General features: G+C 53.5%; 47 protein-coding genes and 5 riboswitches (1 of these 52 running past the window's edge). Of the genes, 35 read left to right on the top strand and 12 right to left on the bottom strand.

All coding sequences use genetic code 11. From position 1 onward, the window contains the following. From CHH75_RS02115 to cysI, 13 genes are all read left to right on the top strand, one after another. Positions 1 to 118, top strand: partial view of a YjjG family noncanonical pyrimidine nucleotidase gene (locus CHH75_RS02115; RefSeq protein WP_095265383.1) — the 3' portion only. Its footprint begins 617 nt before the window's first position; the window shows 118 of its 735 coding nt (coding positions 618-735); the start codon falls outside the window, past its left edge; its stop codon occupies positions 116 to 118. 28 nt (positions 119 to 146) lie between these two features. Then, positions 147 to 794 (top strand): HAD family hydrolase, encoded by a 648-nt coding sequence (locus tag CHH75_RS02110; protein WP_095265382.1) that lies wholly within the window; start codon positions 147 to 149, stop codon positions 792 to 794. A gap of 269 nt (positions 795 to 1,063) precedes the next feature. Further along, entirely contained in the window at positions 1,064 to 1,684 is a 621-nt protein-coding gene (locus CHH75_RS02105; RefSeq protein ID WP_095397345.1) for a YqaA family protein, read from the top strand. Positions 1,685 to 1,777: 93 nt separating this feature from the next. After that, the gene (locus CHH75_RS02100) at positions 1,778 to 2,998 is read left to right on the top strand and encodes an MGDG synthase family glycosyltransferase (protein ID WP_095397344.1); all 1,221 of its coding nucleotides are present in this window, start codon (positions 1,778 to 1,780) and stop codon (positions 2,996 to 2,998) included. Between the two features lie 39 nt (positions 2,999 to 3,037). After that, the gene (locus CHH75_RS02095; protein ID WP_095265379.1) at positions 3,038 to 3,670 is read left to right on the top strand and encodes a DedA family protein; all 633 of its coding nucleotides are present in this window, start codon (positions 3,038 to 3,040) and stop codon (positions 3,668 to 3,670) included. 102 nt (positions 3,671 to 3,772) lie between these two features. Further along, positions 3,773 to 4,297: a YfiT family bacillithiol transferase gene (locus CHH75_RS02090; protein ID WP_095265378.1), complete on the top strand. Its 525-nt coding sequence runs from the start codon at positions 3,773 to 3,775 to the stop codon at positions 4,295 to 4,297. 273 nt (positions 4,298 to 4,570) lie between these two features. Next, positions 4,571 to 5,572: a Gfo/Idh/MocA family protein gene (locus CHH75_RS02085; RefSeq protein WP_095397343.1), complete on the top strand. Its 1,002-nt coding sequence runs from the start codon at positions 4,571 to 4,573 to the stop codon at positions 5,570 to 5,572. Positions 5,573 to 5,604: 32 nt separating this feature from the next. After that, positions 5,605 to 6,549, top strand: a complete 945-nt coding sequence (locus CHH75_RS02080; RefSeq protein ID WP_095397342.1) for an AraC family transcriptional regulator — start codon at positions 5,605 to 5,607, stop codon at positions 6,547 to 6,549. A 15-nt stretch (positions 6,550 to 6,564) separates the two neighbouring features. Then, on the top strand, positions 6,565 to 7,650 hold the full coding sequence (locus tag CHH75_RS02075; RefSeq protein ID WP_095397341.1) for a Gfo/Idh/MocA family protein: 1,086 nt from the start codon (positions 6,565 to 6,567) through the stop codon (positions 7,648 to 7,650). Positions 7,651 to 7,948: 298 nt separating this feature from the next. Continuing rightward, positions 7,949 to 8,293, top strand: a complete 345-nt coding sequence (locus tag CHH75_RS02070) for a YojF family protein (RefSeq protein WP_095265374.1) — start codon at positions 7,949 to 7,951, stop codon at positions 8,291 to 8,293. Positions 8,294 to 8,312: 19 nt separating this feature from the next. Further along, positions 8,313 to 8,972: a bacillithiol biosynthesis deacetylase BshB2 gene (gene bshB2 / locus CHH75_RS02065; RefSeq protein WP_095265373.1), complete on the top strand. Its 660-nt coding sequence runs from the start codon at positions 8,313 to 8,315 to the stop codon at positions 8,970 to 8,972. A gap of 238 nt (positions 8,973 to 9,210) precedes the next feature. Then, positions 9,211 to 11,049, top strand: a complete 1,839-nt coding sequence (locus tag CHH75_RS02060; protein WP_095397340.1) for an assimilatory sulfite reductase (NADPH) flavoprotein subunit — start codon at positions 9,211 to 9,213, stop codon at positions 11,047 to 11,049. A gap of 35 nt (positions 11,050 to 11,084) precedes the next feature. Beyond that, positions 11,085 to 12,806, top strand: coding sequence for an assimilatory sulfite reductase (NADPH) hemoprotein subunit (cysI, locus tag CHH75_RS02055; protein ID WP_095265371.1), 1,722 nt, complete (start codon positions 11,085 to 11,087; stop codon positions 12,804 to 12,806). A 139-nt stretch (positions 12,807 to 12,945) separates the two neighbouring features. Here the strand turns inward: cysI and CHH75_RS02050 are convergent, their stop codons facing one another. Beyond that, positions 12,946 to 13,770: an AraC family transcriptional regulator gene (locus CHH75_RS02050; protein WP_095265370.1), complete on the bottom strand. Its 825-nt coding sequence runs from the start codon at positions 13,768 to 13,770 to the stop codon at positions 12,946 to 12,948. Between the two features lie 107 nt (positions 13,771 to 13,877). On the opposite strand from CHH75_RS02050, the gene lacZ reads away from it, so the two are divergent. The 8 genes from lacZ to CHH75_RS02010 all read left to right on the top strand — a co-directional run bounded on the left by lacZ (position 13,878) and on the right by CHH75_RS02010 (position 26,478). Continuing rightward, positions 13,878 to 17,009: a beta-galactosidase, LacZ type gene (gene lacZ, locus CHH75_RS02045; RefSeq protein ID WP_095397339.1), complete on the top strand. Its 3,132-nt coding sequence runs from the start codon at positions 13,878 to 13,880 to the stop codon at positions 17,007 to 17,009. Positions 17,010 to 17,160: 151 nt separating this feature from the next. Continuing rightward, a complete protein-coding gene (locus tag CHH75_RS02040; RefSeq protein WP_095265368.1) occupies positions 17,161 to 17,880 on the top strand; it encodes a YebC/PmpR family DNA-binding transcriptional regulator in 720 nt (239 codons plus the stop codon). A gap of 184 nt (positions 17,881 to 18,064) precedes the next feature. After that, positions 18,065 to 19,111 (top strand): LacI family DNA-binding transcriptional regulator, encoded by a 1,047-nt coding sequence (locus tag CHH75_RS02035; RefSeq protein ID WP_095397338.1) that lies wholly within the window; start codon positions 18,065 to 18,067, stop codon positions 19,109 to 19,111. Between the two features lie 25 nt (positions 19,112 to 19,136). Further along, complete coding sequence (locus tag CHH75_RS02030; RefSeq protein ID WP_244908169.1) at positions 19,137 to 20,441, top strand: extracellular solute-binding protein; 1,305 nt, start codon at positions 19,137 to 19,139, stop codon at positions 20,439 to 20,441. Positions 20,442 to 20,519: 78 nt separating this feature from the next. Next, on the top strand, positions 20,520 to 21,806 hold the full coding sequence (locus tag CHH75_RS02025; RefSeq protein ID WP_095397337.1) for a carbohydrate ABC transporter permease: 1,287 nt from the start codon (positions 20,520 to 20,522) through the stop codon (positions 21,804 to 21,806). Further along, positions 21,806 to 22,648: a sugar ABC transporter permease gene (locus tag CHH75_RS02020; protein WP_095265365.1), complete on the top strand. Its 843-nt coding sequence runs from the start codon at positions 21,806 to 21,808 to the stop codon at positions 22,646 to 22,648. Before CHH75_RS02025 ends, CHH75_RS02020 begins: the two co-directional genes overlap by 1 nt. A 123-nt stretch (positions 22,649 to 22,771) precedes the next feature. Continuing rightward, entirely contained in the window at positions 22,772 to 25,294 is a 2,523-nt protein-coding gene (locus CHH75_RS02015) for a carbohydrate-binding protein (RefSeq protein ID WP_176475432.1), read from the top strand. A gap of 137 nt (positions 25,295 to 25,431) precedes the next feature. Further along, the gene (locus CHH75_RS02010) at positions 25,432 to 26,478 is read left to right on the top strand and encodes a LacI family DNA-binding transcriptional regulator (protein WP_095265363.1); all 1,047 of its coding nucleotides are present in this window, start codon (positions 25,432 to 25,434) and stop codon (positions 26,476 to 26,478) included. Positions 26,479 to 26,520: 42 nt separating this feature from the next. Here CHH75_RS02010 and csaA read toward each other — a convergent pair whose 3' ends face one another. Beyond that, positions 26,521 to 26,841 (bottom strand): chaperone CsaA, encoded by a 321-nt coding sequence (gene csaA, locus CHH75_RS02005; protein WP_095397335.1) that lies wholly within the window; start codon positions 26,839 to 26,841, stop codon positions 26,521 to 26,523. Between the two features lie 275 nt (positions 26,842 to 27,116). Beyond that, a riboswitch (ZMP/ZTP riboswitch) is annotated at positions 27,117 to 27,198 on the top strand. An 85-nt stretch (positions 27,199 to 27,283) separates the two neighbouring features. Between csaA and purT the strand changes: the two genes are divergently transcribed. Together purT and CHH75_RS01995 are read left to right on the top strand one after the other, a co-directional pair. Beyond that, entirely contained in the window at positions 27,284 to 28,444 is a 1,161-nt protein-coding gene (gene purT / locus CHH75_RS02000; RefSeq protein WP_095265361.1) for a formate-dependent phosphoribosylglycinamide formyltransferase, read from the top strand. A 160-nt stretch (positions 28,445 to 28,604) separates the two neighbouring features. Beyond that, the gene (locus tag CHH75_RS01995; RefSeq protein WP_095265360.1) at positions 28,605 to 29,963 is read left to right on the top strand and encodes an MATE family efflux transporter; all 1,359 of its coding nucleotides are present in this window, start codon (positions 28,605 to 28,607) and stop codon (positions 29,961 to 29,963) included. 364 nt (positions 29,964 to 30,327) lie between these two features. On the opposite strand, the gene CHH75_RS01990 is transcribed toward CHH75_RS01995, so the two are convergent. Next, positions 30,328 to 31,233, bottom strand: a complete 906-nt coding sequence (locus tag CHH75_RS01990) for a helix-turn-helix transcriptional regulator (protein ID WP_095265359.1) — start codon at positions 31,231 to 31,233, stop codon at positions 30,328 to 30,330. 206 nt (positions 31,234 to 31,439) lie between these two features. Here CHH75_RS01990 and CHH75_RS01985 point away from each other — a divergent pair, with 206 nt between their 5' ends. The 3 genes from CHH75_RS01985 to CHH75_RS01975 all read left to right on the top strand — a co-directional run bounded on the left by CHH75_RS01985 (position 31,440) and on the right by CHH75_RS01975 (position 33,856). Next, positions 31,440 to 32,489, top strand: a complete 1,050-nt coding sequence (locus CHH75_RS01985) for a Gfo/Idh/MocA family protein (RefSeq protein ID WP_095397334.1) — start codon at positions 31,440 to 31,442, stop codon at positions 32,487 to 32,489. Positions 32,490 to 32,638: 149 nt separating this feature from the next. Continuing rightward, complete coding sequence (locus CHH75_RS01980) at positions 32,639 to 33,115, top strand: RrF2 family transcriptional regulator (RefSeq protein ID WP_095397333.1); 477 nt, start codon at positions 32,639 to 32,641, stop codon at positions 33,113 to 33,115. 96 nt (positions 33,116 to 33,211) lie between these two features. Further along, positions 33,212 to 33,856 carry a nitroreductase family protein gene (locus CHH75_RS01975; protein ID WP_095265356.1) on the top strand — a complete coding sequence of 215 codons (645 nt, stop codon included), beginning with the start codon at positions 33,212 to 33,214 and terminating at the stop codon, positions 33,854 to 33,856. 103 nt (positions 33,857 to 33,959) lie between these two features. On the opposite strand, the gene CHH75_RS01970 is transcribed toward CHH75_RS01975, so the two are convergent. Further along, the gene (locus tag CHH75_RS01970; protein WP_095397355.1) at positions 33,960 to 34,805 is read right to left on the bottom strand and encodes a chemotaxis protein; all 846 of its coding nucleotides are present in this window, start codon (positions 34,803 to 34,805) and stop codon (positions 33,960 to 33,962) included. Between the two features lie 253 nt (positions 34,806 to 35,058). On the opposite strand from CHH75_RS01970, the gene CHH75_RS01965 reads away from it, so the two are divergent. Then, a complete protein-coding gene (locus tag CHH75_RS01965) occupies positions 35,059 to 35,538 on the top strand; it encodes a nucleoside deaminase (protein ID WP_095397332.1) in 480 nt (159 codons plus the stop codon). Between the two features lie 118 nt (positions 35,539 to 35,656). On the opposite strand, the gene CHH75_RS01960 is transcribed toward CHH75_RS01965, so the two are convergent. The 5 genes from CHH75_RS01960 to gcvT all read right to left on the bottom strand — a co-directional run bounded on the left by CHH75_RS01960 (position 35,657) and on the right by gcvT (position 40,900). Then, the gene (locus tag CHH75_RS01960) at positions 35,657 to 36,457 is read right to left on the bottom strand and encodes an arylamine N-acetyltransferase family protein (RefSeq protein ID WP_095397331.1); all 801 of its coding nucleotides are present in this window, start codon (positions 36,455 to 36,457) and stop codon (positions 35,657 to 35,659) included. A 20-nt stretch (positions 36,458 to 36,477) separates the two neighbouring features. Beyond that, positions 36,478 to 36,864: a hypothetical protein gene (locus CHH75_RS01955; RefSeq protein ID WP_141235801.1), complete on the bottom strand. Its 387-nt coding sequence runs from the start codon at positions 36,862 to 36,864 to the stop codon at positions 36,478 to 36,480. A 123-nt stretch (positions 36,865 to 36,987) separates the two neighbouring features. After that, positions 36,988 to 38,445 carry an aminomethyl-transferring glycine dehydrogenase subunit GcvPB gene (gene gcvPB / locus CHH75_RS01950; protein ID WP_095397330.1) on the bottom strand — a complete coding sequence of 486 codons (1,458 nt, stop codon included), beginning with the start codon at positions 38,443 to 38,445 and terminating at the stop codon, positions 36,988 to 36,990. Next, positions 38,442 to 39,791: an aminomethyl-transferring glycine dehydrogenase subunit GcvPA gene (gene gcvPA / locus CHH75_RS01945; protein WP_095397329.1), complete on the bottom strand. Its 1,350-nt coding sequence runs from the start codon at positions 39,789 to 39,791 to the stop codon at positions 38,442 to 38,444. The genes gcvPB and gcvPA overlap by 4 nt, the downstream gene beginning before the upstream one ends. Then, the gene (gene gcvT / locus CHH75_RS01940) at positions 39,788 to 40,900 is read right to left on the bottom strand and encodes a glycine cleavage system aminomethyltransferase GcvT (protein WP_095397328.1); all 1,113 of its coding nucleotides are present in this window, start codon (positions 40,898 to 40,900) and stop codon (positions 39,788 to 39,790) included. The genes gcvPA and gcvT overlap by 4 nt, the downstream gene beginning before the upstream one ends. Positions 40,901 to 41,022: 122 nt before the next feature. After that, a riboswitch (glycine riboswitch) is annotated at positions 41,023 to 41,129 on the bottom strand. Between the two features lie 3 nt (positions 41,130 to 41,132). Next, positions 41,133 to 41,234: riboswitch (glycine riboswitch) on the bottom strand. A gap of 181 nt (positions 41,235 to 41,415) precedes the next feature. Then, positions 41,416 to 41,536: riboswitch (glycine riboswitch) on the top strand. 3 nt (positions 41,537 to 41,539) lie between these two features. Beyond that, positions 41,540 to 41,627: riboswitch (glycine riboswitch) on the top strand. An 83-nt stretch (positions 41,628 to 41,710) separates the two neighbouring features. Between gcvT and gcvH the strand changes: the two genes are divergently transcribed. Further along, positions 41,711 to 42,103 (top strand): glycine cleavage system protein GcvH, encoded by a 393-nt coding sequence (gcvH, locus tag CHH75_RS01935; protein WP_095265348.1) that lies wholly within the window; start codon positions 41,711 to 41,713, stop codon positions 42,101 to 42,103. Between the two features lie 121 nt (positions 42,104 to 42,224). Here gcvH and CHH75_RS01930 read toward each other — a convergent pair whose 3' ends face one another. Continuing rightward, on the bottom strand, positions 42,225 to 43,139 hold the full coding sequence (locus CHH75_RS01930; RefSeq protein WP_095397327.1) for a DMT family transporter: 915 nt from the start codon (positions 43,137 to 43,139) through the stop codon (positions 42,225 to 42,227). A gap of 99 nt (positions 43,140 to 43,238) precedes the next feature. Here CHH75_RS01930 and CHH75_RS01925 point away from each other — a divergent pair, with 99 nt between their 5' ends. From CHH75_RS01925 to CHH75_RS01905, 5 genes are all read left to right on the top strand, one after another. Continuing rightward, a complete protein-coding gene (locus tag CHH75_RS01925) occupies positions 43,239 to 44,714 on the top strand; it encodes an aminotransferase-like domain-containing protein (protein WP_095397326.1) in 1,476 nt (491 codons plus the stop codon). A 77-nt stretch (positions 44,715 to 44,791) separates the two neighbouring features. After that, positions 44,792 to 45,487 carry a 2-phosphosulfolactate phosphatase gene (locus CHH75_RS01920; RefSeq protein ID WP_095397325.1) on the top strand — a complete coding sequence of 232 codons (696 nt, stop codon included), beginning with the start codon at positions 44,792 to 44,794 and terminating at the stop codon, positions 45,485 to 45,487. Beyond that, positions 45,484 to 46,248 (top strand): phosphosulfolactate synthase, encoded by a 765-nt coding sequence (locus tag CHH75_RS01915; RefSeq protein WP_095397324.1) that lies wholly within the window; start codon positions 45,484 to 45,486, stop codon positions 46,246 to 46,248. The genes CHH75_RS01920 and CHH75_RS01915 overlap by 4 nt, the downstream gene beginning before the upstream one ends. Before the next feature lie 260 nt (positions 46,249 to 46,508). Then, positions 46,509 to 48,566 (top strand): catalase, encoded by a 2,058-nt coding sequence (locus tag CHH75_RS01910; protein ID WP_095397323.1) that lies wholly within the window; start codon positions 46,509 to 46,511, stop codon positions 48,564 to 48,566. Positions 48,567 to 48,803: 237 nt separating this feature from the next. Beyond that, positions 48,804 to 51,035, top strand: a complete 2,232-nt coding sequence (locus CHH75_RS01905; RefSeq protein ID WP_095265342.1) for a stalk domain-containing protein — start codon at positions 48,804 to 48,806, stop codon at positions 51,033 to 51,035. Positions 51,036 to 51,241: 206 nt separating this feature from the next. On the opposite strand, the gene CHH75_RS01900 is transcribed toward CHH75_RS01905, so the two are convergent. After that, positions 51,242 to 52,444, bottom strand: a complete 1,203-nt coding sequence (locus tag CHH75_RS01900) for an MFS transporter (RefSeq protein ID WP_095265341.1) — start codon at positions 52,442 to 52,444, stop codon at positions 51,242 to 51,244. A 184-nt stretch (positions 52,445 to 52,628) separates the two neighbouring features. Between CHH75_RS01900 and CHH75_RS01895 the strand changes: the two genes are divergently transcribed. Then, a complete protein-coding gene (locus CHH75_RS01895; protein WP_244908168.1) occupies positions 52,629 to 53,864 on the top strand; it encodes an aminotransferase class I/II-fold pyridoxal phosphate-dependent enzyme in 1,236 nt (411 codons plus the stop codon). A 131-nt stretch (positions 53,865 to 53,995) separates the two neighbouring features. Here the strand turns inward: CHH75_RS01895 and CHH75_RS01890 are convergent, their stop codons facing one another. Beyond that, the gene (locus CHH75_RS01890; RefSeq protein ID WP_095265339.1) at positions 53,996 to 55,222 is read right to left on the bottom strand and encodes a nitrate/nitrite transporter; all 1,227 of its coding nucleotides are present in this window, start codon (positions 55,220 to 55,222) and stop codon (positions 53,996 to 53,998) included. Positions 55,223 to 55,671: 449 nt separating this feature from the next. Between CHH75_RS01890 and nirB the strand changes: the two genes are divergently transcribed. After that, a partial coding sequence (nirB, locus tag CHH75_RS01885) for a nitrite reductase large subunit NirB (RefSeq protein WP_141235800.1) occupies positions 55,672 to 57,671 on the top strand: 2,000 nt, incomplete at its 3' end.

Raw genomic sequence — 57,671 nt, 5'->3', positions numbered from 1 at the left:
CAAGCCGAATCATTCCGACGTTCAGCCAACGTATGAGATTCAGCGGCTGGAAGAGCTTGTTCCGATTCTGGCGGGAGCGACGCATTCGCAAGGCAATACAAGCCCTTCCAGGGCGTAGAGACATAGGAGAGAGGGAGAGATTAACTATGCTGAAAGCTTTTATTTTTGATATGGACGGGGTCATTATTGACAGCGAACCGCTGCATTTTGAGGTGGACATCCAGGTGATGAATGATTTTGGGACCAGCATTACCCGCGAAAAGCTGGAGCAATACGTGGGCATGACCAATCCCGAGATGTGGGCTTCCATTAAGGATGAATACCGGTTGACGCAATCGGTATCGGAAATTATTGAATATCAATTATCAAACAAAATTAGCATTCTTACCTCCAAGGAGATGGAGCCGATCGAGGGGATTCGCGAGCTGCTGGATGCGCTGAAGGCAAACGGAATTCCCGCCGCGATTGCGTCATCGTCACCGCCGGTATTTATTGAGGCTGTGCTGCGCAAGTTTGGCCTTCAGGATCATTTTGATGCCGTTGTCAGCGGAGAAGAGGTGGAGAAGGGCAAGCCAGCGCCGGATGTATATCTGAAGGCGGCAGAGCTGCTCGGGGTAGAGCCTCAGCACTGCATGGTGCTGGAGGATGCACGTCACGGTGTGGCTGCCGCGAAGGCTGCCGGGATGACGTGCATCGGGTTCGTCAACCCGAATTCCGGTAACCAGGACTTGTCCCAGGCTGACCATATTGTGAAATCGGTAAGCGAGGTTGGCGCTATTCTCAATTTTATATGATGAGGCATGTACAGCTTGGTCCTGCGAATGAGACCGAGCTGTATTTTGGTTAGAACCAATTTCAAACTTAATTGCTCTATTGCTCGTTTATGCATATGGGGCGGGTTGACAGCTAGACCTAAGTCCAGGATGATTATCGTCCGAAGTCGGAAGCCATGCTCTTGATGTCATGGTATCCTTGCATTAGTGATGACGGACAAAAGAGAGGAACAGTGGGGGATGGGTCAAATAGAGGACAGAAGGAACTGCCAAAGAGGGGTTGCCAACCGATGGATTTTCTACGTAATTTAGGGGATATTGGACTGTTTATTCATGCGATGATCGATGCGATCATTTTCCCGATTCCGGCCTTGTTCTCCCAGATTTCATTAAGCACATTGTCACCGGAACGGGCGATATGGCTGGCGACCATCGGATTTATCGGCTGTATTATCGGAACGCCCATCGGCTATGGAATCGGCAGAGCGTCGGGGACGCTTGTACTGAGCAAGATGATGAAGAAGAAATGGCATGATTCTGCGACCGCACTGTTTACCAAGCATGGCGAGGCCGCGATCCTGGTCGGTGCGTTTACGCCGATCCCGTTTAAAATTTTCACCATTTTGTCCGGCTGTCTGAAATACCCGCTGTGGAAGCTGATTGCCTATGCGGCGCTCGGCCGTGCGGCAAAATTTTATGCGGTCGGCGGTTTATTCTACGTATATGGAAGAGCAGCAGAGAATATGGTCGATCACGTCCTGACCTTCATTATGCTGGGGCTTGGTGTATTGATCGGGGGCATATGGTTCGCGGTGCGGCTGGTGAAGAAGCACAGACAGAAACGTACGGGAGCTGAAGCTAAGGGTGTGCAGGAAACGGCCGGAGGTGCGGATGTTCCGGCAGGCGAATAAATTGTGCCGGGATAAGCGCCATTCAGGACGGCTTGTGGAATTTTGGTTCGGTGCAATTCAAGAAATATTATAACGTTGGATAAGGAGTTATTTATGAAATCCATGAATGAGCACGATATTTTAATATTGACCGGAAGTCTGGGAGAGGGACATAACCAGGCATCGAAGGCCATTGTGGAGTCAGCCAAAAGAAATTACCCTCATCTCAGCGTTAAAGTCGTCGATTATATGGAACTGACGCACCCGAAGCTGCATACGGCAGGCCAATACTTTTTTGTCCAATGGATGAAGCACTTCCCTTCCGTGTACGGTTATTTGTTTCAAAAGACGCGTGATGACAGCGGACTGATACAGCTGCTGAGACGGCTCTCTTCCTTTAATTTGCACAAAATCAGCGACTTGCTCGAAGAGGTGAAGCCTGCGGTGATCGTAAGCACTTTCCCGCCGGCTGCCGCGGCCGTTGCGATGCTGAAAGCGATGGGGCTGACCTCGGTGCCGACCGCGACGGTCATTACGGATCATACGGATCATAGCTACTGGATTCATTCGCATACCGATCACTATATGGTCGGCTCTGAGGTGGTGCAGAAGGCACTGCTGAACAAAGGCATCCCGGCTTCCAAAATATCGGTGACTGGCATACCGGTCCATCCCGTATTCAGCCAGCCTGTTAATCGGCACGCGCTTCGCCGTCAATATGGGCTGACTTCCTGCCATCGGGTCGTTCTGATCATGGGCGGGGGCGAGGGCATGATCGATAAAGAGGTTACCGAGCTGATCAATTCAGGCGCCTATTCGCCTGATATCCGGTTCATCATCATATGCGGGCGCAATGTGAAGCTGTATCATTTGCTCCAGGAGGAGCTTGGGGAGCATCCGCAGACCCGGATTATGGGCTATGTGGATCGCATGCACGAGCTGATGGCCGTAGCCGATCTGATCGTGACGAAGGCGGGCGGATTGACCGTGTCGGAGGCGCTGACGATGGAGCGCCCGATGCTGCTGTTCAAGCCGCTGCCCGGTCAGGAGCAGGACAATGCCGATTACTTGGTCGGCATTGGCGTAGCGCGGCAGGCGATGGAAGGAGAGCTGCAGCAGCAGTTGCTCCGATTGATTATGAATCCGAGGGCGCTGGGTGATATGGAGAGGAAAGCGGCAGTCTTTACACATAAGGAATCCGCACTGTCCGTATTGAGACGGTTGCTGGCGATCCAGCATAGTTTCCGGCGATCCGCACAATGGACGGGAGCCGTTGCGCCGAGCTATGAAGCGTTAAACAGGGAGGCTTATTCCAGCCAATATATGAACCATTAACAGAGACAGCTGGTCTTGAATAGAAGGGGTTTATCCGGAATGAATTTGTTCGAAGTGGTGGAAGGTCTGTTCGAGCAGTACGGTTATCTGGTGCTCTTGATCGGGCTCCCGCTAGATTTTATTGCACTTCCTATCCCGCCGGGAAACAGCACGTTAACCTATACCGGTTTCTTGGCTTATAAAGGGATTATGGGTCCTGCACCCGCGTTTCTCAGCGCCGTGTTCGGGGCAGTCGCCGGGCTGACGGTCACTTATTTGTTAGGGTATAAGCTGGGCATGCCGCTCATTGAGCGCTATGGCAAATGGTTGTTCCTGAAGCCGTCCCTTATCCAGAAGACGCAGCTTTACTACGATAAGTACGGCAACAAGCTGCTGCTTATCAGTTTTTTTATCCCGGGTGTGAGGCAGTTTATCGGCTACTTTATCGGGATCATCCGAGTGCCATACCGCACGGTTATGCTATACGGATATGCGGGCGTCCTGTCATGGGTCGCATTTTTTTTCGGTCTCGGTTACATTTTCGGGGAGCAGTGGCAGTACATATTGAATCTGATTGAATTTTATTTGAAGGCGTTCTTTATCGCCATCGCTTTCTTGCTCGTCGCTTTGTTTCTGCACAATCGGCTGCGAAAGCAGAAGCGCAAGAAAAAATCCGAGGCTGCGGGCGGATAGCACCGGATACATGGTTCAAAAAGGGCGAGCGATATAATAGAATAAGAGTACAGCGTGTACACCAGATCATGGATAACAAGAGGTGCAAAGGAGCTGTCCACAATGGATGTAAGATATCCGATTGGTACATTTCGGGTGAATGGCGAGATTACGGCATCCCAAAGGCAAATATGGATTCGCGAAATTGAGGATACGCCGGCCAAGCTTGCGGCAACTGTCGCCGGTTTGAGCCCGGAGCTGCTGGATACCCCGTACCGGGAAGGCGGCTGGACCGTTCGTCAGGTTGTCCATCATATGGCAGACAGCCATATGAATGCGTACATTCGTTTTAAATTGGCGCTGACGGAGGATCAGCCGGTCATTAAGCCGTATCTGGAGCAGAAGTGGGCTGAACTTCCGGATTCCAGGACCGGGGAGATCGGCACGTCCCTGGCGCTAATGGAAGGGATTCATCAGCGATGGGTGACGATGCTTCATTCGATGTCCGACGACGATTTCAAACGAACCTTCTATCACCCGGAGACAGAGCAAGCTGTCACGCTGGATTATACAACCGGCATGTACGCCTGGCATGGCAATCATCATATCGCGCATATCGCTTCTCTTCGCAATCGGCTGGGCATTTAGAGTCTGGATCTACCATTTCGTCTGTCCTGCATATCAAGCCATAATCTGAAATCTAGGGCCGGGGAACGGAGGCTGGACTTGCCCGTTTTCCGGCTTGGTTTATCCTGTGCAAGCCCAAGTAACATGCCTGATTCTATAAGGCTTTCTAGCTTGTTCTGAATCCTATTGTCGCCATATCTAATAAATCTGTCGCAATGTTATACTGTAAAATCAGTTATTCGTGTGATAGATTAAGGGCAAGATGTCTTAATATTGAATACTGAGGTGACTGTAATGATTAGAATCGGAAAGATTAGTTATTGGCATGTTCATGCATGGGATTATACGAAGCAGGCGGAGGCACATCCGGATGCGCAAATCGTGGCGGTATGGGATGAGAACCCGGCGCGCGGCAAGGAAGCTGCGGATAAGCAGGGCGTTCCTTTCTTTGAATCGCTAGACGAAATGCTGGCCCGTGAAGATATCGACGGGGTGATCGTGGATGCGCCGACATCGATGCACCGTGAAGTGATGGTGAAGGCTGCGAATGCAGGCAAACATATTTTCACAGAGAAAGTGATCGCTCCGACGCTGGCTGAGGTTAATGAAATTATAGAAGCCGTACAGAAAAACCAGGTGAAGCTGACGGTTTCCCTGCCGAGACTGAACGACGGTTATACACTGGCCATTCAGGATATTCTGAAGGAAGGACTGCTTGGCAAGGTGACGCTTGTCCGCTCGCGCTTGTCTCACAACGGCGCTACAGCCGGATGGCTGCCGGAGCATTTCTTCGGACTGGCGGAATGCGGCGGGGGCGCGCTGATCGATCTCGGTTGTCATCCGATGTATCTGACCCGTCTGTTCCTGGGTGAATCCCCTGTTGAGGTGAACGCTTCTTTCGGTTACGTGACCGGTAAGGAAGTAGAGGACAACGCGGTTGCTACGCTCACTACGGCATCCGGCGCGGTAGGTATTGTCGAAGCGGGATTCGTGAACAACTTCTCTCCGTTCGCTATTGAGATTCATGGTACGAAGGGAACTATCCTGTACGGTACGCCGGACAGCCAGCTGTTGATTCGCACATCGGAGAAAGAGGAGTACAGCAGCAGCTGGGTAGAGCTGCCGGTTCCGGACAACCGTCTGAGCGCATTTGAGCAATGGATCGCTCATATTCAAGAAAATACAGTAGCGGAAGAGAATATCGCGCATGCCGTCGAGCTGACCAAGCTGATGGAGGCCGCCAACCTTTCCGCGAGCGGACATCGGAATGTCCGCCTGGATGAACTAAAGGGTTAACAGCTTTTCATTTAGATAAGGATGGTTACTGCATGAACAATTTTCCTTATGAGGTAATGCAGGAGCGTCAGGATGCGCTGGAGCGTTTGGATTTGCGGGTGCATTGGGGCCAATATGAAATCCGTGTCCTCCGGTTTCATCTGACGACCTTTCCTCCAGGGAAGATCGTATCGTTTCATAAGCATGCCGAATTTGAATTTCATTTCATCCCCCGGGGCAAAGGCACGGTAATTATCGAGGATGAGCCCTATGCCCTGCGGGAAGGCATGTTCTACCTGACCGGTCCGAATGTCTTGCACTATCAGGAGGCGGACCTGAAGGAACCGATGGAAGAATTATGTCTGCATGTTGACATTATTAATCTGGCCGAGCAGGAGACGGATCAGGCGAAGGGGCTGCCGCTTGTTGATCCGTGGGAGGCATCCGAAGCGAAGGATTGCATGGAACAGCTGGGTTCGCTTCCGCTGAAGCCGACGATGGATACGCATCGGGCGATGCCCTATTTCCTTGAGGCCTATCAGGCCTCCCAGCATAAATTCGCTGGTCTGTACACCACGATCAAGCACTGCATCATTCAAATACTGCTCCGTGCTGTGCGCGCCTATGCATCGGAGCCGATGGAGGCTGAGCTGCCTTCCCGGGATATGAAGGCATACCGGTATCAATTGGCGTTGGAATATATCCATGCCAATTCTTCGGGCGAGGTCGTGCTTGAGGATGTTGCAGAGAAGCTGCATATCAGCTCCAGACAGCTGCAGCGAATATTTAAGGAACAGGCCGGGGGCCATTCCTTCAGCGAAGTGCTGGAGAATGTGCGCCTTGAAGCCGTATGCCGCCGACTTGTGGAGACGAACTGGCCGATTGACAAGATTGCGCTGCATGAAGGCTTTTCAAGTGGAAGCTATTTGCATACGGTCTTCCGCAAGCGGTATGGATTCACACCGTCCACCTACCGAAAAATGAATGCCAGAGCATAGGAGGAAACCATAGAGATGGGCAAGACAATTCGTATTGGAATTATTGGAAGCGGCGGTATTGCCGGAGAGCATGTCAAGCACTACAAAAAGATTGAAGATGTTGAAATTGTAGGGGTCGCTGATATTATGCCGGGCCGGGCGGAACAGTTCATTGAGCGCTGGGGCCTAGAAGGAACGGTAGGCTTTGACGATCATCGCAAGCTGCTGGAACTGGATCTGGATGGGGTCAGCATCTGTACGCCGAACGTCGCTCACTACACGACAACGAAGGATGCGCTGTCTGCCGGCAAGCATGTCATGCTGGAGAAGCCGATGTCTGTCACGCTGGACGAGGCGATCGAGATGGTGCAGGTCTCTAAAGAGACAGGCAAAATGCTGAACGTCGGTTTTCAGCCGCGCTATGACCCGAACATGGGCATCATCCAGCAGCTGATCCAGAACGGTGAGCTTGGAAAAGTATACTACGTGGAAACCGGGGGCGGACGCCGCCGCGGCATGCCGGGCGGCACGTTCGTTCGCCAGGAAATTGCCGGTGCAGGCGCCATGGCGGATATCGGCTGCTACTCGCTTGATCTGGCGCTGAATGCGCTAGGCTACCCTAAGCCGCTGACCGTATCGGCTTACACTTCCAATTATTTTGGTACGAATCCGAAATATCATAAAGAAGCCAGTGCATTTGATGTGGAAGATTTCGGCGTTGCCATCATCCGATTTGAAGGGGATCTGGTGCTCAACTTCAAAACAGCCTGGGCGATGCATATGGATACGCTGGGCGCAACGATGTTTCTCGGTACGGACGCCGGTATGAAGATCACGCCGGCCGGGACGGGGCCTTGGAGCGGTGTTTGGGATGGAAGAGTGGGCTCCATTTCCCTGTTCCATGACATTCAGGGCCACCATACGGAAAGCGGAATTCCGCTCATTCAGCATCAGGTGAACGTATTCGAAGAGAAGATCAAGGATTTTGTGGACGCGGTGCGCGAAGGAAAGCCCGCCCCGATTCCTGGCGAGCAAATTTTGCGGAACCAGGCGATACTGGACGGCATTCTGCGTTCCTCGCTGGCGAAGAAGGAAGTGGAGATCGAAATTCCGGAACTGTAATATTGCATACATGCAAGGCATCCAAGGGTGCGCCTCTGCAAGATCGTTGATCTTACAGAGGCGCTTTTTCATGTTGCACAAGATGCAGCTTATATAGTAGTGTACGCAAGGTTGCGTTGACATTCGTCCTGCAATTGCCGATACTAAGATAAGGATACTTAGCATTACGAATGGGCTTGTTCTAGTCGAAGGTGTTGCCGGTCCGCTGTATGGCTTTTTAGTCCTTGCACTGTTTAGTTGTGCGGATGCCCGGCGGCAAGTCTGATGGCAATCAGCTCATGATATACGGAGGGGAATTATGGAGATTATTCATGTGGACGACGTCCAACAGATGATTGATAAACTTAAAAATCAGGATGTATATGTGCATCTGGAGATGACCACTGGCGCTTATGCAGCCCATTATGACAGCAGCAAGCATCCGGCCGCCAACTTCATCACCAACGCCGTGATCCGCTACGCCCACGGCTCCATTTCCGGCAACGGTCCGTACCGAGTCGGTCTGAAGATGGAGAAGGGATGGATCTATGCAGAGGGACTTACACATTATGAGCAGAACGACAAGGAAAGGCTGATCATGGCCGGTCACGATACCCAAGGCAAGCTCGTAGTCGCCCTGCAACTTAGCCGGGAGCCTTTCTGAGTAAAGAGGAGATGAAATCATGACACAAAATATATTGGTAGTTCTGCCCCACCCGGATGATGAAGCGTTCGGGTTGTCGGGAACGTTGGCTAAATACGTAAGCGAAGGGGCGAAGGTGACATATGCCTGCCTGACCTTGGGAGAAATGGGCCGCAACATGGGCGTGCCACCGTTTGCGAATCGGGTTACACTGCCGACCATCCGCAAGGCGGAGCTGGAAGCGTCATGCCGGGCGATCGGCATTCAGGATCTGCGAATGCTCGGCTTTCACGACAAAACGATCGAGTTTGAAGATCAAGACAAGCTCGATGGCGTCATTCATTCGCTGCTGGAGGAGATTAAGCCCTCCTTGGTCGTTACTTTCTATCCAGGCTATAGCGTGCATCCGGACCATGATGCTACCGGCGCGGCCGTCGTCCGGACGATTCAGCGCTTGCCGAAAGACCGGAGACCGACCGTATACGGCATCGCCTTCTCCAACAACTGTGAGGAAGAGCTCGGGAAACCGGATGTGCTGGTGGATGTCAAATCATTTTTGGAGCAAAAGATGCAGTCGATCCAGGCTCATAAGTCCCAGTTCCAGGCTGCCGAGCTGCTCGGGCCGAAGAAGCTGCAGCAGCAAGAAATTGTTCGTCGCTTTGGAACTGAGCGTTTCTGGACTTATTCATTTGAAGATTAACATTGCAATACAATCATCTCTATTATTGTGGGATGTGGAAGGAGTTGTCTCTGGCAGATGTTTGCCGGAAACAGCTCCTTTTTTCATGCCTGCTCTATTTATCAGTAGAACTGATAAAAGCTATAAAAACATTCGAATTGACCGATTTCTCCAGCTATGATAGGTTCAAGAGAGCAATATTATAAAGTGTATCGTATTACTTGGAATTAATTATGCTTGCTACGTGAGGTGGATACTGTTGGAACTTCAAGTAACGAACAGCCCTTTTAATCAGGAGCAGGTGGAGCTGCTGAATCGGCTGCTGCCTACGCTGACTGAGGCTCAGCGCACCTGGCTGTGCGGCTATATCACTGCCCTGCAAGGAACGGCTGCAGGGATCGCGACGGTGGCTGTGCCAACATCGCAGATCAGCCCGGCCCCTGTGGCTCCTGCTGTTTCTAAAGATGTGACGGTGTTGTTCGGTTCCCAGACCGGAAATTGCCATGGACTGGCCAAGAAATTATCGAAGCAGCTGGAAGAGCAAGGCTTTCAGGTGACGCTGTCTTCAATGAGTGACTTCAAAACGAACGCCCTGAAAAAAGTAGAAAATCTGCTCTTGCTTGTCAGTACGCATGGCGAAGGGGAGCCGCCGGACAATGCGATTTCATTCTATGAATTTCTGCACAGCAAGCGGGCGCCGAAGCTGGATCATCTGGCGTATTCCGTTCTGGCGCTGGGAGATACATCCTATGAATTTTTCTGTCAAACCGGCAAGGACTTTGACAAACGGCTGGAAGAGCTGGGCGGCAAGCGGCTGACGCCTCGCGTCGATTGTGATGTGGACTTTGACGAGCCGGCTGCCGAATGGATCAACCGCGTGCTTCAATCGCTGACAGAGCTTACGGCAGCACCGGGAACAGCAGCGCCAACCGCTATCAGCGCTGCATCCCTGAGTGCGTCGGCAGAATCGGAGTATTCCAGAAGCCATCCGTTTCAGGCGGAGATTCTGGAGAATTTGAATCTGAACGGCCGCGGTTCCGAACGCGAAACCCGACATCTCGAGCTGTCGCTGGAAGGCTCCAATCTGCAGTATGAACCAGGGGACAGCCTGGGAGTTTATCCGGAGAATCATCCGCAGCTTGTAGAAGATCTGATCACGGCGATGGACTGGAGAGGGGAAGAAGCGGTTGCCACGGACAAGAATGGAACCGAGCGTCCGCTTCGTGAAGCGCTTCTTCGTCATTATGAGATTACGGTGCTTACCAAGCCGCTCATCGAGCAGGTGGCGAAGCTGACAGGAAACAGCGGTCTGCAGGAGCTTCTGTCGGCCGGACGTGAAGCGGAGCTGCGAGCTTATATCCAGGAGCGTGATCTGCTTGACCTGGTTCAGGATTACGGGCTGAAAGGAATCGCTGCATCGGAGTTTGTTACCACGCTGCGCAAAATTCCGGCCCGTCTCTATTCGATTGCAAGCAGTCCGTCCGCTTATCCGGATGAAGTGCATTTGACTGTCCGTACAGTACGATATGAGGCGCATGGCCGCAACCGTTACGGCGTCTGCTCCGTCCAGCTCGCCGAGCGGGCGCAGATCGGCGACAAGCTGCCGGTATTCGTGCAGCATAATCCGAACTTCAAGCTGCCAGCTAACCCGGACACGCCGATTATTATGATCGGGCCGGGGACCGGAGTGGCTCCGTTCCGGGCATTTGTCGGCGAGCGGGAGGAGAGCGGCGCGCAAGGGAAGAACTGGCTCTTCTATGGAGATCAGCATTTCTCAACGGATTTCCTGTATCAGATTGAATGGCAGCGCTGGCTGAAGGATGGCGTGCTGACACGCATGGATGTTGCTTTCTCACGGGATACCGACAAGAAGGTATATGTTCAGCACCGGATGCTGGAGAAGAGCAAAGAGCTGTATCAGTGGCTGGAAGAAGGGGCTTATGTCTATGTATGCGGCGATGAGAAGAGAATGGCCCACGACGTGCATGCCGCACTAACTGCTATCATTGAGCGGGAGGGCGGAATGAGCCCGGAGAAAGCGGCGGAGTATGTAAGCCTGATGCAGCAGCAGAAACGTTATCAGCGGGATGTATATTAAATCATCATTCCAGGCCGCGAGAGGAGTACAGAGCAATGTCAGATAATAATTTAGTTTCACCGAATAGCGCGCCTCACAGTGATGTTGAGGATATTAAACGTCGAAGCAACTATTTGCGGGGCAGTCTGGAGGAGACGCTGCAGGACCCGATCACCGGTTCAATTCCGGAGGATGACAACCGGTTGATGAAATTCCATGGCAGCTATATGCAGGATGACCGGGACCTGCGTAACGAGAGACAGAAGCAGAAACTGGAGCCTGCCTATCAGTTCATGCTGCGCGTGCGGGCTGCCGGCGGTGTTGTGACACCAGAGCAGTGGCTGATGATGGATCGCGTTGCTCAGAAATACGGCAACGGCACGATCCGGCTGACGACGCGGCAGTCCTTCCAGCTTCATGGCGTGCTGAAATGGAATCTGAAAGATACGATCCGCGAGGTCAACGAATCGCTGCTATCCACGCTTGCCGCTTGCGGTGACGTGAACCGGAACGTGATGTGCAACCCGAATCCGTATCAATCGGAGATTCATGGCGAAGTGTATGAATGGGCTCGCAAGATCAGCGATCATCTTGATCCGCGAACGAGAGCTTATCACGAAATATGGCTGGATGGCGAGAAGGTGCTGGACAGCCGTGACAATGAGGAGCAAGAACCGATCTACGGACCGGTCTATCTGCCTCGGAAATTCAAAATCGGGGTAGCTGTCCCGCCGTCCAATGATGTGGATGTGTTCTCTCAGGATCTCGGATTCATTGCGGTCATCGAAGGCGGGCAGCTGAAAGGGTTCAATGTCACGGTTGGCGGCGGCATGGGGATGACCCATGGCGACCCGTTAACCTATCCGCAGGTCGGGAAGGTGATCGGCTTCTGCACACCGGAGCAGACGATTGAAGTGGCGGAGAAAACGGTGATGATCCAGCGCGATTACGGGGATCGTGCCGTGCGGAAGCACGCCCGCTTCAAATATACGATCGATGACCGGGGCATCGACTGGTTTGTGAATGAGCTCAGCAGCCGCCTCGGCTACAAGCTGGAGGAGGCACGGCCGTTTCAGTTCGATCATAACGGGGACCGGTATGGCTGGGTGAAGGGAAGCAACGGCAAATGGCATTTCACACTCTTCATCCAGAATGGACGGATCAAGGATGAGCCTGACTATCCGCTAATGACCGGACTTCGTGAAATTGCAGGCATTCATACCGGCGACTTCCGGCTGACGGCCAATCAGAACTTGGTTATCGCCAATATTACAAGCCACAAGAAGAAAAAAGTGATGGAGCTGATCCAGAAATTCGGTCTGACCGATGGAGCGAATGATTCCGCTTTGCGAAGAAATTCGATGGCATGCGTTGCCCTGCCTACATGCGGGCTGGCCATGGCCGAGTCGGAGCGCTATTTGCCTTCGCTTCTTGACAAAATCGAGCAAATTCTGGAGGAGAACGGTCTGCGTGAGGAAGATATCGTCATCCGAATGACCGGCTGCCCGAACGGCTGCGCCAGACCCATGCTGGCCGAGATTGCCTTCATCGGCAAGGCGCCGGGGAAATACAATATGTACCTGGGCGGCGGTTTCTCAGGCAACCGCTTGAATAAGCTGTATAAAGAGAACATCGGGGAAACGGAGATTGTGGATTCCCTGCGCGCGATCATTGCCCATTATGCTAAAGATCGGCACGAAGGCGAGCATTTCGGGGATTTTGTCATCCGGGCTGGCTATGTGCAAGAGGTGCTGGACGGCCGGCAATTTCATTCATAATTCGGAAAAATACGCATAGGTTTTCTTCTACACCTTCAAGCAAGTGCTCTCATGTCATGCGAGACATGAACACGGCTTGAGGGTGTTTTTTTCGCTTGATGCGTTCGCGGTGTGAAGGATTCAGAGTGATCGGACTAGACTAATAGCTGTGTGATTTCTTGAATTTTTCAGGGGAGATCCCCTCCAATCGTTTGAATACCGTACAATAATAGCTGGTATGCTCAAATCCGGACCTGCTGGCAATCTCTTGAATTTGAAGCTGCGGTTCTAACACCATAAGCTCCTTACTGAATTGAATGCGCTCGCGATTGACGTATTCCATCGGTCTTATATTAAACGCTTTTTTGAACAGGAGACATAGATATTGAGGCGTAATTCCGGCTTGTTCCGCCAACAGCTGGATGGTTAACGGCTGGTGGCAGTGTTCCTTAATGTACCGCGTGACGGGCTGTAGCCGCTCGAAATGCTGATGCCTGGTATGCTGGGTGGCATGAATATGCGAAGGGATATCCAGCAGCAGGCTATACAGCAGCTTGGAGCATTCCAGGTTGGTATGATTGTCATTCGAACCCGCCCCGGTAATGATGTTAGCCAGGTCTGCCTGCATCTTGTCAGCATTCAGAATGTTGTACACCCCTGACTTCATAATGCCTGCTTGGGCGAGCAGCGTAGGACAAAGGCTGCCTTCCATCGATATGAACATCAGTTTCCAAGGCTCCTGGATCGCGTGATAACGATGCGGAACATTCGGGAACAGGCAGATCGCCTGTCCTGCTTTAGCGGAATAAATGCGTTCATCCACATGTACAGCGCCTTCGCCCGACAGGATCATCAGCCATTGATAAGAAGCGAATCCGTCAGGGCGGTGAACAGGGTCCTGATGGTTCCATTGTCCTGCCGACGTCAGATATACGGGCAGGTGCAAGTCGGACTCGCTCAGATGACAGAGATGGATAATGTCCATATACGCAGCACCTCGATTTCAAATATTTAAATGATGATGAATATCGTTTAATAGATAACAAGGAAGATGTCACTTTATAATGTGAATATAATTATAACAGAAATGGAGTGACGGATTTGGGAAAAACGAAATGGAAATACAGCCCGCCCGCTAACGGATATCCCGAGTGGAATAATAATCCTGAAATTTTCCAGTTGAATCGCATGGATGCCCATGCCACATTCATTTCCTATGACAGTGTGGAGGAAGCGCTCGAAGGGAGAGTGGAAGATTCCCGGAGCTACATGAGCTTGAACGGCGTATGGAAGTTTGCCTGGGCGGAAAATCCAGAGAAGCGGATCAAGCATTTCTATGCGCGAGACTATGATGCTTCGAACTGGCATGAGATCGCGGTCCCCGGACATTGGCAGCTTCAAGGCTACGATTACCCCCAGTATACGAATGTTCGCTATCCGTGGATTGAGCAGGAGGATTTACAACCGCCTTATGCGCCAACGAAGTATAATCCGGTCGGTTCTTACATCCGCTCGTTTGCGGTTCCCGACAGCTGGAGCGACCAGCCTGTTTATATTAGTTTCCAAGGAGTGGAATCGGCCTTCTATGTTTGGCTGAACGGGGAATTGGTGGGATACAGTGAGGATTCCTTTACGCCAGCCGAGTTCGATCTGACCCCCTACTTGGTGAAGGGTGAGAACAAGCTCGCCGTAGAGGTTTACCGCTGGAGCGATGCGAGCTGGCTGGAGGACCAGGATTTCTGGCGATTGAGCGGCATATTCCGGGATGTATACCTGTACACGGCTCCCGATGCTCACATCTACGATTTTAAAGCGCTTCCAGAGCTGGATGACAACTATAAACATGGTTCCTTGAGCGTCACGATACGAATCCATAATTACAGTGAACAGGATCAGGGGGCCATAGCGGTGGACATGCAGCTGTATGACGAGCATCGACAGCAAGTATGGAGCCGTGCTCCGCTCGAACAGGTGAAATTCGGCTCCGATCCGGTGAAGATGATCACGCTGTCGGGTTTGGTTGATTCCCCAAGACAGTGGAGCGCGGAAGATCCGAACTTGTATACGCTGGTGGTCGGTTTGAGTAATGAGCAGAATAAGACCGTCCAATACGTAAGCTGCAAAGTGGGGTTCCGTCGCTTTGAAATTCAGGATGGGCTGATGAAGATCAACGGGAAAGCAATCGAATTTAAGGGCGTCAACCGTCATGAGTTCTCCCCGGTGAAGGGGCGTGCGATCGGGATCGATGAGATGCTGAAGGATATCCAGCTGATGAAGGCGCATAACATTAATGCTGTCCGGACCTCTCATTATCCGAATCATCCCAAATGGTATGAGCTATGTGATGAATATGGATTATATGTCATAGACGAGGTGAATCTTGAAACCCACGGAACTTGGCGCTACGGGCAGAAAGAGGAGGAGGGCGCGATTCCCGGGAGCAAGCCGGAATGGCTGGACAACGTGCTGGATCGTTCGAAATCGATGTATGAGCGGGATAAGAACCATCCATCGATCGTGATCTGGTCCCTCGGCAATGAATCCTTTGGCGGGGACAATTTCCTGCACATGCATCGTTACTTTAAAGATACAGATCCGTCCCGCATTGTACATTATGAGGGTGTGTTCCATTATCGCCCGTCGGAGGCGGCATCCGATATCGAAAGTCAAATGTATACGAGGATCGATGACATTGAGCGATATGTCAGGAATGATCCGCAGAAACCGTTCATACTGTGCGAGTACAGCCATGCCATGGGCAATTCCTGCGGCGGGTTAAGCGCCTATTGGGAGCTCTTCGACCGGTATCCTGTCCTTCAGGGTGGATTCATCTGGGATTGGATCGATCAGGCGATCCTGACCCGCAACGAAGAGGGCGAGGCGTATCTGGCTTATGGCGGTGATTTCGGCGAGTCGCCGCATGACGGCACCTTCTGCGGCAACGGCCTCATCTTTGCGGATCGAACCGTGTCTCCGAAAATCGCGGAAGTGAAAAAATGCTACCAAAGCGTCCGGTTTGACGGCAGCGAGCTGCCGGAAGGCCGCTTGATCATGACAAATAAGTACTTATTTACGGATCTTGCCGCATTTGATTTTGTCTGGAATGTGATGGCAAACGGGGAGCAGGTCAAGGCGGGAAGAGGATCTGTCCAGGCTGTGCCGGGGGAGACTGTCAAGGTAGATGTCTCGAACCTGCTGGAAATCGCAGCCGCTGGTGCTGCCGGGGTGGAGTACATTGCCACATTCGGGCTAGTGCTGAAAGACAGCACGAGCTGGGCTGATAAGGGTCATGAGATCGCTTTTGGACAATTTGTGCTTCCAGTGGTGCAGCAGCCTGAGGTGAATGTCATTTCCCACGGGCAGCCGGTACAAGTGGAAAGGCAAGAGAATCGGCTTACTGTAGCGGGACAGGCGTTTACGGTTGTTTTTGATTTCCGTTCAGGGGAATTGATTTCCTACACAAGCGCTGGTTCCGAGCTGATCGCTGAACCGCTGCGTCCGAACTTCTGGCGAGCCCTGGTGGACAATGACCGCGGGAATCATCTGGAGCAGCGCAGCGGAATTTGGAGGACGGCCAGTCTGGAGCGGAGATTGCTGGAGTTCTCTTACCGTGAGGCTCCAGCTGCGGTGGAGGTTACGGTACGCTACGCACTGCCGACCGAGCCCGAGTCTATTAGTACATTGCAGTATATCGTGCAGGGCGATGGAAGTATGGATGTGCAGATGAGACTCACGCCCGGCGAAGGGCTGCCGGAGATTCCGGAAGTGGGCTTGATGTTCGCCATGGAACATGCCTTTGACCATATTGAGTGGTATGGCAAGGGGCCGTTTGAGAATTATTCCGACCGAAACAGCGGGGCGAAAATCGGAAGATATGCAGGTCTCGTGAAGGACCAATGGGTGCCTTACCTTCGCCCGCAAGAATGCGGGAACAAAACCGAAGTGCGGTGGGCACAAGTGAAGAGCCGGTCCGGGGCAGGCTTCGCCATTGAAGGCCGCTCGAAGTTCGAATTTAGTGCGCAGCCGTATACCCCGCTGGAAATAGAGGCCAGCGACCATGCCTACAAGCTGCCAGCTTCGGACAAAACCGTTATCCGGGTCATGGCCAAGCAAATGGGCGTAGGCGGCGATGACAGCTGGGGGGCCAAGCCGCATCCAGAGCATATTCTGTACGCGAATCGTGAATATATGCTGGCATTTACCTTGCGACCTGTCGGCCAGTAGGTACAGGGATAGGGGTGAGGAAGTGATGAATGTTATTGCCCATACCATTCTCTATCGCTTGCCTTGTTCAAGTTCTCTATTAGAGCTATAATGAACGAAGGTATTCTATGATACCTGCACCAGATTCAAAGACGAAAGAGAGCGGAAAAGTATGGGCCGTAAATGGAATAATATTAAGGAAAAGAAAGCATCCAAGGATGCTAACACCAGCCGAGTATATGCCAAATTCGGCGTAGAGATTTATGTTGCAGCGAAGAAGGGTGAGCCGGACCCTGAGTCCAACCGTGCGCTGAAGGTCGTATTGGAGCGCGCCAAAACGTACAATGTACCGAAGGCGATCATCGACCGTGCACTGGAGAAGGCAAAGGGCAGCGGCGATGAGAAATATGAGGAGCTGCGTTATGAGGGCTTTGGGCCTAACGGGTCAATGCTCATTGTAGATGCACTCACGAACAATGTGAACCGGACTGCGTCTGCGGTACGTGCGGCGTTTAACAAAAACAACGGCAACATGGGCGTTAGCGGCTCCGTTTCGTATATGTTCGACCCGACAGCGGTTATCGGTATCGAGGGTAAAACTTCAGATGAAGTGATTGAACTGCTGCTCGAGGGGGATGTGGATGTACGTGACGTCCTGGAAGAGGACGACGCGGTCATCGTATACGCTGAGCCGGATCAATTCCATGCCGTACAGGAGGCGTTCAAGGAAGCGGGCGTTACCGAATTTACCGTCGCCGAGCTGACGATGCTGCCGCAGAACTATGTTACGCTGCCGGAGGAGAGCCAGGCCCAGTTCGAGAAGCTGATCGATGCGTTGGAAGACCTCGAAGACGTCCAGCAGGTCTATCATAACGTGGAATTTGAAGATTAATAAGATTACTGGAAAACTCGCTTTTTTGTATCCGTTGCTGATACAGAGAGTGAGTTTTTTTATTGTTACCTATTCATGAAAATGTCTTGACGACCAGAAGGAATGCATGATACCCTCTGGTTAAAGGTTTAACCAATATAAACGAAAGGAGGTTAAACGTTTAACAATTTGGACAGGAGCGATTATGAAGCATGATGTTATATTACACGACGTAGCCAAGGCGGCCAACGTATCTATTGCAACCGTTTCCAATGTAGTCAACGGCAAGGGGCGCGTATCGAAGACAACCATGAAGCGCGTTCAACAAGCGATTGAACAGTTAGGCTATGCTCCCAATTTGTTGGCTCGCCATTTGAAGACGAATCAGTCTCGTCTAATCGGGCTTGTCGTTCAGACGACAAAGCCGGGGCGAATCCAGGATAATCCGTTCTACTGGGATTTGTCGGCGGGAGCCGAGGAAATCGCCCGTGATCACGGATTCCATATGATTTTGGTAAGCATGGGCATGCCGGAGGAGACGCTTGATTTTGTGAAGCAGCGTCAGTTGGATGGGCTGCTTGTGGTCGGGATCACGGATCATCGGGGAGAAGACGCTTTATTCCGCACATTGGATATTCCTTGTGTATACATTGACAGCTATCTGAACGATCCCAGACTATGTCAGGTATGTGTGGATGATCAGTACGGGGGATATGCAGCGACCAAGCATCTGCTTGCACTGGGACATCGCCGGATTGCTTTGCTGATTGGCGATATTCCGATGGATCAGCTGCATCGTTATGCGGTTCTTCAGCAGCGCTGGCTCGGCTACCGGAAGGCGCTTGATGAAGCAGGCTTGCCTTACGATCCCGGCTTGATGATCCGCTTGCCAACCTCCGTGCAAGGCGGTTATCACGCAGCGGCGTGGCTGGCCAATCACAACGATGTCAGCGCGATCTTCTCGATGTCCGACATCGCTGCATTGGGCTTGATGAAGGGGATCAAGGATATGGGATGGCGGGTGCCCGAACAAGTGTCTTTGGTCGGATTTGATAATTTGTTCATGTCCGGCTATACGCTTCCGGCGTTGACCACCGTATCGCAGAATATCGTCCAGAAAGGGCGGGTGGCGGTCAAGCTGCTGATGGAACTGATGGACAACAAGTGCTCAACTTCTCGAAAGGTGGTGTTGCCTGTCGAACTGCTGGTTCGGGACACAACAACAAAGGCGCATTTAACCGATAGACAATAACGATTTCGACATGGGAGGAATTTAGGTGATTATCAAAAACAAAGGATTCATTGGGGTCTTATGTATCGTTTTGATTGTGATGTTGACGGCATGCGGGCCGCAGAGAGACGTAGAACCAGGACCCGCGAGCGAAGGGGTGTCCGCGGAAACGCCAGGAACGTCTCCTTCGGATGACACCGAGGCGCCGAAGCCGGCAGAGCTGACGATCTGGGCTGATGATAATGCGGAAAAACTCGCAGTATTGCAAGCGATTACAGACAAATATACAGAACAGAGCGGGATTGCGGTGAAAATCACACCGATCGCGATGAACGATCAGCCGCAAACGCTGTCGCTTGACGGGCCTTCTGGCAAGGGGCCGGACTTATTCTACCAGCCGGGCATCGGCAGCCTGTCCGTCCAAGGGCTGGTGCAGCCGATGAAGGCCTCGGAAGCACATCTCGCGCAGTTCACGCCGGAGACTTTGGAAGCGCTTAGCTATGACGGGAATTTGTATGGTTTGCCTTTTGTTGTAGAGACCTATGCGCTTCTGTACAACAAGGAACTGATGCCGGAAGCGCCCAAGACGATTGCGGACCTCGAGCGGATTGCGGAGCAGCAGACGGATGCGGCCAAGGATGAATACGGTTTCTTATACGATGCGACCAATTTTTATTATTCGTGGGCCTTCATGGGCGGCAGCGGGGGTTACATTTTTGGCGAAAAAGACGGCGGCTTTGATATTACGGACATCGGACTCAATCAAGAGGGAACGGTCAAGGGTGTCAGCCTCATTCAAAGCTGGTTCCAAAAGAACTATCTGCCTAAAGGCGTGAACGGCGATATCGTTGGCGGCCTGTTCAATGAGGGCAAGGTTGCGGCCGTTATTAACGGGCCGTGGGCGATCACCGACCATAAGGAGCAGCTTGGCGACCACCTTGCGGTAGCTGCGCTTCCGCTTATGGAAGACGGGACGCATCCGCAATCGTTCATCGGGGTCAAAGGCTGGATGCTGTCGGCTTATTCCCAGCATCCGGAGTGGGCTACGGATCTCGCTGAATTTCTGACCAATGCATCGTCGTCCATGACCTGGTATGAACAAGCGGGCGAAATTCCGGCACATCTGGATGTGCTGAACGATCCGGTGTTGGTTGATAATCCACTTGTTGCCGGGTTCTCGGAGCAAATTCAATATGGCATTCCGTTTCCGAATGTTGCGGAGCTGACCCATGTATGGGATCCGATGGCCAACGCGCTTAAATTTGCTGCGGAAGGCGAGGATGCACAGACAGTGCTGGATGAAGCCGTGGTGCAGATCCAGGACAAAATCAAAATGGCGGGAGCAGAATAAATGCATGATGACTGAGAACAAACACGGCTCGGGAAGATCCAAATTTTATAGGCCGATGTCCAAAGAAGGTGAACCTGCTTGACAGCAAACTTAGTACAACAACAACAGCATCGTCCGGCTCTCGCTGCGGCGCTATCCATCATCCCCGGCATAGGGCAGCTGTACAACCGGAGATTTATAAAGGGGAGTCTGTTCTTTCTGTTATCGGCAGCGCTTTTGATTGCGCTGTATGATTTTCTGAACATTGGATTTTGGGGGATATACACGCTGGGCACGATCCCGATGGTCGATGACTCCCGCGCGCTGCTTGTGCAGGGACTGTTGTCCGTCATTCTGGTTGTGTTCCTGCTTTTGTTCTATGCTTACAATTTGGTGGACGCATACCGGGACGGACAGAAACTGCGCAGCGGATATGCGATTCCAAGCATGAAGGAGAGCTTCCATGCGGTATGGGATCGCGGCTTCCCTTATTACATGGTGCTGCCGGGCTTTTTCATTCTGGTGTTCGTGGTGGTCTTTCCTCTACTGTTCATGATCAGCCTGGCCTTTACGAATTACAATCTGTACAATTCACCGCCAGCCAAGCTGCTGGATTGGGTAGGCTTCGACAACTTCACCACATTGTTCACAGAGCCGATCTGGCGCTCCAGCCTGCTGTCCGTTCTGTCCTGGACTGTGGTGTGGACGTTTGTGGCCACAACACTGCAAATCGTAGTTGCGCTGCTGCTGGCGGTGATGGTCAACGATGCCCGCGTCAAATTCAAGCGGCTGATCCGCACCATTTTCATCCTGCCGTGGGCGGTGCCGTCTTTTGTCACGATCCTGATCTTTGCCGCAATGTTCAATGACGACTTCGGCGCGATTAATCGGGAGCTGCTGGCGCCGTTTGGCGTGCAGATTCCGTGGATGTCAGACCCGGTGTGGGCGAAAGTCACCATCATCATGATTCAGGTATGGCTCGGCTTCCCGTTTGTATTCGCATTGTTCAGCGGGGTGCTGCAGAGCATCTCCAATGACTGGTACGAAGCGGCCGACGTGGACGGCGGCAGCCGTTGGAACAAATTCCGCCATATTACACTGCCGCATGTGCTGTACGCCACCGCGCCGCTGCTCATCATGCAGTACGCGGGCAATTTCAACAATTTCAACATCATCTATCTGTTTAACGAGGGCGGTCCTCCGGTTCGAAACCAGACGGCAGGCGGTACGGACATCCTGATCTCGTGGGTGTATAAGCTCACTTTCGAGAACAACAACTACAAAATGGCTGCCGCGATCTCCATCATTATGGGCCTGGTCGTTGCGATCTTTGCATTTTTCCAATTCAGCCGCAGCCGATCGTTCCGAGAGGAGAAGATGTTTTGATGAACCGGAAGCTCAAGAACCGATTGGAATTAACGCTGATTTATGCGGTCGTGCTAATTATGTTTGTGGTCATTTCGTATCCGCTGCTGTGGACGTTAAGCATCTCGCTAAATCCGGGAACGAGCATGTTCAGCTCCAGTCTCGTGCCGGAGCGGTGGTCAACAACGCACTATGAATGGCTGTTCACGAATCCGCAGAGCGATTATTTGCTGTGGTACAAAAACACGCTGCTCGTGGCGTCTGTCACATCCGCCGCTTCGGTTATCATCGTCTCGTTTGTCGCTTACGCCTTCTCCCGGTATGACTTCATTGGGCGTAAATACGGCATTTATTCGTTCCTGCTGCTTCAGATGTTCCCGGTGCTGATGGGAATGGTGGCGATTTATTTGCTGCTGAACGTGGTGGGGCTGCTCGATTCGCTTTGGGGACTGGTTATCATATATATTGGCGGCGGACTTCCGATGAATGCCTTTCTTGTCAAAGGCTATCTGGATACGATTCCGAGGGATCTCGATGAATCGGCCAAAATTGATGGCGCCGGCCATTTCCGGATTTTCTTTCAAATCTTGACGCCTTTGGCCAAGCCGATCCTGGCGGTTGTAGCGCTGTTCAACTTCATGGCGCCGTTTATGGATTTTCTGCTGCCGCGCATCATTCTGCGAAGTCCAGAGAAGTTCACGCTGGCGCTTGGCCTGTTTAACTTTATTAACGACAAGTTTGCCAACAATTTCACCCGTTTCTCGGCCGGGGCGATTCTGATTGCGGTGCCGATTGCCGTCGTGTTCTTGTTCCTGCAGCGGTATCTGATTACAGGTCTGGCCGAGGGCGGAACTAAAGGGTAGTGCGGTGTTGCTGCCCGGATGCGCGTGTTGGCGATACTCCTTGTGACATGGGACAGATAGAGCTTTGGGCAGGATGAGGAAAGAAGTGGAAACCAGCTGATCATGATTGTTGGAGGGATGAGCATGAGAAGACTGGAAGGACTGGCACGACGTGCGGTTGCGCTGTTTATGGCCTGCTGCATGCTATTGACATTTTGGGGGCCGTCGGCCTCCGGAGAGGCGGCTGCGACCGTGACCGCCGTGATGATGGAAGCGGAGCAGGCGGCGCTGAGCGGCGGGGCATTTGTGGATAACGAGCATCCCGGTTATACGGGAAGCGGGTTTGTTGCGGGGTTCACCGACAATAACAAAGGGACAGCCGCCGTCACGTTTACCATGAACGCATCTGCAGCCGGGGAACGGGAGGTCACGCTTCGTTATGCTAACGGCACAGGTGTGACGATGACGATAAGCCCTTATGTGAACGGGGTGAAAATGGGGCAGCTAGCGCTGCCGCCGACATCGTCCTGGTCCGAATGGAGGACGGTGACGGAGACGTATGCCTTCCGGTCCGGCAGCAATACGCTGCAATACCGGTTCACGGCAGAGGATTCGGGCAATGTCAATCTGGATCATGTCGTGATCGGAGACATCATGCCGGGCACCGGACCGGAACCAGAGCCGAACCCGGGCCCGCCGAACCGCTATGAAGCGGAAGCGCAGTTTCATACCGGCGGTGTATCCTGCGTGTCAGGAGCGCTCGAACATTTTGATGCTGCCGGAGCGAAGGTAGTATTCACGGTCAATCTGTCATCTGCCGGACAGAAGAGCGTCGTTCTGCGTTATGCCAAAAGCACGGCCGGAACCGGATCCATGAAGCTCCAGGTCAATGGCATTGACGCGGGCTCGGTGCAGCTTCCTTCCACCGGCGGTGCTGAAGCTTGGGCGGAAACAGCCACTCAGCTGCCGCTTCGCAAAGGGCTAAATACGATCACGTATGAGGCTGTTGACCGTTCAGCTGCCGGAGTGAGAATGGATGCGTTGACGGTTGCAGACGGCTTGCCACTGGCTGAGCGGGGAGCTACGGTTCCGTATCAGGAGCTGGAAGCGGAGACGGGAACTACGAATGCCGTGACGATTGGGCCGTCCCGCACGTACTTGACCGTCGAGGCGGAATCCTCGGGTCGGCAAGCGGTCAAGCTGACATCGACCGGTCATTACGTCGAGTGGACGGCGCCGGAGGCAGCCAATGCGCTGGTTGTCCGCTACAGCATGCCGGATGCCCCGCAGGGTGGCGGAATCGACGTGACGCTTAGCTTATACGTGAACGGGGTCAAGCGTCAGACATTGGATGTGAGCTCCAGGTATGCATGGACGTACGGCAGCTACCCGTATAACGATAATCCGGCCGACGGAGGCGCACATCACTTTTATGACGAGAGCCGTTATCTGGTTGACCCGATCCCGGCAGGCGCAACGGTTCGACTTCAGAAGGACGCGGCAGACCATGCCGACTATTACACAATCGATCTGATCAATCTGGAGATGGTAGCTCCCGCATATACGAAACCGGACCATTTTGTCAGCATTACCGACTTTGGTGCGACGGCGAATGATCATACCGACGACACGGCAGCGATCCGGGCAGCGATTCAGCATGCCGAGGCGACGGGGAGCGGCGTCTGGATCCCGGCGGGCACGTTCCGGATGAACGACCGGGTGAATGTGTCGAATGTGCACATCCGGGGAGCAGGCATGTGGCATACAACGCTGCAGGGAACCGGTGGAAAAGGGGGCTTCTACGGCACAGGAGGCAAAGTCTATATTGCGGACTTGTCTATGTACGGAGACGCTCTCTACCGGAATGACGCGGAGGATCACGCCGGCCTTGAGGGACGCTTCGCCTCCGGATCGCTGATCCAGGGCGTTTGGATCGAGCATATGAAGGTGGGCATCTGGCTCAACGGCGGCACGGATGGGCTGTATATTGTGGACGGCCGCGTGCGCAATACATGGGCTGATGGCGTCAATTTTCATGGCGGTGTGAAAAATACGACGATCAGTCATTTCCATGTGCGCAACACCGGTGACGATGCGTTTGCCATGTGGTCGGATGGCGTTCCGAACGAGAACAACCTGTTCCGTTATAACACGGCCCAGATTCCGGTGCTGGCCAATACATTTGCGATCTATGGCGGCAAAGACAATAAAGTGTGGGATAACCTCGGAGCGGATACCGTCACTGCATCAGCCGGGATTGCGGTCAGCACCCGCTTTAACGCTGTCAGCTTCAGCGGAACGACGGAAATCAAGCGCAATACTTTGCTTCGCACCGGCGGGTATGAGCCGAACTGGAATACAAGCTTTGGCGGCTTGTGGATCTATGCCGAGAACCAGAGCATTACCGCTCCGATCTTGATTGAGCAGGTCGATATCCTTGACAGCACGTACGAAGGCGTGAAGCTCAGCTATAATCAGCGGATTCAGCATATTGCGTTTGATCGAGTCACCATCGACGGGGCAGGGACGCACGGCATCTATTTTGACACCGTTACCGGCTTGGGAACGTTCTCGAATGTGGTCATCTCCGGGACAGGTTCAGGGCCGGTGCACAACCCCGGACAGGCATTTCAAATTGTTAGAGGCCCGGGAAATATAGGCTGGTGACTGTAAGTCCGGCATAGATGAACGTATCGAGCAGCTTAGGAGCAGTGAGGATGAGTGATGTTCGGATGCTGATTTTCGGATTGGGCGGAATTGGGCTATAATATGGTAAAACGTTTAATGCAGAGAGCGGTGTCTGAATGAAACAAGAAGTCAGCATTGTGGATGTGGCCAGGGAAGCGGGCGTATCGATCGCTACCGTATCCAATGTTGTGAACGGAAAAGGCCGTGTATCCACGAAGACGATACAGAAGGTCAGGAAAGTGATTGATGAGCTCGGTTATACTCCGAACTTGCCTGCACGCAATCTGAAAACAAAGAGAACGGATCTGATCGGGGTTGTCGTTCCGACCATGAAGCCGGGGCGGTTGCAGGATAATCCGTTCTATTGGGATCTGCTTGCCGGTGTAGAGGAGGGAGCGCGGGACCGCAGCTTCCACATTATATTGACCGGGATCGACGAAGCGACGGAGACGTTCTCGTTTGTGAAGGAGCGAAGGCTGGATGGATTGATTGTCGTCGGGACGAACGAGGGATCGCAGGCGGTGCAGCGGGTTACGGGGCTCGGGGTGCCAGCTGTTTTCATCGACAGCTATTTGAAGGATAGCGGACTATACCAGGTGAATCTGGATGATCGGCAGGGCAGCTACCGTGCAACCTCGTACCTGATCGAGCAGGGTCATCGCCGCATTGCGCTGCTGATCGGAGATATTCCGATGGAGCGGATCGCCTACTACGGGGTGCTGCATGAACGTTGGCTCGGTTACCGGGATGCGCTGGAAGAGGCTGGTATCCCGTATGATCCGAGACTCATGATCAAGCTTCCGACCTCGCTGGCAGGCGGCTATAAGGCGGCCGACCAATTGGTGGAGCTGCCTGATGTGACGGCGATCTTCTCCTTCTCGGATGTCAGTGCGATGGGGGTTCTGAAAGGGTTGAAGGAAAAAAATAAAAGTGTGCCAGGCGAGTATTCGGTGATCGGCTTTGATAATCTGTTCATGTCAGAATATACGTCACCGTCACTCACAACGGTGTCGCAGAACATTATTGAGAAGGGGCATGCGGCGGTCCGCATGCTCCTGAATCAAATCGACGGGGAGCCATTAAGCGAGCGCCGCATCGTGCTCCCAGCCGGCCTCGTTGTGCGGGAGACAACCGGCCCGGGTCCACATCAATCGTCAGAATGATCCTGCACCTACCTAAGGATTAGGCGCCGCCTATCTGCTGGATTAAGCGATGGGTGTGCCGTTTGGAACAGCGGTGTCGGGAGCGAGCAGAACGACATCGCCTTCCTCGGGAACGCCACCGAGTACAAGCACTTCGGACTTGTAGCCGGCAATTCGTCTTGGCGGCAGGTTCACCACAGCGGCGACCTGACGTCCGATCAGCTCTTCCGGGTCATATCTGCGGGTAATCTGCGCTGAGGATTGCTTGATGCCAAGCTCGCCGAAGTCGATGGTCAGCTTGATGGCCTCGGTAAAGAATTGGGCGGTTACTATTGTGCCAATGCGGATATCCAGCTTCATAAAATCGTCGATGGTTGCAGTCATGGATCGTACGCCTCCCTTAAAGATCTATAAGTTGAATTAAATTTAGGATCAAGACCACCTGAGTGCTTAATAAGTGCATGGTGGCTCTCCAGCCTCTTAGCGGAGTTATTCTCCCTTAGTTCAGGGATGCCCCTGATCAAACGGGATAATGGTGCTAAGCCTGCAGGCAACGATTCCGCTTCCCCCATTATATAAGCGATCATGGCTGGCGGCAAAATTTTCGCAATCATTGCAATTTCATGAAATATTCAGTATGATGTTGCTGACAAATGACAAGCTCGATGTGTAACTGGCGAAGCATGGGGAACCATGAGGGAGCACATCCGGTTAGAGCAGCCGTACGCCTGGGCAAGGTAAGGGACATTGGGTACCCTTGCCTTTTTTTGTTCTTTAACCATGATAACAAGCGGAAACTACATAGTAGAAGGAGAGCTGCAACCTTATGTTCAAAACGAAGAAACTGCTGCTGCTAGGCTCTGGCGAGCTTGGCAAAGAAGTGTTGATTGAAGCCCAAAGATTGGGTGTGGAGACGATCGCGGTCGACCGTTACGAAGGTGCGCCGGCGATGCAGGTAGCTCATCGTCATGTGGTGATTGACATGCTGGATGCCGGGAAGCTGAGGGAGGTTATTGAACGCGAGCAGCCCGATCTGATCGTGCCCGAGATCGAAGCGTTGGCCACATCCGAGCTGGTGAAGCTGGAGGAGGAAGGCTTCCGCGTCATCCCGACTGCGCGAGCGGCCAAGCTGACGATGGACCGTGAAGGGATACGCCGTCTGGCGGCGGAGCAGCTGGGGCTGCCTACGGCAGGGTATCGCTTTGCCGATACGTACGCTGAGTTTGAGCAGGCCGTTCGTGAAATGGGCTATCCGTGTGTTATCAAACCGCTGATGAGCTCTTCGGGCAAAGGACAAAGCGTCTGCCGGAGCGAGAAGGATATCCGGACATGCTGGGAAATTGCAATGGAAGGCGGCCGGGTTCAGAACGGGCGTGTCATCATTGAGGAATTCATTCGGTTTCAGTCGGAAATTACATTGCTGACCGTCCGTTCCGTGAGCGGAACCAGCTTCTGTCCGCCGATAGGTCATATCCAGGAAAACGGGGACTACATCGAATCATGGCAGCCTCATCCGATGAGCGAACGACAGCTCGAAGAAGCAAAATCGATCGCAAGAGCGATTACCGATGAGCTGGGCGGGTACGGCTTGTTTGGCGTTGAGCTGTTTCTGGCCGAAGATAAGGTCTACTTCAGCGAAGTGTCTCCGCGTCCGCACGATACGGGCCTGGTGACACTGGCAAGTCAGAATCTGTCCGAATTTGCGCTGCATGTTCGCGCGATTCTCGGCTTTCCGGTTCCGGAGATTGAACTCGTGGCGCCAGGTGCGAGCCGGCCGCTGAAGGCGCCGGAGGAGCTGGATAATTATGCGATTTGTGGCGTGGACAAGGCGCTGGCCGTTCCCGGCACGCAGGTGCGAATTTTTGGCAAGCCTGTAACGAAGGTGGGCCGCCGGGTCGCGGTGGCCTTATCGACAGGCGAGACGACCGAGCAAGCGCGTGAGCGGGCCGCTCAGGCACTGGCGGGTCTTGTAGTGGAGCAGGCATAAACATCCGGTAGGGCCGGAAGTCTCAGGGGTTGTGAACGAGGCTTCCGGCCCTCGGTGCGAAATCGAACAAAAATTTATGTTGATCATCCAACGGTTCATGATAATATAGCAGTAAATAGAGACCGCAAGCACTAGAGAATAACATAATAGGAGAAATCGGATGAGAGACTTAACCCAAGGGAGCCCGGTCAAACTGATCATTGCTTTTACACTGCCGCTCCTGATCGGAAACTTGTTTCAGCAGTTCTACAACATGGCCGATACCTTTATTGTCGGAAGGACGATCGGGGTTAATGCTTTGGCGGCTGTAGGCTCGACGGGCAGCATTATGTTTTTTGTGCTCGGTTTTGTCATGGGGATGACGGCGGGGCTGTCCATCGTTACTGCCCAGCGATTTGGTGCGGGAGATATTGAAGGCATCCGAAAAAGCGTAGGCGCAAGCGCATTGATCAGCCTCGTCTTTACGGTGGTGCTGACCGTGCTTAGCGTCATTTTTACCAAGCCTGTGCTGGTCATGATGAACACGCCGGCGGAAATTTTGGATGATGCATACGATTACCTGATTGTCATCAACTTCGGACTCGGTGCGGCAGTGCTGTTCAACCTGTTGTCCAATTTGCTTCGGGGGCTGGGCGACAGCCGCACGCCGCTCTATATTTTGATCTTTGCCAGTGTCGTTAACATCGTGCTGGATCTGGTGTTTATTCTGGTATTTCGCATGGGAGTAGCCGGGGCTGGGCTTGCGACTGTGCTTGCTCAGCTGCTGGCCAGCTTCATGTGTCTGATCTATATTCAGAAAAAGGTGCCGTTGCTGCAGTTTAAAAATGCGAATTGGAAGCCGGGCTGGAAAAGTCTGCGCGAGCATATGAACATCGGCCTGCCTATGGGCTTCCAAGCTTCCATCATTGCGATTGGGGCCATCATTTTACAGATTACGCTTAACGGTCTCGGCGCCGCTTCGGTTGCTGCGTATACAGCGGCGCAGAAGATTGATATGCTGGCTGTCATGCCGATGAACTCTTTCGGGGTGACGATGGCCACCTATACGGCGCAGAACTACGGGGCGGGAAATATTAATCGGATTCGTCTCGGGGTTAGACAATGTATTATCCTCTCCGGCGTATTCAGCATCGTGATTGGTTTGGTGCTCATTCTCTTTGGCAACGGGGCAGCGACGCTGTTCGTTGGCAGCGGCGAGGAGGAGATTCTGTCGCTGACTTGGCTGTACTTCGTATCCAATGGCAGTACGTATCTGATTCTGTCCTTGCTGTTCATTTACCGGTTCACCCTTCAGGGGCTTGGACAGAGCTTTGTTCCGACCGTAGCCGGGATTATGGAGCTGGTAATGCGGGTGGTCGCCGCGATTTTCCTGACCGAGCAGATTGGGTTTCTGGGCGCGTGTCTCGCCAATCCGCTGGCCTGGCTCGGGGCCTGTATCCCGCTGGGCATCGCGTATTACATGAGCATCCGAAAGCTCGAAGCGAAATCAAAAGCGCAGCCGATTCCCATCCAGGCCTGAGGAGAGCGATTTGCTGAGAATAATCACAAACCTTGGATTCCCTTCATTGGAGGGCTCCAAGGTTTTTTTGCATGGTGGTAGACGAGACGCGAAGACTGAGGATGAAGGAACCCTCTGTTCGAGCTAAGGCGCCGCCTGACGGCCACATTAGCATAAAAGAGCTGCAGTATCGTCATATATATGAATATGAATATATCATTATATGAAAAATTCATAATAGAAAAGGGAAGACGATATCAGTCACTTCGATCATCTTCCCACGTAATCTGTACTTAGCTTCTCCATTCCATCGTTCAAATGGAAGGGCTCCGCTCACCAGATGAGATGCGAAATTGGACGAGGACTCTAACCGGAACCGGGATGTTCAGCGACCGTTCCGGGCCGCTTCGGAACGGGCCTGAGAGGGGGTCATCCCTTTGTATTGCTTGTACAGCTTGGTAAAGTAATTCGGGTTGCCGCAGCCTACATGGCTGGCGATTTCGGTAATGGTCCAGCGCTGCTCGCGAAGCAAGCGCTGCGCCTCATTCATTCGCAGCAGATTTACATAATCCACATACGTGCGACCGGTAAGCCGCTTGAACATTTTGCAGAAATGAAAAGGGCTTAATCCGACCTGAGCGGCAGCTTCTTCCACCGACATGCGGTCGCATGGCCGCGCTTCGATCCGGCGGATCAGCTGCTTGAACAGCTCACGTCCGGGAAAATACGCTTCCTCTGCTTTGCCGGCCAGCTGGTCGGGGAGGAATGTGCGTGCCATCAAGGCAAAAAAAGCATGCAGCTTGGACTTGGCAATGAGCTGGAAAGCCGGAGGCCGATGAGCAAGCTCCTCAATCACCTCGTGAACGAGCGCGTAAGCATCGCGGCAGGCCGGGTCAATATCCGCTGGCTTGGCGGGGAAACGCACGCGCCCCTCCAGAAACGGGGCAACATACTGGGCGTGAACCGGATCATGCATATAATCATTGAACAACGACGGATTCAGCACGACACAGTCGAAGCGGACAGCCCCTTCATCCAGTGCGTAGCCGACATGCAGGCTCCCTCCCGGAATCATCAGAATCTCTCCGGCTATCAGCGTATGTGGAGCGCTATCGATATGAAACACAGCCCGGCCTTCCCGCATCAGGATGATCTCGGCATGCTCATGCCAGTGGAGGTAGAGCACGCAGTCTTTGGCGGCTGCCTGGTATACCTCGTTGCGGAATAGCTGAAAGGGGTAGGCTTTATAATCCAGCCTTGTATTCTCATGAAGCTCTTTCGGATTGGACAATCTCAACACCTCTTTCTCAAGCGCAAGATTTGAGTGGTAAATGACAAGGTTGGGTAGAGAAATACGGTGAAACTGCAATTATAATGAAGTTGCTTACTTCCTACAGTAAGACAATATCGGAGAGATATCAACCCAAAGTGAAGAGTGGGCCGTGAGGCGCAACCACTCGGGATGAGCATACATTCGTATGATAAGGAGCGAGGCAGATGGGGAAACGTTACAGCATTCTGATTGCAGGTTGCGGAAGCATGTCTAACCTGTGGGTGGAGTACGTAAAAGAAAGAGAAGATGCGCACATTATCGGACTTGTGGACTTGTATGAAGCGACAGCCCGGGCGATGGCGGAAAGGCATGGCCTGAGCTGCCCTGTATTTTCGAATATAGAGGAAGCGCTTGCTTCCACCAGCCCGGACATCGTATTTGATATTACGGTGCCTGCAAGCCATTACCATATTAGCCGGGCTGCATTATCTCACGGCTGTCATGTATTCAGCGAAAAGCCGCTGGCCGAGTCGATGGATCAATGCCTGGAGATCGTGGAACTGGCAAGCCGCCAGGGCAGAACCCATGCGGTGATGCAGAACCGCCGCTTTGATCCGCGCATCCGCGCTTACAAGGACTTGATCCAGAGCGGGGCGATCGGGCAGCCGGGCTTTATAGGCGCCGACTTTTTCCTGGGCCCACATTTTGGCGGGTTCCGGGAAGCGATGGAGAGTCCGCTCTTGCTCGATATGGCGATCCATACCTTCGATCAAGCCCGCTTTCTGAGTGGGGCGAATCCGGAAACGGTGTACTGCCAGGAATTTAACCCTCCGGGCTCCTGGTATGCAGGCAATGCGATGGCCGTATGTATTTTTGAGATGTCGGACGGCACCGTCTTCAACTACCGGGGTTCTTGGTGCGCTGAGGGAGCGCAGACATCCTGGGAAGCGGCCTGGCGCGTCACCGGGTCGAAGGGAACGGCGATCTGGAACGGCTTTGATGAGGTGTATGCAGAAGTGGTGGCAGATCAAGAGGGTGCGGGTCAGTTTTCGCGCAAGCTGGAACGGGTGCAGGGCATCATCCCGGAGATGAGCAAGACCGGGCACCATGGCTGTCTGGAAAATATGTTTGCTTCCCTGGAGGCTGGCACGAAGCCGGAAACGGACGGCAGCGACAACATTTACAGCATGGCGATGGTACTTGGAGCACTTGAGAGTGCGAGAACAGGAAGAAAAGTAAAAATTTCAGAATTCATGGGCCAGCCGCGAGGCTGATAAGCGTTGGCGTGGATCCCATTCTACAGGTTCTACAGGGAGACGCTGGAGATTCACTCCCGTTCACTAATGAGGATCCGCGTTTCCATGCTTGAAGCTTTCCGGACGTTTGCGTTACAATACGGAAGAGCAAGCAAGGGGGCGGTTACATGAACATCGGAAAGGATGGAGCGGTCGGCAAATCGGCGGCGTCCTGTCAATCCAGTTATAAAAACTTCAGCCTGGCGCTGCAAGCACTGGTCGCGCTTGAGAAGCATGCCGGAAAATGCTCAAGCGGCGACCTGGCGCTTTATTTGCAGTCTGAGCCGACGGTTCTCCGGCGTATTCTCAAGGCGCTTGCCCAGGAGAATATCATTGAATCCAGGGAAGGCCGAGACGGCGGCTACCGCCTGATCCGAAGCGCCGACAGCATCTCGCTGGCCGATGTTTATAACGCGCTGCACATTCACAGCCACATCAGTGCCGGCATGCTGGATGCAGCAGGAGAGCATCACTTTGGAGAGCGAATCAAATGTGCGTTCTCGGATGTGATATCCGACTTGGAAGAGAGCATGCTGCAGGTGCTGAGCGCCCGTACCATTGCCGATATTGCGGAAAAAACGAAATCGGACCAGCAAGAGGATTGACAATCGCTCTTGCCTGCCTTATACTGTGCATGAATCACCACAGTTAACTTCATGGAATTTCAGACTATAGAAAATATAAGTATGCAGGAGGGAAAGATGATGTCCATGCTGGCCATTCAAGATTTTCATACCGTTGTTCGCGAGCGTCACTCGGTTCGCCATTATGATCCATCGGTGAAGATTTCAAGAGAGGAAATGGAGGAGATTCTGAAGGACGCAACACTTGCTCCGTCCTCCAGCAATTTGCAGCCTTGGCGTTTTCTTGTCATCGACGATCAGGCGTTGAAGGAGAAGCTGCACCCGATTGCGAACAACCAGCAGCAAGTGCTGGATGCTTCGGCTGTCATTGCAGTTCTCGGGGACTTGAGATGGTATGAACAAGGGGAAAAGATCTACAACATGTCCTTTGAAGCCGGCTTTATGACCGAAGAGATCAAGGAGCGTTTTATTCAGGTCGCGAGCAATGGGTATGCCAACATGAGTGATGAGGTCAAGAACAGCATCATCGATGTGGATGCAGGTCTGGCTTCGATGCAGCTGATGCTGTCGGCGAAGGCAAGAGGTTACGATACGGTGCCGATGGGCGGCTACAACAAGGAGCAATTTGTTGAAGAATTCAATATTCCAGAACATTATCGCAGCGTCATGCTGATTGCGGTCGGAAAGGCAGCATCGCCAGCCCGTCCTACGGTGAGACTTCCGCTGGAAGACGTAATATCCTGGAATGAAATGAAATCATGATCCAGCAGGGGAGGCCTTGGCCTCCTTTTTTTTGTGATATGAATCCAGGCTGAAGAGCATTCAACCAAGCTGGTCATCTTATCGTGCTGTTCCAAGGCTTAGCTTAACGTTTGTAATTCACCTTGTTCCATGCCGCTGCCAGCGTCGAGGAGATGTGGCGGATAATGGTCGGGTTGGAGAAGTAGCCTCTGTGGGACAGCGGATTCCAGCTTGTCAGCCAATGGCCGGCATTGACTTCCACGTCCTTGCGCACTGTTTCTTTATAGGCAGGGTCCACCCCTTGAAGCGGATAGCCTAATATATCGTCTTTATCATAGAAATTGATCCACTCGCCTTCGAGCCTGCGATGATGCAGCTTCAGGTGATCGGAAGGAACGCGGATCGGCTGGTCGAAATCCCGGTAGCGCAAGCTCCATAAAGGCAGCGTCGTGCCGAGGGAATAGAAGAAAGCGAGGGTTTCCCCCTTCTCAATCGGCGCCTCCGGGTTGATGACCAGACGTTTCCCGCGGGAAGAGAACTGTAAATCATAGAAGAAATTGCTGGCAATCACCGTGCCGAGGCTGTGGGAAATGACGCATAGCGGTGCAGTCGGACCGGCTGCCAGCGACAACCGGTGCAGGGCGGCGCTAAGTGTGCTGTGAACCTCTTCATAGTTCTGTGCGTCACCCTCTACCGGCTGGTAAGCAACCGCATCTGCCAAGTAGTGGATGACAATGCGGCGCAGCCAGCGGTACCGCAGACGGTAGGATGAGACGATATCCCGGAATAACTGTTCTTCTCGCTCCGCAAACACATGAGCCCAGTGAACGGCTTCAATGGCAAGCTGGTCGGTAGAAAGTCCGGAAGCCTCGGCAAACGCTTCGCTTAATTTACGGATGAGTCGTTCTGCATAATTTTCCTTCTGCCTTCCCAAACCATGAACGATCATCACGGCAATCTTCTGCTCCATCATGGTTCACACCCCTCTACGAATCATCTGCTTGCAGCTTTGCTTTAACTTCATCGTACATGATAACCAGTATAAGGTGAATATAGGAAATTAAGATAATTCCAAGCGGCCAAGATCAAGGCAGCAACTTCTGGATACAAGAACCGGAGGTCATGGCGCCTTGAAATCATATATAATAAATAGACATTTATATTATGAAGGGTCCTTGAATATAATCAGGACGCCAGCAAAATCCGAAGGGGGCTTGTTGCTGATGACGGAGAAAAATCATGAATACTGGATGAGTGTAGCTATCCGGGAGGCGCATCATAATGTGCTGAACACCGAAGGCGGCCCGTTTGGCGCGATCGTTGTAAAGGACGGAGAAATTATCGGGAGAGGCCGGAATCTGGTCACTACGCGAAATGACCCGACCGCGCACGCCGAGGTGCAGGCGATCCGCGAAGCCTGCCAGCATCTGAACCAGTATCAGCTGGAGGGATGTACGATCTATACCAGCTGTGAGCCGTGCCCGATGTGTATCGGAGCGATCTACTGGTCCCGGCCGGATGCCGTATATTATGCATGCACCCAGCAGGACGCAGCCAATATCGGCTTTGACGATAAGTTTATATACGATGAAATCGCTTTGCCGATGGAGAAACGCTCGATTCCGATGCAGCAGCTGCACATGGATGAACGGCTGCTTCCTTTCCAGGCATGGACCACATCCACGGGCAAAATCGAATATTAAACAAGAAGAAACCGGGAATCCGCCAGCGGAGACCCGGTTTGTTGCTGTGTTACATAACGTATATAACGATGATGGCTGATGCGCGAGGGGCGTTCCGGCGGCAGGAAGAATTTCCTCCCTATTCCAGCCAAGGCAGCTCGCCGGTCAGCCGAATGCCGAAATAACGTGCCAGTGCCTCGGTGTATTCCTGCTTGCTGGCCGGACGGAAGACATGTACCCCTTGCTTGGTGTAGATGCGAAACTCGCGGTCATCGATGGTGTTTCGGCCTTCCGCGGTTCGGATCGATACTCTGGCTGTTTTGTTGAAGGGGGAGTCCGGCGCATGCTCGCACCAATAGGACGTTGTCAGGAAATCCTCGGGCAAATTAGGCTCCTCGGTAAAGGAAAAGACCGGGTTCCAGCCCTCGCCCTTTTGCTCGTACAGCATCCATCCATAGGCGGCAGATTTGCTTAATCGGTAGCACTCATCCCCCTGGGTCTGCGGAGCATCCTCAATCAGCTCCAGCGGCTCTCGCGGTCCGGCCCCGCCGACGCCAACATCCGTGATGTAGCGCTTGCCATCGATGACCACATGCAGAATATGATGCCGGCGCTTGGCTGGCGTGACAGGTTCGTCCTTCCAGAAGCGCCCGAAGTAATTCGTCACTTCATAGCCGGCCTGCTCCAGCAGCCAGCCAAACAGGGCGTTCAGCTCGAAGCAGTATCCGCCGCGCCCGGCGGTGACGATTTTGTGGTACAGCTCAGGCACCGACAGGGAGAGCGGAATGCCTGCCAATATATCCAGATTCTCATATGGGACGGCATGGACATGGAGGCGCTGCAGTTCCTTGAGTACTTCCAAGGTCGGCTCGAGCGGACCCTCGTAACCGATGCGGTTCAAATAGGCGGCTACATCACATTGCTCACTGGTATGGATCATTTGCAGATCACCCGGCTTTCTTATCCATTTTGGCGTTCAATTGCTTCCACATAATCTTTTCCATCCTTTAAAGACAGCTTGAGCTGGTCCCGTACCTCTTTAATGGCCTGGATCTTCTTTCCTTGGTTCAGAAGCTGCCGCACGCGCTCGTCTACATACAGCTGCTGTTCCGTTGGCAAGTGGGAAGATACAGGTGAAGGGGAAGGAGAGGGAGCGGCAGCTTTATATCCGGACGCGGTCGGGAAGTTGACCTTTCTTGATATCCGGTCCAGATCATCTCTTAATTCATTCACCTTGGCTTGCAGTGTGACGACCCTTAACAGCAGCAAAACGGAGACCAGGAGGGCCAGGATAGCTAGAATCTCTGAAGTATTCACATCGTTCTCCTCTCTGGGTTCATTGCCCATAACATTTGGATTTATTATATCACAATGCTCACCGCTTTCGGCCCGGGAAGGCTGCTGTGCGAAAATAAGGCAATGCGAAAAAAAAGCTCTTGCCCTTTGGACCGGGCAAGAGCTTCTCTTGGATTAACCGCAGGTGCAGTTCAGCACCGGCTTGCGGGCTGCGGTCGTTTCGTCAAGACGCTTGACGACCGTCGTATGCGGCGCGTTGATGACCACTTCCGGTGTCGTCTCCGCTTCCTTGGCGATTTGAATCATCGTGTCGATAAAGCCATCCAGCGTTTCCTTGCTTTCCGTTTCGGTCGGCTCGATCATAATGCATTCCTCAACGTTAAGCGGGAAGTAGATCGTTGGCGGATGATATCCGAAATCCAGCAGGCGCTTGGCAACATCCAGCGTACGGACACCGTACTGCTTCAGCTTTCTGCCGGACAGGACGAATTCATGTTTGCACAGTCCCGGATAAGCTACCTCATAATAAGGGGCCAGGCGGTGCATCATGTAGTTTGCGTTCAGCACAGCCAGCTCCGATACGCGGCGCAGCCCTTCCGGACCATAGGTGCGGATGTAGGTATATGCGCGAACAAGGATGCCGAAGTTGCCGTAATATGCTTTCACGCGGCCGATCGATTGCGGCCTGTCATAATCCCAGTAGAAGGTGCCGTCCTCGCGCTTCGAGACGATCGGTTTCGGCAGAAACGGAATCAGCTTGCTTTTGACGCCCACAGGCCCAGCACCAGGCCCGCCTCCGCCATGCGGCGTGCTCATCGTTTTGTGCAGATTCAGATGCACCACGTCAAATCCCATGTCGCCAGGGCGGGTGATGCCCATAATCGCATTAGAGTTGGCGCCGTCGTAATAGAGCAGCCCGCCCGCTTCGTGAACGATCTCGGCGATTTCAACGATCTGCTCCTCGAACAGGCCAAGCGTGCTCGGGTTGGTCAGCATAAGCGCTGCCGTATCGCTGCCGACAGCGGCCCGGAGCGCATCCAGATCGACCATTCCGCGTTCGTTAGATTTGATGGTGACCGTATCGTAACCGGCAACGGTGGCGCTGGCCGGGTTCGTACCGTGCGAGGAGTCCGGTACAATCACCTTGGTGCGGTGCTCGCCTCGCGCTTCATGGTAGGCGCGGATCAGCATGAGGCCGGTCCATTCGCCATGAGCGCCTGCAGCCGGCTGCAGCGTTACCTGATCCATGCCTGTCAGCGCAGCCAGATCGTTCTGGAGCGTGTACAGCAGCTCAAGCGCTCCCTGAATGCTCTCTTCCGGCTGATACGGATGGATTTTGGCAAATCCGGCAAAACGGGCGACATCCTCATTAATTTTCGGATTGTATTTCATCGTGCAGGAGCCGAGCGGATAGAAGCCGTTATCAATCCCGAAGTTGCGTCTGGACAGCTCGGTGTAGTGGCGAATGACATCCACCTCGTACACCTCAGGCAGCTCGGCCGGCTTCTGGCGAAGCAGATGGGCAGGAATCAGCTCCGATGTCTCTTTCTCCGGCACATCGCATTCCGGCAGGGAATAGGCGGTGCGTCCAGGCTTGCTCAGTTCGAAAATCAACGCTTTTTCCGGTTTCATACCATCGCCTCCAGTTCGCTGATAAAGTGGTCGATCTCTTCCTTCGTCCGCCGCTCGGTGACGGCGATAAGCATGCAGTTCTCAAGTTCCGGATATACCGCTCCTAGGTCGTAGCCGCCGATGAACCCACGCTCCAGCAGCTTGGCATTCAGCTGCTTCATGTCAGTTCCCGCAGGCAGCTTGACCGCAAATTCATTGAAGAACGGGGATGCGAACGCAAGCGACAGAGAGCCGCTGGCAACCCGCTCAGCTGCATAGTGGGATTTGCGAATGTTCAGCAGCGCCGCCTCTTGCATGCCCGCCTTGCCGAGCGTCGACATATATACGGAAGCACACAGCGCAAGCAGCGCCTGGTTCGAGCAGATGTTGGACGTTGCCTTCTCCCGGCGGATATGCTGTTCGCGCGCCTGCAGCGTCAGCACGAAGCCGCGCTTGCCTTCGCTATCGACCGTCTGGCCAACGATCCGGCCTGGAATTCGGCGCATCAGCGGCTCGGATACTGCGAAGAAACCGCAGGTAGGACCGCCGAGGGAAGCCGGAATGCCAAGCGGCTGAGCATCGCCGACGACGATGTCGGCGCCAAGCTCGCCGGGAGACTCCAAGAGTCCGAGGGAGAGCGGGTTCACGCTGAGCACGAGCATCGCTTTTTTGTCATGAACAAGCGGCTCGATGGCTCTTACATCCTCAATGCAGCCGAAGAAGTTCGGCGACTGAATCAGCACGGCTGCCGTATCCTCCGTGATGGCTGCAGCCAGCGCCTCCTGATCGGTTACCCCGTCCTTGAAGCCGACTTCGATGACGTCCAAGCCGAGGCCGTGAGCAGAGGTCAGCACAATCTCTCTGGCTTCCGGGTGCACGGCGTGTGAGATGACAATCCGCTTGCGTTTCGTCGCGCCGCTCGCCAGCGCTGCCGCTTCCGCAAGAGCAGTGGACCCGTCATACATGCTCGCATTGGCTACCTTCATGCCGGTCAGTTCACAAATATACGATTGGAATTCGAAGATCGCCTGCAGCTCGCCTTGGCTGATCTCCGGCTGGTAAGGGGTATAAGCGGTATAAAATTCCGAGCGGGAAATGACATGATTCAGCACGACAGGGATGTGATGGTCGTACAGCCCGGCACCAAGAAAGCTGGTGTAGCGGTCGAAATCGGCATTTTTGTCAGCCAGCGCACGCATGTGCTTGAGCAGCTCGTACTCGCCGAGTCGGGATGACATCGGCAGCACTCCTTGGTAACGAATCGCCTCGGGAATGTCGGCGAACAGGTCCTCTATAGTTTCTGCACCGACAGCAGCCAGCATTTCAGCCTGATCCTGATCGGTCATTGGCAGGTAACGATGCTTCATGATTTCGCAGCTCCTTTTTTATAGAATGGGGTTTTTACAACATTGGCCTTCAGCCGCTTTCCGCGGATTTCAACCCACACCTCTGTGCCGATGGCCGCATGCTCCGCGTCGATCAGCGCAAGGCCGAGGTTGCGTTTCAAGGTCGGGGACTGCGTGCCGCTGGTCACCTCGCCGATGAGCGAGCCATCGCCGTCGTATACCGCGTAATGCGTGCGGGGAATGCCGCGGTCGATCATTTCAATCCCGACAAGCTTGCGCGGGATGCCTTCGTTCTTCTGCTTCAGCAGCGCGTCACGGCCAATAAACTCCCCGGCGTCCAGCTTCACGAAGAATCCGAGGCCGGCTTCCAGTGGGGAGATGCTTTCCGACAGTTCCTGCCCGTACAGCGGAAGTCTTGCTTCGAAACGGAGCGTGTCGCGTGCGCCAAGTCCGGCAGGAATGAGTCCGTCGGCTTCGCCAGCCGCGAGCAGTCCTTTCCAGATCGCCGGTGCATCGTCTGCCGAGCAGTAGATTTCGTAGCCGTCTTCGCCGGTATAGCCGGTGCGTGAGAGAAGCACGGCACAACCGCACACTTCGGCGCGCTCGATAAAATGGAATGGGGAAAGCGAAGGGAGGGGATCTTTGACCGCTTTAGCCATTACGGCATCCGATGCCGGTCCTTGCAGGGCGATCAAAGCAGTCTCGGATGAAATGTTCTCCAGCAGAACATCTCCGGACACATGCCCGGTCAGCCACTCGAGGTCCTTGTCAATGTTGGAGGCATTCACGACAAGCATGTAGCGGTCTTGCGCCAGCTTGTATACGATCAGATCGTCTACCGTGCCGCCATGCTCATAGCACATCAGTGTGTATTGCGCTTGGCCCGGAGACAAGCGGGTCACGTCATTGGTGGTCATCCGCTGAATGAAGGATTCCGCATCCTGACCGGTAATCAGAAATTCTCCCATATGGGAAACGTCGAACAGGCCTGCCTGTCCACGTACGGCTTCATGCTCGCGAACGATGCCCGAGAATTGGACTGGAAGCTCCCACCCGCCAAAATCAATACAGCGGACGGAAGGGAATTCCGAGTATAACGGGTACAGCGGTGTGCGCGCTAATGAACTCATCTTCTCACCTCATCATGTGGTATGAAATGTAAAACACGGAACTGCGAAACAGCAAAAAAGGACAGGCAGAAGGAAAATGAAGCTGTGCAGCAAAATTGCCGCATGCCCATCGTGTTCCTCTGCTCTGTCCTTTGTACCTGAGAGTTACCCCACCGCCATGTCAATATCATGTAATGATCGTGTGAGTTTCCCCTTGGGTGATCCTTTTTAATTAGGATTCTCTCCAGAGATGCGTCCGGTAAAGGTCCTTTTGCCTGAGAGATTCACCGATACATCGGCTTACTCCTTCGGCGCTACCTGTCGAGCTGTCGGTAATCTCTCCCGCTACCATCATCCGCTATGTAATTGTTCATATCCAAAAAGCTCCTGTGATTATTATAAACGTCCGATTTGGTAAAGTGTCAACCATTATTTCGCCCAAAAGCGCTTTAAATTTTATTTTTTGTAAGAAATATTGACATCGACTCGTCCCTGTTTTATTCTGTGGGAGATATAGCGACCAACCGAATAAGCGAATGACGATGGACGGGAGAGACTGCAGGCAGGTGATGTCGTCTGCGGCACCGAAGGAGCAAGCCGTTATTGTCTTGCCGGCATAACGAACAATCTCTCAGGTAAAAGTACCGTCATCCGACGCAGCTCTGGAGAGCGCGGAAGCCACCCAAGGGGAAACGAATGTCCGGAGGATACCGGAGATTCGGGAAACTCTCAGGTATCAAGGACAGAGAACAGGCCGCAGGCCTTTCCATGTCCTTTTTTTCATTTAAAATGCATAAGAGAACATTCCAATTCGAAAAGAGGAGACCAAAAATGAGTGAAATCAGAGAGCAACTGGTGTACAGCGAGGACCATGAATGGGCGCTGAAGGTAGAAGGAAATGTGGTGCGTGTCGGCATTACCGATCACGCGCAGAACCAACTGGGCGACATCGTGTTTGTAGAGCTGCCGGAGATTGGAGCTGCGGTAGAAGCGGGCGATAGCGTCGGAACGATCGAATCGGTTAAAACGGTATCCGAGCTGTATTGTCCGGTATCCGGCACCGTCACGAAAGTCAATGATGGGCTGGAGGATAAGCCTGAGCTGGTCAACGACGAGCCGTATGAAGGCGGCTGGATGTTCGAGATTGAAGTAGACGGCGATCTGGAAGAAGCGCTGGCGGGTCTTCTGACAGCGGAAGCCTACCGTGCGAAGGTAGACGAGTAAGACTGTTTAATATACGCGTTCATAACAGAATAGACATACAGCAGAACCGGCAGGATTCCTTGAAGCGAGTAGCAGCTTGAGGAATACCGCCGGTTTTTTAGTTGTGCTGTGCCCGTGACGATCAGGCTGTCGTATGCAGGCCCCGGTTGCCGAAGCGTCTGGTAAGCTCGCCCAGGTTCATCACGACAATCCCGATCACAATCAGGATACTGCCGAGGAGGGAGTACAGTGTGATGGCCTCGTTATAGAACAGAAACCCGAGTCCGACCGCAACCATCGGGGATATGAAAAGCCAGGTCGACGGGAAAAAGGCATTCGTTGCTTTCAGCAGCCAGGCATACAGGCTGTGGCCGACCATGGAGCCGATCAGGGTCAGATATAACATGGATCCTGCTCCGGGCCAGGTGAGCACCGCGTCGATATGGATCCGCTCGGTAAAGACTGACAGTACGAACAAGGCCAAACCGCCGTAAATCATCTGCATTGAATTTATCGCAATCGGGGAGATGTCGGTATAGGTAACCGTAAGCTTTCGGGTCAACAGACTGCCGATGCAATAGCCGAGCTCTCCGATCAAAATAACGACACAGCTGAGTATCCACAGCGTGTCTTGCTCCAGCACCATCTTCGGCATAATGAGCACGCATACCCCGGCAAATCCGATGGCCGCTCCCCAGTACTCGCTTCGTTTGGCCGACTTTCTTGCGATGGTCGTCTGCAGCATCAGGATCATCATCGGTCCCGTTGCCGATAGGACGGCGGCCACCCCGGAATCTACGTATTGCTCGGCCCAGTACAAGGTTGCAAAGGTAGCGAAGGTGCTGGTCAGACCGATAAGGATCCAATCCTTGCGAAGCAGCAGGGAAGGGCGGATTTTTTTGGTGACGATCATCCACAGCATGATCAGAAGGCCTGCGGTGAAGAAGCGAAACCCTGCCGCGAAGAATGGAGGCAGGCCTGCCTCAACACCGACCTTGATCGCCAGGAAGGTGGTGCTGAATATGGCGCACATCAGTATGTAGTTCAACAGAATCATGTATGGCTCTCCTCCTTTTTTGTATACTATAATGGATTATGAATAGAACAGATGGTGGAGAGTAGAACAGATTGCGAAGGACGGAGAGGGGATGGAGAAATGAGTTATTTGGAGCCGGGTTCGGGCAGGCCAAGGGGAACGCTGCATCAATCTGTATATGATGAGGTGATCTTGGGCATCCAAAGCGGCGAATGGAAGAGATACGAGAAGCTGCCATCCGTTCGTGCAATGGCGGAGCGCATGCAGGTGAACCGGCTGACAGTACACAAGGCGTACCAGCGTCTTGCTGAGGAGGGGATTGTTCAGGCCCGTTATAAATCAGGCTATTATGTATCGAGCGAGCCTGCTCCCAGACCCGGTTCAAGGTTTCTGGACGATCCGCCCTGGGAATATCAGGCCAAGCCTGTGCGCGCCCCGCGAAGCCGGTTGTTCGAAATTCATCGCAAGAAGGTCGCGTACAAAATGTCCGAAGCGCTCATCGATCCGTCGCTGCTGCCGAACGCCTTTTTATCCGGGCATGTGAAGGAAGTGTTCGACCTGCATCCCAAAGTGCTGTCCACCTATTCTTCCGTATCCGGCGACGAGGAGCTTCGTGAGGAAATGAGCAGATATTTTAGGGCAAAGTACGGCCTGTCTCTATCAGCGGATGAACTGCTCGTCACGACAGGATCGCAGCAAGCGATTGATCTGATCTCGCGCTCGCTTGTCCAGGCTGGGGACCGGGTGCTGATCGAGCGACCGACCTACAGCCCGGCCATCGATGTGTTTCTCAGGCAGAACGTCCGTCTGCTTCCCGTGGAAATTACGCCGGAGGGCTATGATCTGGATCGGATCGAATATTTGATGCGTACGGAAAAGCCGCAGCTGTTCTACATGAACCCGACATTTCAGAATCCAACGGGATACACGGTCCCGGCGTCGCAGCGAAAGCAGCTGCTGGAGCTGGCGGAACGCTATAAGTGCATATTGGTGGAGGATGATGTGTACCGCGACATTTACTTTGAGGATCCGCCACCGCCGCCGCTTTTTTATTATGATACGGAGGGGTATGCGATCTACATTTGCAGCTTCAGCAAGTTTGTAGCTCCGGGACTGAGAATTTCGCTGCTGGCTGCGAGGCCGGCGCTGATGGATTCGATTATAGCGGTGAAGGCACTGGCGGATAACGGCACGCCGCTGCTCACACAGAAGATCTTCCAGCATTATTTCTTCTCGGCCAGGCTGCAGGAGCATGTGGCAAAGCTTCGAATTGCGCTGGAGCTGCGCAAGGATCGGATGGAGCGTATTTTGGCAGGGACCGGCTTTCGCTGGGCAAGTCCGGGTGGCGGTCTGAACCTGTGGATTAACCTGCCGGAGGAGGTGCCGGTTGACCTGCTGCTCGAACGCTGTCTGGAGCAATCGGTGGCGTTTGTCCCGGGAGAAATCTGCGATCCGCTCGGTGAAATGAAGTCCTGGATTCGGCTGAGTTACTCCTATATCAGCGAGGCTGAAATGGAGGAAGGGCTGCGCCGGCTAATTGCGATTGCGGAGGAGATGAAGGGTGGCATTACTTTTCCCCGAACCGATTTGAACTAGGCGAATATACTGGGAGTGAACTCACAGCCCTAAAGAAAGCAATGCGTTAGGCACAAGTCTTGGTCAAGGAGGGAGCCATGGCGGTCAGCATCATACAAGGGAGCAGCCGCGTGCCGGGGTCCTCGGATATTCATGTGGTCATCGATGTCATCCGGGCGTTTACGGTGGCCCATTATGCTTTTCTGAACGGAGTGAAAGGGATCTTGCTGGCGCCGTCGCTGGAGCAGGCGTTCCGTTATAAGCAGGAGCATCCGGATTATTTACTGGCAGGGGAAGTCGGGGGCCTTCCGATTCCGGGCTTTGATCTGGATAACTCCCCGAAGCGATTGGATCACAGCGATGTGGCGGGGAAGTATCTCATCCAGAAAACAACGAACGGCGTCCAGGCTACGCTCCAGGCGCTGCATGCGAAGCAGGTTCTGGTTACAGGCTTCTCCAACGCACGAACTACGGCGAGGTATGTCAGGCAGCAGTGCATGACAAGGCGAGACGATCCTTCTGTCGTTATCGTGGCTTCACATCCGACCGGTGATGATGATCTCGCATGTGCGTTTTACATGAAAGGCATAATCGAGGGCACGAATGAGCAAACGGCAGCGCAGACCATCGCAAGGATCAGGGCTTCGGAAGCGGCGAAGAAGTTTTATGACCCGAAACGTCCAGAGTTTGATGAAGCTGATATCGGCTATTGTGTCCAGGAACTGAATTCGGATTTTGTGATGAACGTGAGTCTCGACAACCATATTCCAACGATTGAGAGGCTACAAGCATGAGGAATACCGGGCTACATCTGCCAGAGAGGCAGTCCAAACCAAGGCAATCGGGCTTGACGGTGCTGATTGACAACGGAGTTCCGCTCCAGTTCTTTCGCGATACTCTGGAAAGCGCCGCAGCATACATCGATTTTATCAAGTTCGGCTGGGGTACATCGCTGGTCACACCGCAGCTGGAACAGAAGATTGCCATCCTTCGGGATCACCAGGTTGAATTTTTCTTCGGCGGAACGTTGTTCGAGAAATACTTAAGCCAACGGAAGCTGGAAGATTACCGGGATTTCTGCCTGCGATGCAAAGCGACCTACATTGAAATCTCCAACGGCACCCTGCCGATTTCCAACCGGGAAAAGGCGAAGTACATTAAACAGTTCAGTGATGATTTTCTCATTATGAGCGAGGTAGGACATAAAGATGACGAGGTGTCCGAGACGTTGACTTCATCCGAATGGATTGAATCGATTCTGGAAGATCTGGATGCCGGGGCTTACAAGGTCATTACCGAAGCGAGGGAGAGCGGAACGAGCGGCATATGCCATAGCACAGGCGAGATGCGGCTTGATATCATCAACGATATCGTCGAGTCAGGCATCAGTCTGGACCGGATCATATTCGAAGCGCCGAACAAGCGCATGCAGACTTGTTTCATCCAGCTAGTCGGATCTGACGTGAATCTGGCCAACATTCCGTTCTCGGACCCGATCTCGCTGGAAACGCTTCGTCTGGGGCTTCGCTCAGACACCTTCTATACCTTTGCGTAATGATAGCGTACCGTAAGCCCGTAACAGGAGAGGGTTACAGCAGAGGGTCAACGTATTGTAAGCCGCTTTGCGAGGGGGAACGCCGCCGCGAGGCGGTTTTTTTTGTATTTCGGAAGAGCGCGAGTTTTATTGTGAAAGAATCGTGAACCTAGATTCGCATTATGGCCTGACGGGTAATAAGGGGGCGAATTGACAGGTCACTTGTTGCCCATCTTACCGTGCTTGAAGTACCAACAACTGCGAATCGGGAGGTTTGGACAATGAAGGAACAGCAATCTCGCAACAACAGGCAGCAAACAAGCAAGGAGAAGCAGCTTGAGCAATTCACCGTATCCAATGACGGCAAGCCGATGACGACCAACCAGGGCGTGCCGGTATCGGAGGATGAGCATTCACTGAAAGCCGGCGTGCGCGGCCCCACCCTGATGGAGGATTTTCATTTTCGGGAGAAAATGACCCATTTTGACCATGAGCGGATTCCGGAGAGGATCGTCCATGCACGCGGATTCGGGGCTCACGGTTATTTTCAGGTATATGAGTCGATGAAAGCTTATACGAAGGCACAATTTCTCCAGGATCCTGAACAAACGACGCCGGTCTTCGTTCGCTTCTCAACTGTTGCAGGCTCAAGGGGATCGGCCGATACCGTCCGGGACGTCCGGGGATTTGCCGTTAAATTTTATACCGAAGCCGGCAACTATGATCTGGTTGGAAACAATATGCCGGTCTTCTTCATTCAGGATGCGATGAAATTTCCGGACTTGGTGCATGCCGTGAAGCCTGAGCCGCATAACGAGATTCCGCAGGCGCAGTCGGCCCACGATACCTTCAGGGATTTTGTCTCGAACAACACCGAGAGTGCACATATGATGATGTGGAAAATGTCTGACCGCTCACTCCCGCGAAGCTTCCGCATGATGGAGGGCTTTGGTGTGCATACATTCCGTTTCGTCAACGACGAGGGACGGGCGCATTTTGTCAAGTTTCACTGGAAGCCGGTGCTCGGCATGCACGCGCATGTCTGGGATGAAGTGCAGAAGCTGGCCGGCAAGGACCCGGACTACCATCGGCGGGATCTGTGGGACGCCATCGAATCCGGAAACTATCCGGAGTACGAGCTGGGGGTTCAGCTCATTCCGGAAGAAGATGAATTTACCTTTGATTTTGATATTGTGGACCCGACCAAGCTGTGGCCGGAAGAAATCGTGCCTGTGCGGATCATCGGCAAGCTGACGCTGAACCGCAATACCGACAACTTCTTTGCCGAGACAGAACAGATTGCTTTTCATCCGGGTCATGTGGTGCCCGGGATTGACTTTACGAATGACCCGCTCCTTCAGGGGAGGCTGTTCTCGTATACGGATACACAGCTCTCGCGTCTTGGCGGGCCGAACTTCCACGAGATTCCGATCAACCGCCCGGTCGCGCCCGTGCACAACAACCAGCGTGACGGTATGCACCGGATGACCATCAATCCGGGGCAGGTCAGCTATCACAAGAACGGGCTGGCCGGCAATTCGCCGTCCCCGGTGCCTGAAGAAGAAGGCGGTTACGCGCACTATACGGAAAAGGTGGACGGACGCAAAATCCGGGAGCGAAGCGACAGCTTCAAGGATCATTACAGCCAGGCATCCATGTTCTGGAACAGCATGTCGGAGGTGGAGAGAGAGCATATTGTGTCCGCTTTCCAGTTCGAACTTGGAAAGGTGAAGAGCAAGGACATCCGCCAGCGGGTCGTTGACATGTTCGCGAACGTGGATAAGGAGCTGGCTTCCCGGATCTCCGAAGGGATCGGAACGGTTTCCCCTGGCGGCCAGGGCGCGGCTTCCGCATTGTCCTCTCCGGCGCTCAGCATGATGAATACAGTGAAGAGTCCGCGATCCCGCAAGGTTGCCGTTCTGGCGGACAACGGCTTCAGCGAAGCGCTGACGGGCGTGCTCGAGCAGCTTGAGCAGTCTGGCATCATCGCCGAAATCGTGAGCACCAAACTGGGCGTCATATCCGGTGAGGCCGGAAGCCAGCTGGAGGTGCAGCGTTCGATGTTGAACTCGGACTCCGTTCTGTTCGACGCCGTTCTTGTAGCCGGCGGCAGACAAAGCGTCGATGAACTGCTGGCTAATCCGAAATCGCTGGACTTTGTCAAAGAAGCGTTCCAGCATTACAAGCCGATCGGTGCGATGGCCGAGGGCGCGGAGCTGCTTCTTGAGCCTTCAAGTCCCGGCGTTGTGGTGGCTCCGGCTGAACAGGACAGCCCGTTGTTTGCGGAGGAGCTGATCGAAGCCATTGCCGAGCATCGGTATTGGTCAAGAGTGGTGTGACTATTTATAACTAAGTAAAGGCCGAAGAACACGGTTGGGACTGTGTTCTTCGGTTTTTTCTTGCCTTTTTTGCGAATGTGATTACACATGAATAAAGGGGGGAAGAGCGGTAGAATGCCGAAAGGCCTAAAAAGTTCAAAATATTTTGGCGAATTATAGAAACTATTTACCATAAATTACGTCTAATAGTATGGCATTATTGGAGTTATAAAAATCGGAATCAGAAGGAGTTTAAGCATGAAATTGAAGACAGCTGCTTTGCTAACCGTACTTATTATCTCTCAAGTAGCTGGGACTCTGCCGGTTAGCGCGGAGTCAAGCAATACGCCAGCATCACAGGAAGCCGTATCCGGCGCTGAGGTGACGACGCAGGCGAATCCATCCTCAGGAGTACAAACAACCGAAGAACAGCCGCAGGGCGGTCAGACCGATGCGACAACGGATCAAGCTGTTGCATCTGAAGTAGTTGAAGGCGAAGGGGAAGAGAATCAGCCTGGAACAGAGAACCAGGGGGGAGCGGATTCCGCTAGCGCAGGCAACCCGGACGGCGAGGGAAATCAGACGACAGAGAAACCTGCCACATCCGAGACAGCCGGAAATCCTAACGAACTCATTCTTTATTTTAACAGTACAAAAATGGTTCACGGGGGAACGACCTATCACGCGCCGCAGCCGATGCAGGTCAAGAAGGGCGTCTCTTATGTTCCGATCCGGGCGCTTGTAGACCGTGTTGGCTTTAAGGTCAGCTACGATCAGAAGACGAAGGAAACCCTCATCCAAAAAGACGGTACGGAGCTTCGCTTCAAAACCGACAGCGACCAGTACTTGGTAAACGGTGTGGCTAAGACGATGAAAGGCACTTCATACCAGACGAACAATACGTTCATGGTACCGCTAACAGCCATTATGCAGGCGCTTGAAATTCCATACAAGGTGGATAATCAAGGCAAGCGTGTCATCATGAATTTGCAGGCTAAACCGGTCGCCAAATTCACGGTGGAGCCGAAGGAGATATTTGTCGGTGAACCGGTGGTGTACATAACGGAGTCCAAGGCTGCGGAAGGCACCATCATCAATGAGCGCTGGGAAGGAAGACAGGATGTCTTCAACGCGCCGGGACAATATGTGGTTACTTATTCGGTACAGGATTCGAGCGGCGCATGGAGCGCCCCGTACAGTGTAACACTGAATGTCATTCAGCCGAACCAGCCGCCGGTAGCTCGCTTCGAGACCGACAAGCCGGAGTACAAGATGGGTGAGCTGATTACGATTACGGACTTCAGCTATGATGACCGTGATCCGAAAGAGCTGCTTACTTACAAATGGGAAAATCGTGCTTATGCCTATTTCACGCCAGGGCCTCAGACGATCAAGCTGACCGTGACGGACAGAGGCGGGCTGAGCACCACTTATGAGCATACGGTGAACATTACGTCGGAAACATTGTACAGCGAGGAAAACTTTAATATGCTGTTCATCCCGGAAGGCGAGAAATACACCTTCATTGGCAATGTGATGAGCAGAGACAAATTGAACTACAGCTTCTATGATGAGCCTAGCACGCTGATCCGGAGCAACAGTCCGGAGACGGTGAACAGCGAAGGCATTGTATACCGCGAGACGGCTTCCGGGGATATGCGGTTTATGATCCACCATGTCAACAACGTGAATAAAGATGTGAAGATGTATGTTGTGGCGACCAACATTAACAATGCGCCGGTCACACTGCGAACTGACTACCTTGGATTTGCCGGTCCATCTCCGATTGCGACAGCAGCGGGCAAACGCTCGGTGCAGAATTACTTCCAGTCCATGCTGGATGGATCGAAGCAGTCCTCGGTTACACTTGAGCCGGGTGAACAGAAGCTGGTTATGACCGAGCTGAGCGCGATCCGGATGAGACAGGGGCATGTCATTTCCCTTTACTCGGATATGTACAGTGATTTGCCGGTTCAATTCGATGTCATTATGATTGATGACCAGGCCGATCCGCTGGAGGTGCTTGATCAGCTGCCTATCCTGGACCGTGACGGCGTCCATAACCGTGGTACCTACGAGGATTCGACCCGTGTCATCCGCTACGCCGACCTTATCGGGCGTCAGCCGGAACGGCTCGCTCTCGGAGATAATGCAGATGATCCTAACCTCGTGGGCGTCGACCCGATGGTGGGAGACATTACGCATAATACGGGGAACTTCGGTGTTCTGTACAAAATTACACTGGACCGCGTGGCTCCGAACGTACTGATCTCCTTCAATCCGCGTGGCGGCAAATACTCCGGTTACGCAATGGTCAACGGCAAGATCGTACCGATCTATTCGCTCGGACAGGTATCGCCAACCGAGCAGGCGGTGCTGCACAGAACAGGCAACTTCGAGCAGAAGGTAGAAATTTTGCTGACGGCTGCGCCTGGCAGCAATCTGCCGATCAACCTGCTGTTTACCCCAATGCCTAGCCGGGTTGAATAATTGAATCTACTGTAAACGGCGCCGCCTTACAGCATAGGCGGCGCCAGCATAATAAGGACTCCACCTCCCTAAAGCTTAATCCGGTACACCGGAATCAAGCTTCATCAGGGAATGTGGAGTCCTTGTTCGTTCAACAGCTGGTTGTTTGCAGGTGTCGCGGAGCTAAGCCGGGCTGTCAAGCCCTCAGCCAGCCAGGCGAGCGAGCGTTATGCGGACTGGGCCGGCTGCATGCTGTGCTTCGCCTCCAGCTGATCCAGCTGGTAACAGCGGGCGGTGACCGCAAAAGCGCCAGCGGCGAACAGCGCTCCGGCCCATGGCAGATAGGCGACGCCTACGATATCGATGACAAAGCTGCCGAGAAAGGAACCACCGGCAATGCCGAGGTTGGAAGCGACGGGCATGAGCGAGGCGGCAAAGTCTTTGGAACCCGGCGCTGCATTGTCGGACAAGTCAATCAGATACAGCTGCGCCGCCGCGCTGATGGCATAGGAGAAGCAGGCCACAAGCATCAGCAGTACGAGAGCTGTCCATGACAGCTGGACGGTAAGCGCCAGTGCTGCCATTAGAGCGGTCTGGATCAAGAAGATGATTTTGAGCTTGACGCGGGAATTCCCTTGGGCGACTTTGGCGCCAAGCCAGTTGCTGAAGATCGTAAGCGCTCCGTATACGAGCAGCAGGGAGCTGGTCCATTGCTGAGGAAAGCCGAGCACATCCTCGAGAAATGGAGTGATATATGTATAGATGATGAACACCGATCCTACGCCCAGCACCGGTATCATAAAGGCGAGCACAATGCGTCGGTTTTTAAACAGCGCGAGCTGCTGGGCGACCGGAACGACACTTCGGGTCAAGCTCTTGGGCATGATGGCCATCATAATGATGAGCGGGATGATGCCGACAATCGCGGTCCACAGGAAGGAGGCTTGCCAGCTTGTGGCACGTCCGATGAGCGTGCCAAGCGGTACGCCGAGGACGTTGGCGATCGAGAAGCCGCCGATCACCCAGGCAACGGCTGCGGCTCTTCTTGCGGCGCTCATAAATTCACTCAGCATCGCAATGGCGAGGGAAAGTGTCAGTCCGCAAAGTATGGCTGTACTGATACGAAGCGTTAACATTACGGGGAAAGAAGCGGCCATCGATGTCACAGCCGTTAAGATCAGCACGGCGGCATATGCGGCGGCGATGGTCATATGTCTCGGGATGTGACCGAGCCAGGCAACAACAAACGGCGTGCCCATCGCATAAGCGATAGCAAATCCGGACACAAGTATTCCGCTTGCAGCCAGCGAAACGTTCAAGCTGGTGCTGATGTCCTGCAGCAGGCCCACTATGACATACTCGGTGGTGCCCAGAATGAAGGCGGCAAAGGTGAAGGCAAACACAAGCAGGTTTTCGATTTTTCTCGACATGGTCTCTACTCCTGATCTCTATAAGGTATAGTTGATTTTACAGGTTGAAAAGGTTTACAGGTCAAGACCTAACTTTGAAGGGGGCTGCCTCATGATCCAATCGCAGGTATGATCCTGGGATTCTGTGAGGCGGCAAGAGGCGAAATTCATGTATAATGTAAAGAAAAAAAGTGGGTGGGGCATCGTGGAGCAAAACAGAATCAAACGCACATGGCGGGCAGACAAGTTATCGCATGTCGGCTCTTCCATATTTGCTGAGGTCGCCCAATGGAGAGCGGAGTCGGTACAAGCCGGCATGGATTTGATTGACCTCAGCATCGGCAGTCCGGATCAGGGGCCGTCCTTGGCCATCCGGGAGGCCCTTGCAGGCGAAGTGCTGAAGGAGGATCAATACCGCTACCCGGGGACGCGGGGAAGTGAGGAGTTCCGGCAGCATGTTGTCGCCTGGATGGAGCACCGATTCGGAGTCAAGGTAAATCCTGCAACCCAGACGCTAGCGCTGATGGGTTCACAGGACGGATTGGCGCATTTGGCTCAAGCTGTGTGCAACCCCGGGGATGTGGCGATCGTGCCGAATCCGGGCTACCCGATCTATGCGGGAGCATTGGCGATTGCCGGAGTGAAGCCGTGGTATCTTCCGCTGAAGGAGGAGAACGATTTTCTCCCGGATCTGGACAGCATACCGGATGAGGTGTGGGCAGAGGCTTCGTTTATCTTGCTCAATTTTCCCGGCAACCCGATTGCGGTATCGGCCGATTTGGATTTTTTTGAGAAGCTGGTCGCACTTGCGAGGAAATGGAATGTTCTTATTGTGCATGATCTGGCCTATTCCGAAATGGGCTTTGACGGTTATCGTCCGATCAGCATATTGCAGGTGCCGGGAGCGGATGACATCGCCGTGGAATTTCATTCGTTTTCGAAGAGCTTTAACATGGCAGGCTGCCGGATCGCATTTCTGGTCGGGAATGAGGAGGCGGTCGGAGCTTTACGGGATTTGAAGAACAACATCGATTTCGGTGTGTTCATGCCGGTTCAGAAGGCTGCGGTTACGGCAATTCAGCAGGCGATGTCGTCCACTGGCGACGCGCTGTATGCAGGGACACTGTATGAGCATCGGCGAGACGTGCTGGTTGAGGCCCTTGCAGCTGAAGGCTGGCATGTGCATAAACCGAAAGCAACGATGTTTGTATGGGCCAGGATCCCGGATACATTGAGGACGGGGGCGGACGCCTGGACATCCCGGCGTTTTGCTCGTGAGCTTCTCCTCAGCGCAGGCGTCGCAGTCATTCCGGGGGATGCCTTTGGCTCCGAGGGTGAAGGCTATGTGCGCATTGCGCTCGTCCAGGACGAGGAGAAGCTGCGTGAAGCTGCCCGGCGAATTGGACGTTTTATACGGGAAGCGGCCGGGAGTGAGGGCTAGAAGGGCATCACCATAAGCAGCGAGTCATCTAGTATAAAAACAAGGTCGAGAGCATGCGCACATCAAGAGCGCTGCTGTCGACCTTGTTGTCATTATGGCTTGGTCGGTGTATTTGACCGTCCGTCCGGAACTCAGATCTTGACGGAGCTGGTTTGTGCTCCGGTCTGAAGCTGGCTGGACCAGCTTCTGCGCCATTTTATCTGCATAATAAGGGTCAGTGCCAGCGAACCGGCAGCAATGATCGCCAAAATGATAAAGCCTGGCGTATAGGAGTTCGTAGCCTGATACAGGCGTCCGAGAATGAGCGGCAGCGCGTATCCGCCCAAACCGCCGGCTGCGCCGACGATGCCGGTCACCAGCCCGATCTCGGCTCCGAAGCGCTGGGGAACGAGCTGGAATACCGAGCCGTTGCCAGCCCCCAGGCACATCATGCCGAGGAACAGCATAATGACAACCAGCAGGAGCGGCGGCAGGAAGGAGACGCCAAGCAGCATGATGGCGGCACCGGAATACAGCATCATCAGCATGCGCGATCCGCCAATCCGGTCAGCGAGAAATCCACCCACCGGACGGAAGAAGCTGCCGGCAATGACGCAGATGGTTGTAATATCCGCTGCCTGTACAGGGGTAAGCCCATATTGGGTGTTGAAGAAGATGGTCAAGTAGTTGGCAAGTCCGACAAAACCGCCGAAGGTGACGCAGTACATGGCGCAGAATACCCACGTATCACGCTGCTTCAGAACGTTGGCATACTCGGACATTTTCTTCGGCGCAGGCCGATTCGGGCTGTTGCGGGCGAACAGGCTGAAATAGATGAATACCAGCGTGACTGGAATGATAGCCAGACCGAAAACGACTTCCCAGCTGCCAAAATGCTGGGCCAGCCGGTTGGCAAACAAGGTGGCCAGCACCGTACCGCTGTTGCCAGCCCCTGCAATGCCCATCGCGAGGCCTTGATGCTCTTTCGGATACCACTGCCCAGCGAGGGGAAGTGCAGCTGCGAATGAAGCGCCTGCGACGCCAAGCAGCATAGCAACAACATACAGTTGATCCAGCGAGCTGACCCACAGCCAGCCAAGCAGCAGTGGAACCAGCGTTATCAGCATGCCGATCTGGGCGGTCAGCTTGGGGCCGATCCGGTCGGCGAGAACGCCCAGCACCAGTCTGAGTATGGAGCCTCCCAATACCGGCAGTGCTACCAGATTGGCTTTTTGCACCGGGTCCATCGGGTAATCGGCTGCAATGACAACCGCCAGCGGACCGAGCATGCTCCAAATCATAAAACTGATGTCAAAATACAGAAACGCACCAAACAGTGTGGGCTTGTGCCCGCTTTGCCAAAATCCCTTCTTCTCCACTTCTCGTCACTCCTCATCCAATGAAATTCTTTGTTTACGATCATTTTTATAGGCTTCTCTCCAGGCAGAAAAGGCCGCAAAACGTCCAATGAAAAGAACGTTTTGCGGCCTCATTGCCGTTATGCGGGGCACTTCATTGTGCTGCCGCACTCGCTGATCACAGCGTTGTGATTTTGATTCACATTATAGATATTATCATTATTGAATGTCAATATATATTACATAAAATTTCGAAAAATAAAATTTTGAATAAAATACGGGGAATATGTGTTAGAATTATTGACATATATAAATCTTGAGCTATACTGAATTCATATAAGTTAAATGATATGTGAGAGTCGGATACAATGGTGTATCGGCTTTGAGGCAACGGCGCCCTTTTCCTGAACGAACGGAAAAGGGCTTTTATATTTTCTGACATCGAATTAACACAGGGTGGAGGCGGCCGCATGAACAAGAGAAAGAAGTTGATTGTAGTTGGCAATGGTATGGCAGGGGTCCGGTGCATCGAGGAAATCGTGAAGCTTGCGCCTGAACGGTATGAAATCATCGTGTTTGGTGCCGAGCCGCGCCCCAATTATAACCGTATCCTGTTATCCAAAGTTCTCGAGGGGCAGCATGCTTTTCAGGACATTGTCCTGAATGACTGGTCCTGGTACGACCAGCACGGAATCCGGCTTCACGCTGGTGAGACGGTATCCTTTATCCATACACAATCCCGCTATATAGAGACCGTCTCCGGGATGAAGGAGAGTTATGATGCACTTATTGTGGCAAGCGGCTCGACACCCTTCATCCCGCCGATATCCGGGACGGATAAAGCAGGCGTTCTGACATTTCGAACGGTGGATGACTGCGTCAAGATGAAGGAATTGTCCAACACCAGTTCCAAAGCGGCTGTCATCGGCGGAGGTTTGCTGGGGCTGGAGGCGGCTCGCGGCTTGCTGAATCTGAACCTCGAGGTCGATGTCATTCATAACGCTCCTTATATTATGAATCGTCAATTGGATGCGATGTCGGCCCGTATGCTGCAGAAGCAGCTTGAGGAACAGGGGATGCGATTTCATCTGTCCCGGGAGACCACCCGAATTACAGGAAGAGCGAAGGTCAAGGGACTTCGTTTCTCGGACGGCGCAACCCTCGATGCGGATATGGTTGTGATGGCAGTCGGAATCCGGCCGAATATCGAGCTTGCGATGAGAAGCGGCATTCATACCCGGCGGGCTATAGTTGTGGATGATTATATGCGAACGAATGTCCCCGATGTCTATGCGGTGGGCGAGTGCGCCGAGCATCGCGGAATCAGCTACGGGCTGGTTGCTCCGCTGTATGAACAAGGCAAGGTGCTGGCCCGGGTGCTGTGCGGGATGGATACGCCGCCTTATACTGGGTCTATTCCGTATTCTCAATTGAAAGTGTCCGGGGTGGACGTCTTCTCTGTCGGTGAAATTGGCGGGGAGAATATCGATACGGCCATGCAATCCTATAACATGATTGAAGGGACGTATAAGAAGGTCACGATGCGGCATGGCATAGTGGCAGGGGCTATTCTGTTCGGTGATCCATCGGAAGGCCCATCTCTTCTGGGATTGGTGAAGCGTGCAGCCCCTGTATCCGAGCTGATCCGGGAGGAGGCGGGAGGGATGACCGCAGCCGAGGCTGCAGCAGATGCTCTGCCGGAACATGAGACAGTCTGCTCCTGCAACGGGGTCAGCAAAGGGATCATTATGCAGGCCATTCTGTCTGACGGACTTGAGACGGTCGCCGAGGTGAAAGCGAGCACGAAGGCTTCCGGCTCTTGCGGAGGCTGCGCACCAGCGGTCGCAGCGCTAGTGAAGCTGGCGAAGGCGGGGGGACAGCGGAGCCAGAAGTCGAGGCCGAACCCTGCAGACCGCACGCCAGCTAGAGCTGTATGCAGCTGCACAGACATGAGCCATGCGGCCTTGCGTCAAGCTATTGACGAAGCGATGCTGCAGGCACCGGCTTCCATATCCGGCCTGATGGAAGCGTTGGGGTTTGTGAATCGTGCTGGCTGCGGCATATGCCGTCCGGCTGTGCGCTACTATGCTGAACTGGCTGCTGCGGACAGCGTTGGGAATCCGGGGAATGTTCAGTCTGTTGGGGCTTCCGACTCGGCACCCGAGGATAGGAGTTATCGCGGTGTGCACATTCGGACCGGGGACCCCGCGGAGCGAACGGACGCCGATGTTGAAAGGGGGATGCGCTGGATCGAGGAACAGCTGATGAGGGACTGGGCGAATCTGTCATTGCCCTATCCGGTGACGGCGGGCATAGCGGAGAGCACGCATGGCGACGTCAGCGTCCTCGTGCAGGGGATCGGCATCGCAGCTTCTCCCGCTGGCTGGGAGGTGTATCTGGGCGGACATGCGCAGCATCCTGTACGAGAAGCCCAGCTTGTCGGATTGGCAGAAGAGGCGGGGGAGGCGGT

It is taken from the genome of Paenibacillus sp. 7541 (genome assembly GCF_002276395.1).
Classification (GTDB): Bacteria; Bacillota; Bacilli; order Paenibacillales; family Paenibacillaceae; genus Paenibacillus_AQ; species Paenibacillus_AQ campinasensis.
The sequence above is the reverse complement of the archived record's forward strand: the minus strand, read 5'-3'. Positions and strand labels throughout refer to the sequence as shown.

Coding starts and splice junctions, on each gene's coding strand:
- CHH75_RS02110 (WP_095265382.1), top strand. CDS start 147: ATGCTGAAAGCTTTTATTTTTGATATGGACGGGGTCATTATTGACAGC.
- CHH75_RS02105 (WP_095397345.1), top strand. CDS start 1,064: ATGGATTTTCTACGTAATTTAGGGGATATTGGACTGTTTATTCATGCG.
- CHH75_RS02100 (WP_095397344.1), top strand. CDS start 1,778: ATGAAATCCATGAATGAGCACGATATTTTAATATTGACCGGAAGTCTG.
- CHH75_RS02095 (WP_095265379.1), top strand. CDS start 3,038: ATGAATTTGTTCGAAGTGGTGGAAGGTCTGTTCGAGCAGTACGGTTAT.
- CHH75_RS02090 (WP_095265378.1), top strand. CDS start 3,773: ATGGATGTAAGATATCCGATTGGTACATTTCGGGTGAATGGCGAGATT.
- CHH75_RS02085 (WP_095397343.1), top strand. CDS start 4,571: ATGATTAGAATCGGAAAGATTAGTTATTGGCATGTTCATGCATGGGAT.
- CHH75_RS02080 (WP_095397342.1), top strand. CDS start 5,605: ATGAACAATTTTCCTTATGAGGTAATGCAGGAGCGTCAGGATGCGCTG.
- CHH75_RS02075 (WP_095397341.1), top strand. CDS start 6,565: ATGGGCAAGACAATTCGTATTGGAATTATTGGAAGCGGCGGTATTGCC.
- CHH75_RS02070 (WP_095265374.1), top strand. CDS start 7,949: ATGGAGATTATTCATGTGGACGACGTCCAACAGATGATTGATAAACTT.
- bshB2 (WP_095265373.1), top strand. CDS start 8,313: ATGACACAAAATATATTGGTAGTTCTGCCCCACCCGGATGATGAAGCG.
- cysI (WP_095265371.1), top strand. CDS start 11,085: ATGTCAGATAATAATTTAGTTTCACCGAATAGCGCGCCTCACAGTGAT.
- CHH75_RS02050 (WP_095265370.1), bottom strand. CDS start 13,770: ATGGACATTATCCATCTCTGTCATCTGAGCGAGTCCGACTTGCACCTG.
- CHH75_RS02040 (WP_095265368.1), top strand. CDS start 17,161: ATGGGCCGTAAATGGAATAATATTAAGGAAAAGAAAGCATCCAAGGAT.
- CHH75_RS02035 (WP_095397338.1), top strand. CDS start 18,065: ATGAAGCATGATGTTATATTACACGACGTAGCCAAGGCGGCCAACGTA.
- CHH75_RS02020 (WP_095265365.1), top strand. CDS start 21,806: ATGAACCGGAAGCTCAAGAACCGATTGGAATTAACGCTGATTTATGCG.
- CHH75_RS02015 (WP_176475432.1), top strand. CDS start 22,772: ATGAGAAGACTGGAAGGACTGGCACGACGTGCGGTTGCGCTGTTTATG.
- CHH75_RS02010 (WP_095265363.1), top strand. CDS start 25,432: ATGAAACAAGAAGTCAGCATTGTGGATGTGGCCAGGGAAGCGGGCGTA.
- csaA (WP_095397335.1), bottom strand. CDS start 26,841: ATGACTGCAACCATCGACGATTTTATGAAGCTGGATATCCGCATTGGC.
- purT (WP_095265361.1), top strand. CDS start 27,284: ATGTTCAAAACGAAGAAACTGCTGCTGCTAGGCTCTGGCGAGCTTGGC.
- CHH75_RS01995 (WP_095265360.1), top strand. CDS start 28,605: ATGAGAGACTTAACCCAAGGGAGCCCGGTCAAACTGATCATTGCTTTT.
- CHH75_RS01985 (WP_095397334.1), top strand. CDS start 31,440: ATGGGGAAACGTTACAGCATTCTGATTGCAGGTTGCGGAAGCATGTCT.
- CHH75_RS01980 (WP_095397333.1), top strand. CDS start 32,639: ATGAACATCGGAAAGGATGGAGCGGTCGGCAAATCGGCGGCGTCCTGT.
- CHH75_RS01975 (WP_095265356.1), top strand. CDS start 33,212: ATGATGTCCATGCTGGCCATTCAAGATTTTCATACCGTTGTTCGCGAG.
- CHH75_RS01970 (WP_095397355.1), bottom strand. CDS start 34,805: ATGGAGCAGAAGATTGCCGTGATGATCGTTCATGGTTTGGGAAGGCAG.
- CHH75_RS01965 (WP_095397332.1), top strand. CDS start 35,059: ATGACGGAGAAAAATCATGAATACTGGATGAGTGTAGCTATCCGGGAG.
- CHH75_RS01960 (WP_095397331.1), bottom strand. CDS start 36,457: ATGATCCATACCAGTGAGCAATGTGATGTAGCCGCCTATTTGAACCGC.
- CHH75_RS01955 (WP_141235801.1), bottom strand. CDS start 36,864: ATGGGCAATGAACCCAGAGAGGAGAACGATGTGAATACTTCAGAGATT.
- gcvPB (WP_095397330.1), bottom strand. CDS start 38,445: ATGAAACCGGAAAAAGCGTTGATTTTCGAACTGAGCAAGCCTGGACGC.
- gcvPA (WP_095397329.1), bottom strand. CDS start 39,791: ATGAAGCATCGTTACCTGCCAATGACCGATCAGGATCAGGCTGAAATG.
- gcvT (WP_095397328.1), bottom strand. CDS start 40,900: ATGAGTTCATTAGCGCGCACACCGCTGTACCCGTTATACTCGGAATTC.
- gcvH (WP_095265348.1), top strand. CDS start 41,711: ATGAGTGAAATCAGAGAGCAACTGGTGTACAGCGAGGACCATGAATGG.
- CHH75_RS01930 (WP_095397327.1), bottom strand. CDS start 43,139: ATGATTCTGTTGAACTACATACTGATGTGCGCCATATTCAGCACCACC.
- CHH75_RS01925 (WP_095397326.1), top strand. CDS start 43,239: ATGAGTTATTTGGAGCCGGGTTCGGGCAGGCCAAGGGGAACGCTGCAT.
- CHH75_RS01920 (WP_095397325.1), top strand. CDS start 44,792: ATGGCGGTCAGCATCATACAAGGGAGCAGCCGCGTGCCGGGGTCCTCG.
- CHH75_RS01915 (WP_095397324.1), top strand. CDS start 45,484: ATGAGGAATACCGGGCTACATCTGCCAGAGAGGCAGTCCAAACCAAGG.
- CHH75_RS01910 (WP_095397323.1), top strand. CDS start 46,509: ATGAAGGAACAGCAATCTCGCAACAACAGGCAGCAAACAAGCAAGGAG.
- CHH75_RS01905 (WP_095265342.1), top strand. CDS start 48,804: ATGAAATTGAAGACAGCTGCTTTGCTAACCGTACTTATTATCTCTCAA.
- CHH75_RS01900 (WP_095265341.1), bottom strand. CDS start 52,444: ATGTCGAGAAAAATCGAAAACCTGCTTGTGTTTGCCTTCACCTTTGCC.